Genomic DNA, 57,518 nt, shown 5'->3' with positions numbered 1-57,518 from the left:
TTCAAATGAATCCTCTTTCCAAAATGCTTTTCTCAAATCCGCCATAGCTCTTGATATTAGCGTCCCTAGCTCTCTGGCTTGGCTCCCGTCGTTTTAAGGAATCAGGCTCTTTCTGCTCATAGGCCACACCACTGAATTCTTGCCGAAACATCGATGGCAATAAATGGCTGTAGTTGCGGTCGATCATTTCAATGCTGGTGCCGCATTGCTTGGCTAACGCGGCGATGTCGCATTTGTTTTTGAGACTCCACGTGATGTAAGAATGGCGCAGCGAGTATAGAGTGCGTTCACCATAAGGGCTTTCTTTCAGGCCCAGCTTTGCGAGGATGTCGGAAAATTTACGGCTCAGGCTTTTTGGCTCAGAGCCATCTGCCAGTCTGAAGACTAAATCATCGGCTTTTCTGTCTGGAAACCGGTTTGCTAAGTCTACTAAGTTCGCGACGAAGTCGCTACGGACGACAACCTGCCTGGTGCCGGTATACAGTGTTGTTTTGCCTTTTCGAACAGCAACGGTGATTTCAGGCACGCCATCGACTAACTTAAAGCTGATGTCCTGCCACTGAACATGCTCAATCTCAGTGCCAGGACGCATACCGGTCGCTACGACAAAGTCGATATAGTCGTACAGTAACTCAAGAAGCATGCGGCTGGTTTTGTTCTTGGTACGCTTCATGTCGTTATCGATATAGTCAGAAATTTTGCGGAATTCTCCCCAAGTAAAGGATGCTCGGCGCTGCTGGCGTTTGCCTTCAGTGTCAAATGCGGGGATGTGGTATTTGGTAATTTGGGCTGACCTTAGAGCCTTGTCATACACCTTACCAAGAACAGCATTATGATTCTGCAACGAAGAGCTGGATAGCTCACCACCAAACTCCTTTTTACGCCAGACAGAAAACGCATCCATGTCTTTTTGCTCAATGGTGTCGATTCGTTTACCAGTGAAATACGGAATATGGTAGTTTTTGAGAATGCCAATATAGACGGTGTTGGTTTTAACCGACTTTCCGTTGGCAATGTCCAGTCCTAAATCTTTAATCACTGAGTTGGCGAGCACTTCAAAATTCTGGGCGCCGGCTTTGATGCCGAGCTGAAATTCAGCCCGGCGTTTATAATAAGCCTCGGTGGCTTTAACTTTTGCAGCGTCAACATCTATTTCGCCGGTAGCATACGTAACGTGTTTCTTACCGACTTTGAAGCGGGCATACCAACGTTGAGAACCCTGCTGGATAAAAATAATCAGTCCCGTGAAGATGGTTATTTTCTGCAGGTACGCCATTCAAAACTCCTGTTAGATAAATCCTCGTAATTTGTAGTTTTGTGCCCAGCGATCTATCTGATGTCTAAGCAGTTCGTCGTAGTGGACTTCCGAAAACTGCTTATCAACCATCTTTTGGTTTTCCAACGCTACACCTGACAACTCGCGGCCAAACATCCGAGGGATAACATGACTGTAGTGCTGTTCAATCATCTGGATACCCGTACCACACTGACGGGCTATAACATCGATACTGACATTCTGGGCAGTGAGCTCCCAGGTAATGTAGCTGTGACGTAACGAATATAAACTCCTTTCCCCGTGTTGGGAATGCTTTAGGCCGGTTAATTGTAAGGCTCTATCAAAGTGCCGTGGCATCTCTTTGACTGCAGAACCGGATTTCAGTAGAAACAGTTTGTCGTCCTTTTTCCTATTCGGAAAACGCTGACTTAGACGCTGTAGTACTTTTACGATGGCTTCCTTACAAACAATTTCGCGTGTGCCGGTATATTTCGTTGTTTTCCCTTTACGAACGGTTGCATAAAATCTGCAGCGCTCAGCGTCCCTCTCAATGTGCAAATCTGCCCAAGTCAAGTTATCCATTTCAGAGCCAGGTCTCATACCCGTCAGGATAGCGAAGTCCATGTAATCCAATAAAAGCTCTCTGATCTGCCGGGTTTTCTCCTTGCGGCTTTCATTCTGGATTTCCTCTACCTTCTCCCTGACTTTTAGATATTCGTCAATATTAAAAGCTGCACGGCGCTGGCCGCCTACACCTTTGTTTTCCAGCGATGGTACTTGGCTAACCAGCATCCACTTCTTTTTCACGGCATAATCAAAGACCATTTGCAGGGCAGCGTTGTGGTTCTGTACTGTTGACTTAGCTGGGATGCGGCCAAGCTGAGCAACGCGCCATTGGTCGAACTCGGTAAGTTGATCATCGTCAATTCTGGTCACATGCGTACTACCAAAAAAAGGTATATGGTATTTGCGCAGTGCACCTATATAATCGTCATAAATGACTTTACCCATACTTGCAGCTAATGCTTGCTGCATCTGTTGTATGACTTTATCAGCCACAAAGGCGAAACGTTTAGTCTCTACAACAAAGTTGTTGGTTTCGTAACGGATTTCGTATTCGATAAAAATTCGATGAGCCTTAGCTATAGCTTCGCTCAGATCACGAGTTTTGGTTGTGCGGGAAAAGTGGGTTTTGTTGATTTTTAGGCGGGCAATCCAGTTATAGCAGTTACTTTGCTTGTAGATTTGCAGGTCTGGTGTAAGGCGATGTTTCTCGATGACTTTTGACATTTTTTAGCTCCATGTATAGCTCTCAATTTGCAAATATTTTGTAAAGTTTGCTTTCTGAGAGAATTATCTGATTAATTTTCAGCTAGATAACCATATATGAAGTTCATTCAAAATCCGCCGGGGGAAACTCCGTGTCGGTTCGAGTCCGACCCTAGGCACCACAAAAATTGTTAATCTCTACCACCACTTCCACTATGATGCGCTGGCACTATGGCACTATGGCACTATGGCACTATGGCACTATGGCACTATGGCACTATGGCACTTTCGCTATCAGCAGAATGCTGTTGAGCGCCTGACAAAGCTCAGGCCGGTGCAATAAAAACGTTCCCCGGCCCCCGAAAGTCGTCTCATTGCTCACGCAATGCCGCTTCCAGTTGTTTGGTCGCGGTGATATCGACCATGGTAATCACCACGCCATCAATCAGATTGTCCAACCGGCGGTAGGGCATGATCCTTACCGAAAACCAGCGCTTATCAGTGGTGGCGATCTGTTTTTCACAGAATTTTAGCGTGCGCAAGGTTTCGGCTGCATCGTCATGTAACTGCGGATACTGCAAGCAGCTGGTAAGATCGCTTAATGGCCGGCCTAAATCACTTTCCCGCAAATTGATAATCCGCGCGGCACGGTCAGTATAGCGGCGAACATTCAGCTGTTGGTCCAGAAACAAAATCGCAATTTCGACACTATTCAGCGTATTTTGTAAATCACTTTGCGCCAGTGCCAAATCGTCCAGTTTGGTTTGCAGTTCGGTGTTGATGGTTTGCAACTCCTCATTCATCGACTGCATTTCCTCTTTTGAGGTTGTTAGTTCTTCGTTAGTCGATTGCAGCTCTTCGTTGGCCGACTGCAATTCTTCATTCGTCGATTGAAGCGCCTCTTTCGAGCTGCGGGCTTCTTCCCGTAATGCCTGAATTTCATCGCTAAACTGTTGCTGTATTGCAGTCAGTGAGAAGGGTAGAGCCGTCTCTGATAGTTGTAGCTGTGCCGGCAGTTCCCGGAACACAATCATCGTCATACCCTGCAAAATTGCCGGTGCTTGTAACCGTTGCAGGGTGACATCAAGATAGCGCAGCTGCTCACCGCTACCCAGCGGCAATTGATGTAAGGTTAGAGGCTTGCTCTCAGTTTGTTGCGCGGCCAGTTGCTGTAACGCCAGTGCCAGTGGTGCTCTTAATTCTTCACGTACCATAGCATGAAAATTCCAGTTCGCCTTGCCGGCAGCCGGCTCCAGGTATTTACCGGTACGGCCGCTGATATAGACAATATCGGCAGCCGCATTAAGCAGTACCGCTGCCGGGGCATAAACTTGTAATAACACCTGATCGGCGGCATGTTGCAAATTATCAGGTTGCGGGGAAGGTGAGTTACTCGAGGTCACCGGATACTCCTTGGCTAGGGTCGATAAGGGTGGAAAGGCCTGCAGTGGCAGCTTACGGCGGTGCGCTAACGCCGGCTCCCGGCGCTGATAAAAGCGCAGTTTAGCCTGTAGTGGCTGAAATAATTCCCGATAGGGGCCTATGGTTTCTGAACTGCCAAGCAGTAACACGCCTTGTGGCTTCAAGCTGTAATGCAGCAGTGGCAGCAGTTTACGCTGTAGTGCGGCATCAAAATAAATCAGCACATTGCGGCAGATGATCAGATCTTGCCGGGTAAAGGGCGGATCCAGAATGGCATCATGTTCAGCAAACAGTACCATATCGCGGATGCTTTGGCTGATCTGATAATAGCTGTCGTGCCGGACAAAAAAAGCTTGTTGCTCCAGGCTTAGCGCAGAGATTTGCGATAGCGGATACTGACCACGCCGGGCAACAGCTATGGCATCCGGGCTAATGTCGCTGGCAAAAATTTGTAATCTGGTCTGCTGATATTGTGGTTGTTCGGCCTGCAGCTGACAAAACGCCAGTGCCAGCGAATAGGCTTCTTCGCCGGTAGAGCAGCCGAGGCACCAGGCTCTGAGCGGTTGCTCACTGGCTTGTTGCAGTAGTAGTGGCAGGATCTCAACACTCAGATACTGCCACACTGGTCCGTCCCGAAAGAAACTGGTCACACCAATGAGCAGCTCTTTAAACAATAACGCCACCTCTTGCGGTTGCTGTTCAAGCAATGCGGCATAATCCTGCAGCGCCGTGCAGCCGTGGATCGCCATCCGCCGTTCAATCCGCCGTTGCAGAGTGCTCAGTTTATATGATGAAAAATCGTGGCGGGTTTGCTGTTGCAGCCGGCTGATAATACGTTGCAGTGGCGTGGCGCTGGGTGCGACGTCTTGTAACGCTTTTTGTGGGGGCAGAGTAACCTGGCTGTGCTGCAGTTGCATTAGAATCTTATCCGGTAGTGCTGCCGCAGTAGCTACCAGATCTATCTGGCCACTGGCAATGGCAGTCGCCGGCATTGAATTAAACTGGGCATCATCCGGTAGTTGCGCTGCCGTTAAGCCGCCGGCGGCCTTTACCGCCGCTACACCTAAGGTACCATCCTGGCCCATTCCGGATAAAATCACCGCGACCGCTCGCTCGGCCTGATCTTCGGCCAAAGAGCGAAATAAAATATCAACCGGCAGGCGCCGGCCGCGCGGTTCGGCGGGTTTAGTCAGCTGCAATTTGCCCTTTAGCAGCCGTAGTTCGCTATTAGGTGGGATCACATAGATCTGATTGGCTCGCACCGCCATACCCTGAGTCGCCACCTTGACTGGCATCGAGGTCACTCTTTGCAGCAGTTCGGCCAGCAACGCCTTTTGACCAGGATCTAAATGTTGTACCACTATCCAGGCTAGCCCACTGTCCGGCGGGGTACGCAGCAAAAATTGTTCTAATGCCTGTAAGCCCCCGGCTGAAGCACCAATAGCAACAATGCGCAGGGGTTGCGGTTGGTCGGGGAGTGCAGGCTGCCCGGGTTCGTGGTTTGCAGCTTGCGCATCAGTTTGTTGTTGTAGCTGAGCCTGCTGCAGCTCCAGTTCTACCTGATAGGTTTGTAATTCATGTAGTAATTTCAGACCGCTACTGGCGGTCTGAGCATTACTGCTAAGTTGGTATAAGGCGCCTAAAGCATCGGCACTGGCGGTAAAGGCGAGATCAAAATTCGCGCTCCCCTCACGCAACTGTTGTTCTGCCAGTTGGCGCAAGGGGAACACGAGCTCTGTTTTCACCGGGATATCAGGCATCACAACCTACAGCACATTAATCGGAAAGCGTGCCCTAGTATAGGCCGAATCGGAAGCCGCAGATACAGCAAAGGTGAGGCAGCCACCGGCCGGGTTACAACAGCGTACCAGCGTGATGTGAGATCCGGCGCAATCGGTATTTTGCTATACCCTGCGACCGCGAATCACCCGCACAGCCAATACCACTAAGGCAATCACCAACAGTAAATGAATAACGCCACCAAAGGTGTAAGATGACATTAAGCCCAGTGCCCACAGAATAATCAGTAAGATAATGATGGTTTCTAACATGGTATGCTGCCTGTCTGTATGCGTGTTACAACAGCTTAGTCTGCGAACTGTTAGCTTTCCGTGCGCTGGCGCACAGTCAGCCACTAATTCTCGTAATATGCTTAGCGGGTAACTCAGCTCGGGTTGCAGATCGGCAGGAGCCAGCTTATGACTACGCGCAATATTTATGCAGTATTTTTTTTATGCCTGTTTGCCTTACAATTAACCGGTTGCGGAGCTTCCAGTAAGCGTGAAAGCACCGGCGAATATATTGACGATACCGTGATCACCACCAAAGTAAAGGCGGCGATCTTTAATGAGCCCAGTTTGAAGGTCAGTGAAATCAATGTCGAAACCTTCAAAGGCGAGGTGCAACTCAGTGGCTTTGTTAGTTCACGCAGGGATATGGATATTGCTGTTCGCTTAGCTTGGGCAGTTACCGGTGTTACCTCAGTCAAAAATACGATGCAATTAAAGTAATTTTTGGATATGTGGCCTAACGTACAAAGATCTTCACACTAGTGACTATAATCAGGACTTTACTAAAACCTAAAGGAACAGGTCAATGCCAGCTTCCCTTCTGCCGTGCAGTAACCCAGTAGGGTTTGCTGGTATCCATCAACCGCTTCAAAATCAATTGTTAAATACTTTGTCTCCCGAGGTGCAACAGCGGCTATTTCCACATCTGGAACTGGTCGAGTTACCGCTGGGTCGGGTGTTATATGAATCTGGTGAAACGCTGCGCTATGTCTATTTCCCGCTGGATTGCATCGTTTCGTTACTTTATGTGCTGGAAAGCGGCGCTTCGGCCGAAATTTCGGTGGTAGGTTTCGACGGTTTAGTCGGTGTGTCGTTGTTTATGGGGGGGGACAGTACCACCAACCGGGCTGTGATACAAAGTGCCGGTTTTGCCTATCGTTTGTTGCGCAACCGCTTAACTGAAGAGTTTAACCGGCATGGTGAGTTGATGCTGCTGTTACTGCGTTACACCCAGGCGCTGATTACCCAGATGGCACAAACTGCGGTGTGTAATCGGCATCATAATATTGAGCAACAGCTATGTCGCTGGTTGCTGTTATCGCTGGACCGCCTACCGGATAATCATGTAGTGATGACGCAGGAGCTGATCGCCAATATGCTGGGTGTAAGGCGCGAGGGTGTCACTGAGGCCGCAGGGCGCTTACATAAACAAGGCGTGATTGATTATAGCCGCGGTCATATTCTGGTAACCAACCGGGCTAAACTAGAGCAGTTATGCTGCGAATGTTATGCGGTGGTGAAGGCTGAAACAGACCGGCTAATGCGCTAAGGCTTCTGCTATAGTCAGTAGCTGGTGCCATGCTTGCCGCCACCTTCCGGTTTTTGAGGCGGCCTTTGCTGCGTCCGATGGTGGCCAGGTTAACAAAACCCCAAACAACGCGCTGCAGACTAATACCTGTGGTGAGGTTAATTTTGCCCGCAGCCGCTGTTGTAGCGTGTTGGTTTGCTGCGACCAGCGCTGGCGTTCGCTAACTTGCTGTTGAAGTAAGGTACTTAAACGTTGGTTTAACGCCTGTTCATACATGGTCATCATCTCTGGCAGGACAAAATAACTGCCGCAAACTTTGTCGTGTGGCCGGAAAGCTAAGTAATGCACTGTAATACCGGCAACGTCGGATTAACCACCAAAAGGCGCAAAGGTTAGCTAGCATCGACCAGGCTAAAGCCAATGGTACGCTTCGGGTTAGGCTAAACAGATACCAAACCACTAAACCCAGGGCACTAAACCACAAACTGAGTGCCAGTAAGCCGGTTAACAGGTTATATAGCAGCAAACTTACCAGGCTGCTGGCGACGCGCTCACCTTCCAAAGCAACGATTTCCAGTTCATCATTAACTAAAGTACCGGATTGCTGCCACCAACGTGCCAGCTCAGATAGAGGCTGCTCAGCGCTCCCAGGCACCGCCGCAGCGGCGGTGTCTTCTAGCGATGTCGCCATTAGTTTTTGTCGCTCTTATGGCTAAACCATAATCCCAGTAAGGCGCCGCCCGCTACTGCCAGACTAACCATCAGCAGTGGATGCTTGCGCACCTGGGTACGGACACCAGCAGACAGTTGTTGTTGTAAGTGATGTAATTGTTCGCCTTTATGGCTGATTGCATCTGCGGCATCGGTGGCGCCATTTGCCAACTGATCTACCGTATGGTGGGCGCTATCAGTCAGATTGTCTATTATCGGGCTGGCGGCATGATTCGCTTTGTCAATGGCTTTGTGCACACTGTCACTGGCGGTTTCAACGCCACGATTAAAAAAGTTAAAAGCTTTGGTCGTTTCAGTTGGCTTGTCCATCTTTAGTTCCTTCGGGAGGGGAGTACCACAGGATTGCCGCACTCCATGGCAAAGTATTACAGTTTGCTGCGGCGGAGTCGGTGCGCCAGCGCGCTTAGCCTGAAATAATTAAAGTGCCAGACAAATACGGCTGCCACCTTGTTGTTTGGCATGATACATGGCCGCATCGGCCTGATTGATTAAGGTTGTAGCGGTATTGCCATCGTCTGGGAAATAGGCAATACCAATACTGGCACTGATATTGAGCTGATAGCCATTTATCGCATAAGGTGCTTTAAGCAGTTGTAAGATTTTACCGGCAAACCGCTGTGCAGCGCGAGGGCTGGCGGTATCTGCCAGCAACAATAAAAACTCATCACCACCATGACGGCTTAATGCATCGCTGCTGCGGATCGCTGTGCTTAAGCGTTGGCTAAGTTGTTGTAACACCGCGTCGCCGGCGGCGTGACCATAGGTATCATTAATCGGTTTGAAGTGGTCTAAATCGATAAACAATAGCGCAAACTGGCCGTGCTGACGGTTGGCGACCTCGATGGCGTGACTAATGCGATCCTGCATAATGCTGCGGGTAAGGGTTTGCGTTAGGGCGTCATATTGACCACAGCGCGTGGCTTCGGCCAAACGTTGTTGGCTATATTGTAACAAACCGGCACTTTGCATTAAGGTTAAACAAAGCACCTGATAATTATATTGAAAATGCTGCTCACGACGGCAAAAGTGCTCTTTTTGCAGTAATAGCTCACATCTTAGTTGTGTTAGATCAATCTGAGTATTATTCAGCTGTAATTGCAACACGGCAGTATGCGTAAATTTCTGCTCGACACTAAATGGCTTAGTCATAGCGTTGGTTCCCCCGGCATAAATAGCGCAAATGATACAGGCGGCATCTTCCCGCCGCCTTGGTTATAAATTGCTCCAGGCTGGTAAACCAGCCTGAAATAAAGGATTAAAAAATAACTTTACTGGCGTCGACGCTTTTAACGCCGCGGATATTGTGTGCCAGCTCGGTTGCTAAAGCTTTTTCCGCGCCACTGCTAACAGTGCCATCCAGCGTAACGATGCCCTTGTCGGTATTCACGCCAATGTCAAAACCGGAGACATTGCGCGAATAGAGCAGACTGGATTTCACTTTAGTGGTGATCCAACTGTCTGCCATCATGGTGCCGGAGGCGGCATCGGCGTTACGGTAATTACTGCCATTGACGGCTTTGTCACTGATTTTCAGTTGGTTCTTCACTGAGCGGACGCCATGGGTGTCACGGGCCAGTTTTTCTGCCAATTGCTTGGTTTCGGCAGTAGCCACATTACCCGCCAATACCACATGGCCATCTTCGGTGGTTACTGTCAGATCCATACCATCGGCGTACTTGCTCCAGATAAGTTTGGATTTAATGGCGGCATTAATTGAGGCATCGGACACCACCTCACCATAGCCACGCTGCTTGCCACGATTTGGCTGTTGATAGTTGGCATCAACGACAATTTGGTTGTCCAGGCTTTTCACTCCCTCGACTCCTGATGCGATGGCGCCGGCCAACTCCTTATTAACTTCTTCTGCAACATATCCGCTAAGAACGGCTTTGCCATCCCGCACCTGTACCTTGAGGTCATGGGCGCGCAAATAAGGACTTAATGCGAAGGTGGTATGGATTTGGGCTTCCTGGCGGGCATTATTTAATGCCTCCTGTGCACTGACTTTGTCGTCTGCGTAAACCGCAGTGCAGCTTAGTGCCAGTGCCATGGCGGATACTAACAGCAGTTTTGCAGGTAAAATCTTCATGATAGTAGCTTCCTGTCGTTAACGAATAAGCTGGCACAGTAGTTTTACTGCACCAGCGGTGCTTTATTTCAGGCGGTTTGCTTTTGCATAAAGCTTTTAGCCTGTTCTTTAGCCACATCAGGGCTTAGACCATAATGTTTCTGAATTAAGGCGGCCAGCTGCTGTGGATCGCCATCCACTTTTAACAGTTCAGCCTCGCTCAGTTTGTTCCACTGGCTTTTCGCCGACTTAATTTGCTGAGGCCACTTGGGTTTGTTAGTCGGGTTGGCTTGCATTGGTTTAGTGGTAATGCCATCGGCTGCATTAATAGCTGTTTTGTTGTCTTGCTTGGTTTTTTCTGTCGTTGCAGCAGTATTGGTTGCGTTGCGGGCCATATCTTGCCCGGTGTTGGGTGTTGTTGGGGTACGTGTTGTCATAAGAACCTCTGGCTTCGTTAAATCAGCACACTATTGTGCCGATTAAGTACAGAGTTTGGACGATGCTATGGATAAGTTCGGTACGCCAGCGCGCATAAGGTGGTTAAAAGTTATACAGCTGCCATACTGCTAGTAGCGCAGTGCAGCTGTTGTCTTAGCTGAGCACGATTATCAAAGCATCTTAGGAGCCTAAGCTATGTTAGTAACCTTTAGTAGCCCAGCCAGCGGCGATGTTAGCCTGTTTGAGGATCATGCCCGTTTTTTTATTAAACTTCTGGGTTTTAGCCAGGCAATACCAGGGGCGATTTATGCCGAAGATGTCGTTGCCGCTTTGACCAATTTCAAAACCGGTTTGGTTGAAGCGCAACGTCAGGAGTTAGAGGCTCAGGCACAACTGCTGCAACAGCAAGATAGTGCCGGGCAGGGAACTGAAGTAGTAGATCAAGACAAAGCAGTAGATGAAATTGAAGAAGCTGTGCCGTTATCAACCAGGGCACAGCCTTTTTTGTTATTGCTTAATGCAGCAGCAAAAGAAAAAACCTATGTCATGTGGCAGGTTAAAGACTAAAGAGCTGATGTTTAATTTTATTTTAGTCAATCGCACTTATTTAATAGCCACAGGCTTAGATTCGGCTTGCCGGTAGCGTTTTATGATTTTATCAACGCTGCCGTCAGCGACCATTTGCTGCAACGTCAGCAGCAAGCGTGCCGTTAGCTCTGGTTGATGCTGATTTAACGCACAATATACATTGGCTGGCTCTGCCCATAATGGGTCCGCTTGTAAACCTTCGCTGGGATATTGTTGCTGATGATAAAGATAAGCCAGATCTACCGTTAAAACGGCATCCAGCCGTTGTTTCTGCAATCGGCTCAGATTGATTTGCAGTGAAGAGGCGTCATCGCGTACCGCTAAGCGTTGTGCGAAGATCGCATCGAGCTCCGGATAACTAAAGCCCCGATCGGTGCCCAGGCGCTTACCAAACAGGTCGGTAATAGTTTGAATAGCCGGGCTGGTGCTACGTCTAACGATAACCTGCTGCGTGGTGAAAAGTGCCGGGCTCCATAGCAGTTGCTCAGGCTGCTCAACCCAGGCCGGGTTTAAAAAGCAGGCGATATCAGCATCGTCGCGCAGCAGCCATTGTTCAACACGGCCGCGCGGTAAAGGAAGATATTGCCAGTTCAACTCGCTGCGTTTGCTAAGCTCATCCAGAATATCTTTGCTAATCCCTGCGCTGAGACTACCGCTTTCGTCAAAAAGGGCATAAGGAGGGGCATTGGAGGCGCTGACAATAGCTCTCACCGTTGTACGCTCGGCGACTGCCAAGCTACTACTTGTTAGCAGAAATAAAATAACCGGTAGGAAGCTGCGCACCAACACCTCAGATGAATACCGCTGCGTTTTATAACATAGCACGATCTGTTTAAAAAACAAGCGGGTTGCGGCTCGGCATGGCATACTGCTTTTGCAGCAGGACAAACATCTTCCGTAGTTTTCTGTAACGCCAGCTGAGATTAAACCTGTTGTCATTTGCTACCGTACTTTGATTTAGGTGTCAGCAATAGTCAGTGAAGCCGGTTGTCGCCTATGCTAAGCTCAAATTAGCAAAGTATAATAGGCCGTCACAGCCATTCGGGAGTTTTGGTTGAAGCGCAAACTTGGTTTACCTCTCGCATTTGAATTACATCTGGCTGTTGCCTTGCTGGTATTGGTATTGTTTGTCATCAGTTTCCGGCTTTATGTTGATGCCGAGCGTGATATCGAGCTGGCGCATCAGCAACGGCTACAGTCCTTCCTGCTGGCCGATGAGTTACGGCAATCTTCTGATGATTTAACCCGTATGGTACGGACTTATGCGGTAACCGGGGATGAGCGTTACCGGCGCTACTTTAACGAAATTTTTGCCATCCGCAATGGCGACTTACCGCGTCCGGTCGACTATCACCATATCTACTGGGATCTGGTAGACGAAACTGATCGCCGTCCCCGATCGACGGCCAAGGCGGTGGCACTACTGGACTTAATGCGAGAAGCTGGCTTTACCGAGTCCGAGCTGTCGCAACTGGTGTCGGCGAAACAGGCTTCGGACGCCCTGACCCAGATTGAGCAGGAAGCGATGCGCTTGGTCGCCAGCGGTGAGCCAATGCTGAGGGAGCAAGCGCTGCGGATGCTGCATGATACCGCCTATCACCAGGCCAAAGCCGGCATTATGCAACCGATCGACCAGCTATATAGCCTGATGCGGCAACGTACTGATGCTGCAGTCATCGCTGCTGAGCGGCAGGCCAGGTTACTGCGGGCATTATTTGTGTTGCTGGGCGTAATGTTACTGTGGTTACTCTGGCGCTTTAAGCAGCGGGAGCGTGCCGTTCTGGGCGCACCGGTAACAGAGATCTACCGTCGTATCGAACAATTGGGGCAGGGAGTTTTTACGCAGCCGGCGCCTTTGGCCGAGCAAGATACTAACACTGTACTCGGTTGGTTAAGTCATACGCAGCAGCGACTCGCCCAGCTTGAACAAAATCGTCAGTCTGCACAGCAGCGGCTACAGCAACTGGCACATTATGATCCTCTTACCGGCCTGCCCAACCGTTTTTTACTGGCTGAACGACTGCAACAGGCGATGCAACAAGCCACCCAGCAGCAACAAAGTCTGGCATTGGCTTTTATCGACTTGGATGGTTTTAAAGCGGTAAATGATCAACTTGGCCATCCGCATGGCGACAGGGTATTACTAGAGCTAAGCCGGCGTCTCAGCGAACAGGCTACTGCGGGCAGCCTGGTATCGCGGATCAGCGGTGATGAGTTTGTGTTATTACTGACCGGGCTTGAGCATAATTCCGATTGTTCGGCGGTATTGCAGCAAGCGTTGGATGCGATGGCAACGCCAGTTCTGATTGATGGCGTTAGCTCGCAGCTATCGGCCAGTATCGGGGTAAGTTTTTATCCACAGCAGCTGGCTGTTGAGCCGGAACAACTGCTACGACAGGCTGATCAGGCAATGTATCTGGCCAAGCAGGCGGGTAAAAACCGTATTCACTATTTTGATCTGGCGGCCGATCTGCAGGCCAGAGATCTGCATCAACGCCTGCAGGCGATTCAGCTCGGCTTAGAGCAAAATCAGTTTGAGTTGTATTATCAGCCAAAAGTGGATTTACAAAGCGGTCACTGTATCGGTGTCGAAGCCTTGATCCGCTGGCAGCACCCGGAATTGGGCTTGTTGGCGCCAGGGACTTTTTTACCGCTGATTGAGCAACATCCGCTTGGTATTACGCTTGGAAACTGGGTACTGCGCCAGGCCTTAACCCAGCTTGCGCTCTGGCAGCAGCAGGGACGAAGTTTGCCGATTTCGGTCAATATTGCCGCCAATCATTTACAACAGCCGGATTTTTCGCAGCAACTCACGCAACTGGCGACGGAGTTTCCGCAGGTTTCACTGAAATGTCTGGAATTAGAAATTGTTGAAACCAGTGCCTTGCAGGACTTTCAGCATGTCTCTCAGACCATGCTGGCTTGCGCCGCATTGGGCGTCAGTTTTTCGCTGGATGATTTTGGTACCGGCTACTCTTCATTGTCATATCTGAAGCGATTACCTATCAGTACCTTAAAACTGGATCAAAGTTTTGTTCGCGATGTCCTGACCGATGCGGATGATCTGGCGATCCTGCAAGGTGTGCGTCTGTTAGCTGAAAGTTTTCAGTTAAATACCATTGCCGAAGGCGTCGAAACGAGCGCTCATACTCAGAAATTACTGGAGATTGGCTACCGTTATGGTCAGGGGTATGGTATTGCCCGGCCAATGCCAGTTGCTCAGTTGGAATCCTGGCTGGCAGCACGGCGTTGACCCCGACATTGCGTGACTTCTGGTTCGATAATCTCACCGTGTTGCCTCTGGCAGGCTATACTTTTTTTAACAGTAAGTCGGCGTTCCCAACTTCGCTTGCTATTTCAACCTTAGCTTATATACTGAGGTTTCGCCTGTAGTTCCTGGCGAAAAATAAAGATAAAACAAAAGAATAGGAATTATTACATGTCTGCCTTTACCAAATTTATGCAAGACCTTAGTGTCCGGAGCAAGCTATTTAGCGGTTTTGGCGCCATCCTGTTTATTCTGGTGCTGATTTCCTGGCTAAGTTATAACGCGCTGGAGAATTTAAGCAGCCGTTTTCAGTTAGTTGCCAATGTCAGTGAAACCAACTTACTGATCAGTGAAGCCCGGCAGCAGGAGAAAAACTTTCTGCTGCGCCAGGACCGTCAGTATTACCAGCGTGCGGTTACACTGGCCGCCGATGCCAAAAAGCTGGGCGAGCAAAGCCTGGCGCAATTTAGTACCGAGCGCAGCCGGCAACTAATGCAACAGATGTTGCAGCATATTGATACATACCAACAAGCCTTATCCCGCCTGGCTGCGGCTGAGCCGGGCTCGGCTGAGTCTAACCAGCTGCAAGAGCAAATGGAGCAAGCCGCCCGGGCAGCCGATCAGGCAGGAACAGATTCGGTCGCCAATCAATTGAATAATTTGGAACAACAGGTCACGCAGGTAGAGCGTACCATTTTACTGGCTGCGCTATTAGCCATTTTAATTGGTATTGCAGCGGCGTTAGTAATTACATCAATGGTAGTGGTACCTCTCAAACGCGCAGTGGGAGTGGCAGAACAAATTGCTGCCGGCGATCTTACGGCAAATCTGCCGACCGACCGGCTGGATGAGCCGGGCCAGTTAATGAAAGCGATGCAACAAATGACGTTAAGCTTACGTGACTTACTACATAACCTGACCTCAGGTATCGCCCAGCTTGCTGCGGCAACAGAAGAAATGGCCGCCATTTCTGAGCAAAATGCGGCTGGCGTCAGCCAACAGAAAGCCGAAACGGAGCAGGTTGCCACCGCGATGAACGAAATGGCGACGACGGTTCAGGATGTGGCAAAAAATGCTGAAGAAGCTTCCAGTGCTGCAACAGAATCAGCAACCCAGGCGCAGCTTGGCGAGCAGGTAGTGAGTCAAACCATTCACCAAATAAAGACCCTGGCGCATGAGGTAGCGAATTCTGCGCAGGCGATCAGTGAGTTAAAACAGCAAAGCAGCAATATTGGTGCCGTATTGGACGTAATTAAAAGCATTGCCGATCAAACTAATTTGCTGGCACTCAATGCGGCCATTGAAGCCGCGCGGGCCGGCGATGCCGGACGTGGCTTCTCCGTTGTTGCCGACGAAGTACGGGCGCTGGCATTTAGAACGCAGGAGTCAACCGGTCAAATTGAGAAGTTAATCAGCGATTTACAGCAAAAAGCCGAAAGCGCGGTTGCTAATATGGATAAAAGTGCTGGCTTGGCCGAACATACCCTGGGGAGTGCCGATAATGTCAGCGATGCCATCGAAACGATCAGCAAGGCCGTGCAGAGCATTCAGGCGATGAATCAGCAAATTGCGGCCGCAGCATTACAACAAAGTACGGTGGCAGAGCAGATTAACCGCAGTATTTTTAGTATCCGTGATGTGGCTGAGCAGTCTGCTGTTGCCAGTGAACAGACAGCGATGGCCAGCTCTAACCTGAGTCAGCTTGGCAATGATCTCCAGCAGGTTGCGGCCCGCTTTAAGGTGGCCTAGGCCGATAGGAGCTAGTCTGGGGTTGGAACAGGTTAGATGAAAGAACTACAGGATAATTTGCTGCTGTCACTATCGATGGATCCGCTATTGGATAGTGGTAACAAGGAGCAGGCTGAAAGTGCTATTTTGCAGCGATGTCTGGATGGTTTAGACATCGCTCGCGCCAGTATCTGGCTATACGATGTTAAGCGGGATGCAATGCATTGCCAGCAAATTTGCCCGAAAGAGCTGAGTGTGGATGAGTTACCTGCGTTAACGCGGCAGCAGTTTCCGCAATACTTCGCGGCGTTGGATAAAAAGCGGGTGATTAATGCCAAAGACGCTCGTAACGATAACGCAACCCGCGAATTTGCTGAATCCTATCTTATTCCGCTTGATATCTGGTCGATGCTTGATGTGCCGTTACGCTATCAGGGTGAGGTGATCGGTATCATTTGCTGTGAGCAGACCGGGCACTACCGGGATTGGAGTGAAGAGGATGCCGGCTTTGTTGGCGTGTTGTCAGATCTGTATGGTCGGGTCATGGCCGCCGCAGAACGACAACGCTATCAACAGCAACTGGAACATGCCAATGAGCGGTTGGAAAGTCTGGTCAATGAACGGACCGCGCATTTACAGAAAACCTTAGATCAGCTGAAGCAAACCCAGCAACATTTGATTGAATCGGAGAAAATGGCGTCGCTGGGCAATTTGGTTGCTGGTATTGCACATGAAGTGAATACGCCGGTCGGCATCGGCCTGACTGGCATCTCACACTGTAGTTATCTGTTGTCGGCTTTGGCGGACAGTGTGCGCGCTGGTATTCTCGGTAAGACGCAGCTAGAGCAAACATTAGCTGAGCTACAGCATTCTTCTGCCTTAGTTGAGCGTAACCTGCACCGTGCTGCTGAGCTTATTCGCCAGTTTAAACAAAGTGCGGTTGATCAATCGCACTATGAGTTACATCAGTTTGCGATTGATGATTATATCCAGGCGGTATTACAAACTTTACAGCCGTTCTGTAAGCAACATAATGTGCAGCTCGAGCTGGCTCTAAACAGCGGCCTAATATTGTATTCATATCCGGGGGCGATTGCGCAGGTGTTAACCAACCTGGTGACTAATGCCTGTATCCATGCTTTTGAAACGCCTCCAGCGAATGCTTCAGCGCAGATCCGGGTGGAGACGCAGGCTCTGGATGACGGCCGTCTACAGCTGCAGCTAACAGATAATGGCTGTGGCATACCACATGATCATCAGCCCCGGATTTTCGAGCCTTTTTTTACCACCCGGCGTGGTCGGGGAGGCACCGGACTTGGACTGTCGATCGTGTACAACATTGTACAAAAGAATTTGCGGGGTGACTTAAGCCTGGTGTCTAAACCGGGTCATGGTACCCGGTTTAGTTTAACCTTAGGCAATTTGTAGCCTGCTTGTGCTTAGCTACCCGGTAAAGGAATAAACTCTTCCTCGTCGCCGGTCACCTTGGCGAAGCGGCCGGCCTGCCAGTCGGCTTTCGCTTGCTCAATCCGCTCTTTGCGACTGGAAACGAAATTCCACTCGATATAGCGTTTACTAATGCTCTCGCCGCCAATTAATGCCAGCTGACACTCGCTAAGCGCCTTAACTTCAAGTTCAGCGCCAGGATGTAATACCACCAATTGCCGTGCTTTAAGCACGGTGCCGTTGAGCTCCAACTCACCACGGGTCAGGTACAGCGCCCGTTCGGTAACATTAGGTAGTTTAAGGCTCTGTCCCTGTTGTAGCCGTGCTTCCAAATACAGGGTTTCAAAAAAGGTTTTTACCGGAGAAGTGACACCATAAGCGGAACCAATCATTACCCGCACCGGCACGCCCGCCAATTCCAGCGTCGGGATCTGAGCGGCAGGATAATGATAAAACGCAGGTTCACATTCTTCGTCGGCTTCCGGTAGCGCCAGCCAGAGTTGTAAGCCATGCAAAGTGTGGGGCTGCCGCTGGATCTCTGGTCGCTCGCGCTCGGAATGCACGATACCACGCCCGGCCACCATCAGGTTAATATCCCCGGGCTGAATTGGCTGATAACTGCCAACCGAATCGCGGTGTAGAATTTCACCGGCAAACAGATAGGTTACCGTTGCCAGATTGATATGCGGATGTGGCCTGACATTGACGCCGCTACCGGCGGAAAATTGCGCAGGCCCCATTTCATCAAAAAAGATCCAGGGCCCGACATTACGTTGTTCGCGCACCGGTAAACAGCGGCGTACAGTAAAGCCACCGAGATCTTTAGGTTTAGGATCAATAATCAGGGCGATGCCCGGACAGCTTTGTCCCAGTTCACATTCGGCGTCGACTTGTAACTGTTCATTACTCATCAAAAGTCTCCCTTGGTATCGTAGTTTTACCCAGCCTAGGCGACATTGGTCATAACTACAAGCTTGTCAGATAGCGTAGATGCCCGATAAAGCTGCGTGCCACCGGCCCCAGCGTATCGGCATCGTTAAAGTTCAGATAAAACGTAAAGGTACGGCTACTGCCCCGGGGTAACTGCAATGGCAGCAGCTCACCATTGTCGAGAAAGGGTTGCACCGCATGGCGTGGCAACCAGGCAAAGCCCAGGTTTTTACGTAATAATTCGATTGACGTTGCAACATGACTGACCGTCCAGCGTTGTTCTGAACCAAGCCAACCAACATCCTTCTTTTGCTGCTGTGCTGAATCGCGCAGCACAATTTGCCGGCAGTTTTTTAGCTCCTCCAGCGTAAGTTCCCGCCGCGGCTGCGTCAGCGGATGCTGAGGCCCGGCGACAGCAACAAATTCAATCTGGCACAGATCTTCGCTCAGATTATCCGGCAGTGTAAAAGGCGAGACCGCTATTTCTGCTTTACCCTGACTGAGTAACTCGTTGGCACCAGATAGGATAGTTTCCAGCAGCTCAATGCGGATCAGCGGATACTCTGCCGACACGGCCGCCAGTGTTTGATACAGCACGTCGCGCGGAAAGGCTTCATCCACCGCAATACTGAGCCTGGATTCAACGCCGGCTTTTAAATTCAGTGCGACATTTTCCATCCGCTCGGCTTCGGTCAGCAGAAAGTTAATTCGTCTGAGTAGCTGTTCACCCGCAGCAGTCAGTACTGTCTTACGGCCTTCAACCTGAAATAATTGCACATCCAGCGTTTGCTCCAGCTTGTGCACTGCATGATGAATAGTAGACTGACTTTTATAAACCACTTCAGCTGCCTGATGAAAACCACCATGTTCAGCGACAGCCTTAAACATCCGCCATTGCTCCAGTGTTGAACGTGCCATCTTATACTCCTGTGAGAACGGAAAAAGCGAGAGCCAGTCTGTCGTTACCGACAGACTGGCTGAGTTTTATTACTTGCGACTTAACCAGCGGTCCAGGGAGATTTTACCGGCACCGCTAAACAACAGTGACACACTGGCAGCCAGTAGTGCTAAGCCAAACTCATAGCCATTGTTACTCATAAAGAGGCCGTTTTCAAAATGCACGCTAAAGATTGCAATCAGCATGGCAAAGGCCAGGGCGGCAGCCGCTGGCCGCGTTAGTAAGCCCAGAATTAACGCCAGCCCACCGAAAAATTCTGCCGCGCCAGCTAAAAAGGCCATTAGCACGCCTGGGCTTAAGCCGATGCTGTCCATCCAGGCGCCGGTCCCTTCCAGGCCGTAGCCGCCAAACCAGCCAAAAAGCTTTTGTGCGCCATGGGCGGCGAAGATAATGCCCACTGGTACCCGTAATGCCAGGGCGTCCCAGCCAGCGTTGGTTTGGGTAATCTGTTGGAATAACTGTTTTGCTTTGCTCATCTTAGTGTCCTCGAATATTTAAAGTACGATATCTTAGGTTGCCGACGATAACTGCTGTCGTTGAGATAACTATAGTCGCAATGTTTGTTTCTTAAAATAGGATATATTTATACATAATGTTCGAATTTAAAGAATTGTGGTAATTCTGCTTGCGACGACTGTAGTGGTATAGGGCTTGCTTAGTATTGCTGGTAAACTAATAGCGAGTGATGATGGGCTAGCGGAGAGCTATGGATGAAACTGGATAATAAAGGCTCGGTAAATCTGGATGAGATAGAACAGAACTCAGCCTTTTGGCAGACCTTTACTCTGGGGCTCCGGATAGAGCTACAGCTGCTGGTCAATTCCGGTGTGCGTTTACGTGCCGAGTTAGTGGGGTATGAGAAAAAGCAGTATCTGATCCTGCGACTTCCCAGTTCGGAACCGGTGCTGCCGAAGCAGATGCTGTCACATAACACCGGGATGATTTGCCGCTTTGTGGTGGAGGCCGAGCAAGGCCGGATCTATGCGTTCAAATCTGAGTTATTAAATGTGGTAAGCCAGCCGCAGCGGATGTTGATTATCCGTTATCCAATGGTTGCACAGTATTTGTCGCTTCGCGCCGATAACCGCAATCCGGTGCATATTCCGGTGCAGTTGGAGAATGCTGAGCATGGTGTGCTGAGCTCAACCTTGTTAGATCTGTCAGCCAAAGGGGGACTCGTATCTATTATGGATGCTAATCCTATGCTGGGACGCGGCGAAACCCTGATATTGAAACTGCCGGCAGGTTTGCCGGCAGTTGCTGCAGTGATTAAGCGCAGTGCCAGGCCAAAAGGCGAATTGCGTTTAGGATTAGAGTTTAATACACCTTTGTCTGAGGGATCACTGCAAAAGCTGATGCAGCTATCCAAAGACCACTAACTGCTTAGCCTGGTAGATCAAACCATAAAGCCAGTACGGGCCCTTTCGCAGCCAAGCCCTGTAACTGGTCCATGGCCGCAATTTTTAAACCGTCGCCCGGTTGTAGTGTTAACCCGGCGAGAGTCAGCTCCCCCTGGATCAGATGCAAATAATAAGCCCGACCTGCTTGCAGCGGAAAGTCCACGCTGTCGTTTTCCGCCAGTAGCAGCTGTGCCAGCGCCGCATCCTGCTTGATGGTTAAAGTGCCATCTCTGCCATCCGGGGTGATGACCCAGGTTAAGCCAGGCTGCCGGCCAAAATCCTTTTGCTGATAGCCCGGGGCGCCATCAAACTGGTTTGGCTCGATCCAGATCTGTAGAAACTTCAGTGGCGCCGTTTTGCTGGCGTTATATTCACTATGGTAAATACCTTTACCGGCACTCATTAGCTGAAATTCGCCAGCCGGTAAAATCTCCTCATTACCCGCTGAGTCCTTATGGGCAATTTGTCCTTGCAGCACATAGCTGATAATTTCCATATTGCGATGCCCATGGGTGCTAAAACCCGCCCCGGGCGCGACTTCATCATCGTTAATCACGCGCAGCGCCGAGAATCCCATTTGCTGCGGATTATAGTAATCGCCAAAGGAAAACGTATGCTGGCTTTTTAGCCAGCCAAAGTGGGCGCGTCCACGTTCGTTGGCGCGAATAATTTCAAACATAGATACCTCCGCTGGTTTAAGGTGTCAGCTGACCTTAGGCACCGCCGACTCGACTTGGTCAGTGTAACCTGCACCATTAAACGAATATATCGGATAAAATTTGATTAAATGTTCTTATTAGTAGAATTGTTTTTGCAGAGGCTGAGGGTAGGTGTTTCAGGGCTTACAGGGAGCTGACGGCCAGAAGCTGGCCGTCATAGGTAAGGTTAGCCGCCAATCGGTGCTTTCATACCGCTGCGTTGCATCCGGGCTGCTTCAGCACGGGCTGCATCGCGATCACGCTCTGTCTGCTCAACTGAGCGGCACACTCTGTTGCCGACGCGCGAGCCTGTTGATTTTTCATTGTGACAGACATGCGTCACTTCACCTTTTTCATTAACGATGGTTTGAGATGTGGATTGGCGCGCAGAACGATTCTCGTCCGTTGAGGCACAACCACTCATCATCAGCGCCATCAGACCAGCGAATGCCAGAGCAGCTAATTTCATGTGGAATTTCCTTTTTTGGTTAAAATCCGTGCTACCTTAGCCTATCAAGCTGGCTTTTGCAGCATTAGATGCGGTTTTTTTACAAATTATTACAATTTTGGCTTGCTGCCTTTGGTAAGCGGCACAAAGTAGTTTGCAAAGCGGTTTTCCGTTATCCTTAGCGCTGACGTGGATGGGGAAAGCGAGGGCGGGATGCAGATTTCCGAGTGGCGTAACTATTGGCAACAAACCAAGGAATTTACGCAGGCTTACTGGCAACGGTGTCAACAAGATCAGATCTCAATGATTGGTGGATATCTGGCTTATGTCACCTTACTGTCTTTGGTGCCGCTGGTCACCGTGATGTTTTCAATGTTAAGTGCTTTTCCGATGTTTGCCGAGTTTCAGGCGAACCTGGAGTCTGTTATTTACGCCAATGTAATCCCTTCCCGCGGTGAAGAGATCCAGGCTTATATTACGCGTTTTATCGGTAATACCGGCGGTATGACGGCGATCGGCATTCTGGCGCTGGTGTTTTTTGCCTTATTGCTTATTCACAATATTGATAAAACGCTAAATAAAATCTGGCGCGTCACCAGCCGGCCACGTTTAATAATCTCGTTTTCAATTTACTGGATGATTCTGACGTTGGGCCCCATCCTGTTTGGGTTGTCGATTGGCGTAACCTCTTATCTGGTCAGGCTAAGTACCTTCGCGGACGACTATACGCCGGGTTTCTCAACCCTGGTGCTGGGTGTGGTGCCTTATCTGATGTCACTGGCAGCCTTTTTTATTTTATATCTGGTTGTGCCCAACCTTAAAGTCCGGGTTAAACATGCACTTTGGGGCGCCTTACTGGCGATGGTGTTGTTTGAGTTGTCCAAGCGGGGCTTTGCCTTTTATGTCACAAACTTTCCGACCTATCAGACGATTTATGGTGCCCTGGCGCTGTTACCTATCCTGTTTGTCTGGATCCATTTATCCTGGATGGTGGTATTGCTGGGAGCAGAACTCACCGCCTTGCTGCAACAGCGGGAGGCGGGGGAGTGTCGGGAAGATGAAGTTTGTCCGGTGCCACAGCGTGCGGACAAATCAGTTGCAGCTGAAACAGAGTAGTCAATGAAAGCATTAATTCAAAGAGTCAGCCAGGCTAAAGTTGAGGTCGCCGGCACCACTGTTGGCGCAATCGACCGGGGTTTGTTGGTGTTATTGGCGGTTGAAGCCGGGGATAGCGACGCCGATCTGCGAAAATCGGCAGAGAAAGTTTGCCGTTACCGGGTATTTAGTGATGACAACGGTAAGATGAACCTGAATGTACAGCAGGCAGGTGGTGCCTTACTGGTGGTGTCACAATTTACCCTGGCGGCGGATACTCAATCCGGGTTACGCCCAAGCTTTACGCCCGCAGCCGCACCGGCGCTGGCCGAGCAATATTATCAGGCGTTTTGTACTTACTGCCGTGAGCTGGGGCTTAAGGTTGCGACCGGCCAGTTTGCGGCCGATATGCAGGTTAGTCTGACTAATGACGGCCCCGTTACTTTTATGCTGGAGAGCCGCTAATGGCAAAAACCTTAACCCTGGTTAGTCCGCAAACTCCGGCACAGTGGCAGGCCTATTATCAGCTGCGTTGGCAGGTGCTGCGAGCACCCTGGCAGCAACCGCAGGGTTCAGAGCGGGATGATTTGGAGCAAAGCAGCTTTCATCAGATGCTACTGGGTCCACAAGGGCAGGTCGCGGCTGTCGGGCGTTTACATCAAGTTGATAATGACACTGCTCAGGTCCGCTATATGGCGGTCGCTGAGTCATGGCAGGGCAAAGGCGCCGGTAGCCGCATTTTACAGGCGCTGGAGCAACAGGCCGTGCAGCTGGGGATGAAATATATCGTACTAAACGCTCGTGACAGCGCGCTGGCGTTTTATCAGCGTCAGGGGTATCGGGTCGTTGCAGCAGCGCCGACCCAGTTTGGTATTACGCATCAACGGATGCAAAAACAACTCTGTTTGGCCGGAAGTTCTGCAGACTGGCAACAATGGTGCCAAAGTCTGCAACAAACCTGGCACAGCACTATTCCGCTTAGTGCCTATATGCAACTGCAGATCGAACAATGTGATGGTTATCAGCTGCAATGCACGGCGCCGCTGCCACCCAATATTAATCTGCACCAGACCATGTTCGCCGGCAGTATCTATACGCTGGCGACGTTAACTGGCTGGGGCATGCTGTATTTACAGTTACAGAGTCTGGGCCTGCATGGCGCACAGGTGCTGGCCGATGCCAATATCCGCTACCTGAAACCCATTCGCAGCCAACCCACCGCAGTGTGTAAAGTTGCGGCCGTATCTGGTGATCTAACGCCATTAGCCGCAGGCAAGCGGGTAAAACAGCAAATCAGTGTCCAGCTGTTTGCTGAGGGTGAGCTTTGCGCCGAGTTTAGCGGCTTATATGCGGTATTGCCGGAGTAACTTTATGGCAGAAAAAGTACTGATTATTGGCTGTGGTTGGTTGGGGCAACAACTTGCGCCGGTGCTGGCGGCCGCGGGTTATCAGGTTTTTGGCAGCCGGCGCACCCAAGCCTCAGCAGAGGCTTTGCCGGCGCCGATCCAAGGTATCGCGCTGGATTTTCAGCCGCCCTGGTCTGATGCGCAATTGGCGCTGCTTCAGGATGCCTGGCTAATTTGCACTATTCCGCCCGGTGGCCGGCAAGGTGGGACTTCGGATTATCCGCAGGTGCTGCAACAGCTGGCGCAGTTAGCTCAGGCAGCAGGGCTAAAGGGCGGGATCCATATTAGTTCAACCGGTATTTATCAGGGGCTCAGTGGCGTCGTTAACGAACAGGCCGAGCTGCAACTGACTCAGCCTCGGGTAGCCTTGTTAGCAGCCGGTGAGCAGGCACTGCAACAGCAGAGTCGCTGGCTGACCTTGCGCTTATCCGGCTTAATGGGGCCGGGCCGGCATCCCGGTCGCTTTGTTCAGGGCAGAGCCGTTAGCGGTGCGATGCAGCCGGTCAATATGGTGCATAGTGCCGATGTGGCAGCGGCTGTGCTGCAGATCTTAAGCCGTTGGCCCTTACCCGCAGCCTGTTATAACCTGAGCGCGCCGCAGCACGTGACAAAAGCCGAATTCTATCAGGCGGCGGCAGAGAGCCTGGGGTTGACCGCGGCCAGTATTGAGTTAAGTGCCGCGGCGATCGAGTCTGCCCGCCAGGTGTGCAGCCAGCGCTTTATCGAGGATGCGGATTTTAGCTTTCAGTTTGCCGATCCCCGCACCGCTTTACCGTTCTGCAATTAGATTTTAAACCGGGCCGCGCCCTCAGTAAGTTGTTGTGCCAGGCGGGCCACTTCCTGACTTTCGCTCATCGTTTGTTCGGCCTGAGTGGCACTTTGCTGCGCCAGGCCGACAATTTCGTGCATCCGGTCGTTGATAGCTTGTCCGAGTTGTTGCTGGCTTTGACTGGCCTGATTGACGGCACTGCTGATCCGCAGCGTGGCGGAAATCGCCTCTGTGACTGCGGTCAGGGAGGCAACCAGTTCCGTCATGGTCGTCACACACTGTTCGGCTTCCTGTTTACCGGTTAATACTGCGGCGACCGCTTGCTGACTTTGTTGCTGCAAGTGTTCAATCATCTGCCGGATTTCGCTGGTGGCCTGCTGAGTGCGTCCGGCCAGTGAGCGTACTTCATCGGCAACCACGGCAAAGCCACGGCCTTGCTCACCGGCACGTGCCGCTTCAATGGCCGCATTGAGTGCCAGCAGGTTAGTTTGCTCCGCAATGGCGCTGATAGTGGTCAGGATACTACCGATATTGGTCGACTGATCATCGACCTTATTCATGATCTGGCTGGTGCTAACCAGCTGCTGTGCCAGCTTATTGATCCGTTGGTTGTTGGCCCCTGCCAGTTGACTGATTTGCTGGCTTTGCTGCAAGGCCTGCTGCATGGCTTCACCGGCATCAGCGGCGTGGACTGCAACCGCCTGGGTATTTTCTGCCAGTTGCTCAGTAATTTGATTTACGCTACTGATTTGCTGCTGCTGGGCATGCAGCGACTGGTTGATCTCACCGACTGCAGTGGTCGAGCGCTGCGCCGTACTGCTCAGGGCAGTGGCATTTTGCTGGATATTGGTCAGTAAGCCGCTTAAGGCACTGATCAGGCTGTTGACCTTTTCCGACAAGGCGCCAAATTCATCCTGCTGTTCGATATGGAGCTTGCGTGTCAGATCACCCTGCGCAATATAGCCCAGCACATGGTTAATCCCGGCCAGCGGCTTTAACATCGCGCTAATAGTAAAATAGGCCGTGGTCGCCGCCAGCACGACCAGCACCAGCATCATAAACCAGGTTCGGGTACTACCGGAGCTGAGGGCGCCGGACGTTTGTTGTTGCAGGGTGCTAAAGCGCAGCCCGGCTGCGTTAACCACCTGATCCAGCAGTTCCAGCGCCAGCCCGACTTGTTGTTCCGCGGTATTCAGGGCATTACGGGCTTGCTGCAAGGCACTGAGTTGTTGCTGCTTTAAGGTCAGTAAATTAGGCTCTGCACCGAGCGCATCATTTAACTCCTGCCAGTGCATAGCAAAATTCTGCCACAGGCCATCGGTATTAATTGACTCGGCTAATTGCGCCAGATAATCGACATTAACCTGCATATCGCTGAGCGAAAAGCTAACATTATCCTGATTGCGCTCCAACTGGCTGTACTCGCTATAGGCTGCAGTTTCCCGCAGCGTATTCACCAGACCAACCAACTGACCGTCTAAGCGGCCGGCGGTGCCGGCAATAATTTCTGCAGTTTGGCGGTTACGCGGTAACTCCAGCTCTGACAGTTCAATCAGGGCGGCGCCAGCTTCATCGAGCAGGGTTTCCAGCCGCGCCAGCTCAGTACTCAGCTGTTGTTGCAGCCGTAAACTGCTCAGGCGGGCGCCAAACATCGTGCTGGACGCCTCAGTGTAACGGTTGGCATGTTCGGTGGCACTATTCAAACTTTGCTGCAGCTCACCGCCCAGATTTAACTGTTGAAACTGGCTCAACAATTGATTAAATGCCTGTTGTTGCTGATTGAAGTTCTGCTGATATCGCTCAATATCGGCTTGTTGCTCGGCCGTAAAGCCGGACGCGGTCAGACGGGCCAGCTGCAATAACAGGATCTGTGCCTGATTGCTTTGTTGTTGCGCCGGCACGGCCAATTCGTTCATTTGGGTATTGGCGGTAGTGACACTGCGAAAACTGCTTAGAGCCGATACACTGGCGATCAGTAATAGGAGGGTGATAAAGCCAAAGCCGATAATGACTTTATGCGCAACGGTTAACTTCATAGCGTAAGCCCCTGTCTGGCCAGATTTTAGTATAGTGATTTTTGAGCGTCTGGTACGCCGTTTTGCGTTAGAAGGACGTTAGCAGGTTTTTAGATACTGGTCTAGCCAGTAGTGACAGAGAAAATGCCCGGCAAAGCCGGGCAAAGGTAGGTCTGACTGTTAGAAGCTGCAGAGCAGTTGCGGCGGTATAAATTGGTTCAGTTTTCCGTCGCGGAGTAAGTTGGCGCTTTGTTCGATATCCGGGCCAAAATAGCGGTCCTGATCATAAAAAGCGACCTGCTCACGCAAAATGGCTTTGGCCTGCTCCAGCAGCGGGGTAGTTTTTAGCGGCGCACGGAAATCCAGCCCTTGCGCTGCCGCCAGATACTCTACTGCCAGCACACCGGTGGTATTCTCGGCCATATCGGCTAGCCTGCGCGCGGCAAAGGTGGCCATCGACACATGGTCTTCCTGGTTAGCTGAGGTCGGCAGGCTATCTACTGAGGCCGGATGCGCCAGCGATTTATTTTCCGACGCCAAGGCCGCTGCCGTGACCTGCGCAATCATAAAGCCGCTGTTGACGCCGCCATTCGGCACTAAAAACGCCGGTAACTTACTTAAGCTGGCATCAATTAACAGCGCCATCCGCCGCTCCGACAGGGCACCAATTTCGGCAATCGCCAGTGCCAGATTATCGGCGGCCATCGCCACCGGCTCGGCATGGAAGTTACCGCCCGATAAGATATCGCCATCGTCGGCAAACACCAGCGGGTTGTCGGTAACACCATTGGCTTCTACCGCTAACACTGCGGCTGCCTGACGGATTTGTGTTAAGCAGGCGCCCATTACCTGTGGCTGGCAGCGCAGCGAGTAGGGATCCTGCACCTTTTCGCAATCTTTATGCGATTGGCCGACTTCTGAGCGATCTTGCAGCAGGTGGCGGTAAATGGCGGCTGCGTCAATTTGCCCTTGCTGGCCACGAGCCAGATGAATACGCGGGTCAAAGGGCGCGCGGCTACCCAGGGCGGCTTCCACGCTTAACGCGCCAACCACACTACCGGCGGCAAACAGATCTTCGGCCCGGAATAAACCTTCCAATGCCAAAGCCGTAGAAGCCTGGGTGCCATTTAACAGCGCCAGACCTTCTTTGGCCGCCAGCGTCAGCGGCTGTAAACCGACCAGGGCTAAGGCTTCTTTTGCATCATAGATTTGGCCCTGATAACAGATCTCACCTTCGCCAATCAGTGGCAGCACCATATGCGCCAGCGGTGCCAAATCACCAGAGGCGCCGACCGAGCCTTTTTCCGGAATACACGGATAAAGCCCGGCGTTGACCATGTCAATTAGCAGCTGGATCACGCTTAAACGGATGCCAGAGAAGCCACGTGCCAGGGAGTTAATTTTCAGTACCATCATAAGCCGCACTGTGCTGTCGGCCATAAACTGACCAAAACCGGCGGCGTGCGATAATACGATGGATCGCTGTAACAGCTCCAGCTCTTCATGCTTGATGCGGGTATTGGCCAGCAGGCCAAAGCCGGTATTAATACCGTACACCACTTTGTTTTGCTTAATAATATCGGCGACACAAGCAGCCGATTTTTCGATAGCCGGGATCGCAGCTGGATCCAGTGTCACCGTGACCGGGCCTTGCTGCACGGCACGCAGTTGCGCCAGTGTCAGCTGGCCGGGAGTAAGTTGTAGGGCGTAGTGCATAAATTAGTCTCTGTTTAACATAGGGAGGTCAAGACCCTGCTCGTGAGCACAGTCCACCGCAATCTGATAGCCGGCGTCGGCATGGCGCATTACACCGGTGCCAGGATCATTCCACAGTACCCGGCTTAAACGGGCGGCGGCCTGCTCGGTACCGTCAGCCAGGATCACCACACCACTGTGTTGGCTGTAACCCATGCCAACGCCCCCCCCATGATGTAGCGACACCCAGGTGGCGCCACCGGCGGTATTAAGCAGAGCGTTTAGTAATGGCCAATCCGATACTGCATCTGAGCCATCCAGCATGGCTTCGGTTTCGCGGTTCGGGCTGGCAACGGAGCCGGAGTCCAGATGGTCGCGGCCAATAATAATGGGGGCTGAGAGTTCGCCGTTTTTCACCATCTCATTAAAGGCCAGCGCAATGCGGGCGCGATCTTTTAAACCGATCCAGCAAATCCGTGCTGGCAAGCCCTGAAACTGAATGCGTTCACGCGCCATATCCAGCCAGTTATGCAGGTGCGGATCGTCCGGGATCAGCTCTTTTACCTTGGCATCGGTTTTATAGATATCTTGTGGATCGCCAGACAGCGCCACCCAGCGGAAGGGGCCAATGCCCTGACAAAACAGTGGCCGGATATAGGCGGGTACAAAGCCAGGGAAATCAAAAGCATTGGCTACGCCGACATCCTTTGCCATCTGGCGGATGTTATTACCATAGTCAGTTGCCACCGCACCGCGCTGCTGCATAGCTAAGATGGCTTTTACCTGTACGGCCATTGCCGCTTTAGCGGCCGTGACCACGGCATCTTCATCCTCCGTGCGTTTGGCTTGCGCTTGCTCCAGCGTCCAGCCCTGCGGCAGATAGCCATTCAATGGATCGTGCGCCGAGGTTTGATCGGTGACCACATCCGGCGTGATACCGCGGGCCACCAGCTCGCTAAACACATCGGCCGCATTGGCCAGCAAGCCGATTGAGGTTGGTTTACCGCTGGCTTTGGCTTGTTCTAACATAGCCAAAGCTTCATCCAGCGAGTAGGCTTTTTGATCCAGATAGCGGGTCTTGAGCCGGAAATCGATGCGGCTTTCATCCACTTCACAGGCCAGCATATGAAAGCCGGCCATCGTCGCGGCCAGTGGCTGGGCGCCGCCCATGCCACCTAGGCCGCCGGTCAGGATCCACTTGCCTGCTGCCTTGCCGGCAAAATGTTGTTTGGCAATGGCGACAAAGGTCTCATAAGTACCCTGCACAATGCCCTGAGTACCGATATAGATCCAGGAGCCGGCCGTCATCTGGCCGTACATCATCAGGCCTTTGCGGTCCAGCTCGTTAAAGTGTTGCCAATTGGCCCAGGCTGGCACCAGATTCGAGTTGGCGATCAGTACCCGTGGTGCATCCGGATGCGTCGGAAACACGCCAACCGGTTTCCCACTTTGTACCAGCAGGGTTTGGTTATCTTCCAGCCGGTCCAGTACTTCGACGATTTTATCAAAGCAGGCCCAGTTGCGGGCGGCACGGCCAATACCGCCGTACACCACCAGCGCTTGGGGATGTTCGGCCACTTCCGGATCCAGATTATTCATCAGCATGCGTTTGGCGGCTTCGGTTTGCCAGCTCTTAGCGGTGATTTGGCTGCCACGGGGGGCGCGGATCACCCGGCTTTTATCAATGCGGTTATCGTTCATAGCAACCTCGGTTAGCGGGGTAGGGCAAAGTTAAGGTGGCCTCCCAGCCGGTAACGACTGCCGGGAGAGGTTAAATAGGCCAGGCTGACCGCGCCGTCACGGCTAAAGGTGCGGCGGGTCAGACGCAGGCAGGGTTCGGGCTTTCTCAGCAGCAACTGCTGACAGGTAAAATCATCCGGCCAGATAGCTTCAACAATATGCTCAGCTTCGGTCAGCGGTGCGATCTGGCTTAAATACAAATGCGGGGTGATTTCCTGAAAATCCTGTTGGGTATACAGCGGCACCTGTTTCGGGTTGACATAACGCGCTTCCAGTTGCAGCGGCAGAGCATCGGAATAATGCACGATCAGCGAGAAGAAGACCGGCTCATTGCGTTTTAATCCCAAAGCCGTCGCCACAATAGTCGGGCAAGGCAGCTCGGTGAGCTGTAACAGCTTAGCGCGGTAGGCATGGCCACTGCTTTGCACCTCATCGGCAATATTGCGAATTTCCAGCAACGAGGATTGCGATTTTAACGCGGCAACAAAGCTGCCCACGCCCTGGGTGCGATACAGGATGCCCTGTTCGGTCAGTTCCTGTAACGCGCGCCGGGCCGTCATCCGGCTGACGGAGAACTGCTCTGCCAATTCATTTTCCGACGGCACCCGGCTATGTTCCGGCCAGGCGCCGCTTTCGATCTGGCGCAGCATAAATTCTTTAATTTCGGCAAATTTCGCCATAGCGAGGCTGACCTGTTAGCAAGGGTTACGCAGTGATGTGCTAAAAATAGCGGATCTTGGTTGTATATACAAGTTTTTCGGTTAGACTATTTGCAAAGTGGTTGAACAGCATGACACCGCGGCTACGGAGCACCGCCGCGGTAAACAGGAGCACAGAATGGCAGACTTTGATGCGGTATGGCTAAATGCGAAGCTGGCGACGATGACGGATAACGGCAGCCCCTATGGTGCTATTGAGCAGGGGGCATTGGCGGTTAAGGATGGGCTGATTGTCTATGCCGGGCCTCAGGCCGAGCTACCGCCTTTTGATAGCCTGGTGACACCCCTTTATGATGTGCAGGGGCAGTGGCTGCTGCCTGGTTTGATCGATTGCCATACCCATTTGTTGTATGCCGGTAACCGCGCCAATGAGTTTGAACTGCGTCTGCAAGGAGCCAGTTATCAGCAAATTGCCGCGGCCGGCGGCGGCATTGCCAGTACCGTTCGAGCAACCCGCGACGCCAGTGAAGAAGCATTGTTTAAGCTGGGTAAGGATCGCTTAAATGCGCTGCTGCGGGAAGGGGTGACTACGGTTGAAATCAAATCCGGCTATGGTCTGGATTTAGCCAATGAACAAAAGCTGTTAGAAGTGGCGGCTTTGCTGGAGCAGCATCATCCGACCAGTATTATCAAAACCTTTTTGGGCGCGCATGCGTTACCGCCGGAATTTAAAGATAATGCTGATGGCTATATCGAGGCGGTGTGTCAGATGTTGCCGGCTTTGCAGCAGCTTGGCTTAGTGGATGCCGTAGATATCTTCTGTGAGAGCATTGGTTTTAGTGTCGCGCAAAGCCGTAAGGTGTTCGCGGCGGCAACGGCGTTAGGTCTGCCGGTAAAAGCCCATGCCGAACAGTTATCGAATCTGGGCGGCAGTGCGCTGGTGGCTGAGTTTGGCGGTTTATCGGCCGATCATGTTGAATATCTGGATGAAGCCGGTGTGGCGGCGATGGCGAAAGCTGGTACTGTCGCGGTATTGTTGCCGGGCGCCTATTATTTTCTGCGTGAAACCCAGCTGCCGCCACTGGCGCTGCTGCGGCAATATCAGGTACCGATAGCAGTTGCCAGCGACCTGAATCCCGGCACCTCGCCGTTTTGTTCTTTGCAGTTGATGCTGAATATGGCCTGCACGCTGTTTCGTTTAACCCCGGAAGAGGCCCTGCTCGGCGTCACCCGCCATGCTGCAACCGCGCTGGGGCTGAAAGATCGGGGGCAACTGCAAGCAGGTATGCGGGCAGACTTTGGCTGTTATGCGATAACTCAGCCGGCTGAGCTATGCTATCAGTTTGGGGTATCGCCGTTAAAACAACTGGTGGTAGCCGGCAGTCTGTGCCGGCTACCATAACAGCACTTTACTCCACCACAGCAGCCTGGCGTTGTTTGCCGAGAATAAAGGCCTGCACCAGCTGGCTCAGTACCTGACCACAATGGTTAAGTCCGGCGCTAACACCTGAGGGATGCTGCGCCGGCGCAGCTTCTGCCAGATGCAGGTAGGCGGTAGCGGGTAAACGGGCGATTTGATACACCGCCTGCTCTGCCTGCGCCACACTGATACCACTGTAATTCAGCGCACTGGCCGGCATGGCGGTAATGGCATCAGTATCCAGCTCCAGTGCCAGCGGCGTATGGGCGCTAAGCACTTTATCGCAGGCCAGATCCAGCGCTTGCTGCCAGCTTAGCTGTTGGCGGACAAAAATCTGCTGGTAGCTGATAAAATCGGCACCGGCAGCCGACAGTGCTGCCAGGCTGGCGGCATTATTTTTTTGCTGGTGTAGGCCCAGCACCAGATAATGCTGCAGTAGCTGCTTCTCCATCGCATAGCTAAAACCATTACCGCTATGGCGGCCTTCCAGCGCACGAAAATCAGCATGGGGATCAATATTGATACAGTTGGCAGCCTGGCCAGTATGGCTGTGTAGTGCCTGCAACAGCGGCAGCGCATTATTATGACCGCCACCAATTACTATGGGGGTAAGACCGGCAGCAAAAATCGGCGCGACCGCCGCACCAACCCGTTCGTCCAGCTCAGCACAGAGTTGCCGGAGCTGCATCAGCTCCGCGGCATGAGCGGCGTTCAGGTTGCTGCTCTGCTGCTGTAAATCGGCACAGCTGACTTCACCCAGCACTAACAGCTGCTGCGCATCCAGTAAGCTGTTTGCCTGGAGATTGAGAAATTTGCTTAAAAATGCCTGCCAGCCCAAGGTGGCACCGGGCAAGCCACAGTTGGCCCGTGGGCCGATATCCTCGGGAATGCCCAGCAACACAAACTGGCCGCCCGTTGCGGCATGGCGGGCTAAATTCGCACCTAAGTCCAATGCCGGATCCGGCAGTTGGCATTGTTCGGCCAGACGGCTTTCACCCGGACGGGGTTGAAAAAAGGCGCTTAGATGCGCCTTAGTTAAATACTGCACTGCTGCCATAACTTATTCGAGATCCAACGCATCCGGTGACAGAATGATGCCCGTGCTGTCGGCATACAAATGGTCGCCCGGCAGGAAGGTAACACCGGCAAAATTCACCGGTACCTCGGTTTCACCAAAACCATTGTCGTCAGCGCCAATCGGAATAGCATTCACTGCCTGAATACCGATATCAAAGTCTTCCAGGGCATCCAGATCGCGCACACTGCCATAGCACACAATGCCTTCCCAGCCATTGGTGGCCGCCAACGAGGCCAGTTCTGCATCAATCAGTGCACGTCGGGCCGAGCCGCCGCCGTCAATCAGCAATACCTTGCCAATGCCATTATCAGCCAGTACCTGACGGATCAGACCGTTGTCCTCAAAACACTTAACAGTATGGATTTGTCCGCCAAAGGAGCGGCGGCCGCCGTAGTTTGCAAAAATCGGTTCAACGACATCAACCTGATCCGCATACAGATCGCACAGCTCAGACGTATTATATTCCACGGTTAACTCCATACCAGAAGAAGGGTAATGCTCAGTATAACCCGCTGACATATAAGCTCAAGCGGAACTTATCGCCTTTTGGCGCCAGCGCCACAGCGGGCGGCAGCACTTTTAATCGTCGCTGTCATTTTTTCGTCATTAAGCTTGCTTAGTATCCGGTTAGTTATTGCACAACAGGATCACTGTCATGTTGCTAAAACGACTGGAATACTGGGACCATGCTTTTTTCTGCCGGCTGTTCGCCAGGAGCTCCTCGCTGCTGCTGTCGCGCGGCAGTTACTGGATATCGAAAACGGCCGATGGTCCACTGTATTTATTACTGGTGCTACTGCTGCTGGTGCTTGAGGTAGCAGATAGCTGGCAGTTTACCCGGCTATTATTGCTGGCGTTTGCGATAGAGCTGCCGTTGTATCTGTTGTTAAAAAACACTATCCGGCGGATGCGACCGCAGCAGGCGGTCAGGCTGCACCCGGTGGTAGCGCATATCGTACCCTCTGATACCTTTAGCCTGCCATCCGGGCATACCGCGGCGGCCTTTGTGGTGGTAACAGCGGTTGCGCTCTGTTTTCCGGCCTGTTTCTGGTTAGTGTTACTGTGGGGGCTATTAGTGGGTTTGTCGCGCATTATGCTGGGTGTGCACTTTCCGCTGGATATCCTGGCTGGGATCAGCCTTGGCGTTGCCTCCTGCTACAGCGCAGCAAAGCTGCTCTGAGCAGGCGGTGTCACAGGCTTTTAATATTGATCAGGGGGTCGCGACTGGCATTGGCAGCTTTTAGCCGGGCCAGATATTGCTGCCATAGGGTTTCCTGCTGGCTGGCCAGTTGTTGCAGGTAGGCAAAACTATAGAGGCCGGTGTGATGGCCATCGTCAAACTGCAATTTCACCGCATAATGACCAACAGGGGTGATGGCGCTGATCCCAACCTGCCGCTTATTGGCGACCAGCCGTGGTGTGCCATGGCCACGCACTTCGGCGGATGGCGAATGCACCCGCAGAAATTCCGCACTTAAACTCTGGCACTGCCCCGCGGCATCCAGCAGATCCAGGATCCGCCGTTGCCGGTGGTAATGCAGTTTTACCAGTGCTGCCGCCATTACAGAATAAACCGGCTCAGATCTTCATCCTGCACCAGACTACCCAGATGCTGCTCAACATAGGCTGCATCAATGGCAATCTGTTGCCCGGTATGGTCAGCGGCATCGTAGGAAATTTCTTCCAGCAACCGTTCCATTACCGTATACAGCCGCCGCGCGCCGATATTTTCAGTGGTTTCATTGACCTGAAACGCCGCGGCAGCGATACGTTTAATGCCATCTTCGGTAAACTGAATTTGCACACCCTCAGTCGCCAGCATGGCACGCGCCTGCTCGGTTAAGGACGCTTTTGGCTCAGTCAGAATACGCTCAAAATCGGCGGCGGTTAAGGCTTCCAGCTCAACGCGGATCGGTAACCGGCCCTGTAGTTCAGGCACCAGATCCGACGGCTTGCTCATCTGGAAGGCACCTGAGGCGATAAACAGGATATGGTCGGTCTTGACCATACCATGCTTGGTATTTACTGTGCAGCCTTCGATTAATGGCAGCAGATCACGCTGTACGCCTTCGCGCGATACGTCAGGGCCGCTGGTTTCGCCGCGCTTACAGATTTTGTCAATTTCATCCAGAAACACGATGCCATTTTGCTCTACCGCATCCAGCGCTTCGGCTTTCAGTTCTTCCGGATTGACCAGTTTGGCGGCTTCCTCTTCAATCAGCTGCTTGAAAGCATCTTTAATTTTCAGCTTACGTTTTTTCTTTTTCTCACTGCCCAGGCTCTGGAACATGCTCTGCAATTGCGAGGTCATCTCTTCCATCCCCGGCGGCGCCATAATTTCTACGCCAATGGGCCCTTGCGACAGTTCCAGTTCGATTTCTTTGTCATCTAACTGGCCTTCACGCAGTTTTTTACGGAAGATCTGCCGGGTATTGGAGTCGGTGCTGGCTTTTTCCGGCTCGCCCCAGGCGTCTTTGGGTTTGGGTAACAGCGCATCGAGGATCCGCTCTTCCGCGGCTTCTTCGGCCCGAAAGCGGTTTTTGGCAATAGCCTGTTCGCGAAACATCTTCACCGCGCTGTCTGTCAAATCACGGATAATGCTTTCCACTTCCTTACCGACATAGCCGACTTCGGTAAACTTGGTCGCTTCAACTTTAATAAAGGGTGCATTCGCCAGCTTGGCCAGGCGGCGGGCAATTTCGGTTTTACCGACACCGGTTGGGCCTATCATCAGAATATTTTTTGGCGTCACTTCCTGGCGCAGCGCCGGATCTAATTGCATGCGGCGCCAACGATTACGCAGCGCGATGGCGACAGCCCGTTTGGCTTTGTTCTGGCCAATAATATGGCGATCTAGCTCGTGGACTATTTCTCTTGGGGTCATATCAGACATGGGCTACCTGCTTACAATTCTTCAATAGTCTGGTGGTGATTGGTGTAGACACAGATATCACCGGCAATTTTCAGGCTTTTTTCCACGATATCGCGGGCGCTGAGCTCAGTATTTTGTAACAAAGCGGTGGCCGCTGCCTGGGCAAAGGGGCCGCCACTGCCAATGGCAATCAAATCATGTTCTGGCTGCACCACATCACCATTCCCGGTGATAATCAGTGAGGTATTGGCATCGGCTACGGCTAACAGGGCTTCCAGCTTACGCAGCATACGATCGGTACGCCAGTCTTTCGCCAGTTCAACGGCGGCGCGCATTAAGTGGCCCTGATGCATTTCCAGCTTGGCTTCGAAGCGTTCGAACAGAGTAAAGGCATCAGCGGTGCCGCCGGCAAAACCGGCCAGTACCTTATTGTGATAGAGGCGGCGAACCTTGCGGGCATTGCCCTTCATTACGGTATTACCCAGCGAGACCTGGCCATCACCACCGATGGCAACATGGCCATTGCGGCGAACAGAGACGATAGTAGTCATAAAAAAAGCCCTATGGCGAAAACATAGGGCTTAAGTAAGGGGGACAGCCGGGTTTTTCAAGTCCAGTTACGGACCTGACAGGTATTAATCCCCATTTGCCGTAAGCGGTTCATATCGGCAGTGGCGGCCCGGCGCGATTCATAAGGGCCTACTACCACCCGGAACCAGACGCCGTTGCTGCCTTCGGTGCGTCTGACATCGGCAGTAATGCCGGCAAAGGCAATTTGTGCTTTCATCTGTTCAGCCTGGCCTTGCTGGCGGAAAGAGCCGCACTGTAACACCGCCGGCACGCTACGTTGCTGCTCGGGGACTTCGACCGTAATTTCACGGTTTTCCAATTCTTTAATATATTGGTAAGGCTCAGATTGCGGTTTGGGCGGTAACTCATCTTTCGCCGGCGCCTTAACCGGTGCTGCCACAGGTTCGCTGCTGCTGACCGGTTGTTGCTTTAAAAACCACAGGCCATAGACAAAGACGCTAAGTGTCAGCAAGGTAAGCGCAATTAGCAGCCAGGGCTTATTACTGGCCGCCGGCGCCTTGGCGCGACTGCCTCTGGCCTGACCTTTAGCGGGTGCTTTCGGACGGGTGGCGCGCACATAATCTTTTTGTGGCATACGACTTATCAATTACCTGTTTTTCTAATCACACTGTATTCTACCCGGATCGGCAGAAAAGGAAATAACGCAGCTCCGATCTGTTACCAAAACAAGCCGTGGCGCTGCAGTCACTGGTTTTCGCGGCTTAACTTAAATCCAGCGCATCGACATCGAGCTGCCATTTGATTTTGCGGCTCAACGGCCATTGCGATACCTCTGCTAAAACCTGACTAAGCAGTTGATGCAGCAGTGGCCGTTGTGCCGCGTAAAGGTGTAATTGCCAACGGTATTTACCTGCCCGGCGTTCCAGCGGCGATAACAGAGGGCCGAGCTGTTGGACCTGAGGTTGCTGCTGACAGTAGCTGGCAACCTGCTGTAGCCACTGCTGGCAAAGCTCACTCTGGTGCGCTTCTGCTCTGAATAGCGCCATATACTGACAGGGAGGTAACAGGGTTTGCTGGCGCTCCAGCAGGGCGCTGCGGGCAAAGGCGGCATAACCGTTTAGCATGATGTCCTGCAGCAAGGCGTGTTCTGGATGTTGGGTTTGCAGTAACACCTTGCCTTTATCATGGCCACGACCAGCCCGACCGGCAACCTGGGTCAGCAACTGCCCCAGTTGCTCAGGAGCACGAAAGTCGGCGCTATACAGGGCACCATCGACATCGACAATCACCACCAGAGTAACAAAGGGGAAATGATGGCCTTTAGCCAGCATCTGGGTTCCCAAAATCAATCTGGGGCCAGGTTGCTGAATTTCTGCTAACAGGCTGGCGAAAGCACCTTTACGCCGGGTGCTGTCACGGTCAAGCCGGGTCACCGGGACCTCGGGAAACAATACACTCAGATGCTCTTCCAGTTGCTCGGTACCCTGACCGACCGGCGCCAGCCGGGTACTACCACAGCCGCCGCATTGTCGTGGTACGGCCCGGGTGGCACCGCAATGATGGCAAACCAACTGCCGGCTATGTTTATGGTAAGTGGTAAAAGCACTACAACGCTGACATTCGGTCAACCAGCCGCAATCCTGACAGCTGAGGGCCGGTGCAAAACCGCGACGATTTAAAAACAGCATCACCTGTTTGCCCAGTTTCAGCTGTTGCTGCATTTGTTGAATGCTTTGTGCGGCCAGTCCGTGTTGTAAAGCCTGTTGCTTCAGATCGACCAGCTCCAGCTGCGGCATTGCCTGACCACTGGCGCGGGCTGTTAGTGTCAGCTTGGTAAAACGACCTTGCTGGCAGTTGTACAGTGATTCGAGACTCGGCGTGGCCGAGCCAAGCAGGATCGGACAGTGCTCCAGTGCTGCGCGCTTTATTGCCAGATCCCGGGCGTGGTAACGAAAGCCGTCTTGCTGTTTTAGTGACAGGTCATGTTCCTCGTCAATAATAATCAGTCCGAGCTTGCGAAAAGGTAAAAACAGCGCCGAGCGGGTACCTATTACCACAGCTGCGCTGCCACTGGCCGCTTGCAGCCAGCAGTTAAGCCGCTCGCCATCACTTAAATTTGAATGCCAGACCAGTACCGGGGCGCGGAAACGTTTGCTAAAGCGTTCCAGCGTTTGTGGGGTCAGGCCAATTTCCGGTAGCAATACCAGTATTTGCTGACCGAGCTCCAGCAGGGAGGGGATGAGCTGCAGGTAGACTTCGGTTTTGCCGGAGCCGGTGACACCTTCCAGCAAAAAGGGCCGGAAGCTGCCCTGGGCCTGATTAACGGCGGTCACTGCCAGAGCCTGATCAGCGGTTAGTTGCAACGCCGGCTCGGCTAAGCCCTGATAGTGATAGGGTGCGATCGCCGTTTGGAACGACTCGACCAGCGCCTTGGCCATTAATTGCTTTAGCGCACTGCCGCTGTAATGGCTTTTGACGGTCGCTTCATCCAGCGCTTGTGTTGTCAGGGCCTGCCACAATTCTGCCTGTTTAGCCGAGCGCGAAAAGCTTTGCAGGTTAGCGGCTTTACCGCTGTCGGTCAGTCGGTACGCACGGGGCAGGTAGTCAGCGAGTGGGCGGCCTTCACGCAACAGTGCGGGTAAGGCGGCCGTGAGGACCTCCCCCAGTGGATGGTGATAGTAATCTGCAGCGAAGCTAAGAAGTTGGCGCAGTAAAGCCGGCAAGACCGGCGTCTGGTCGATCACGGCAAGCACCGGTTTAAGTTGTTGCTCACTGACGTCGGGTTTAACCGCTAATTGCCAGACAATCCCCACCAATTCGCGTTTACCAAAGGGCACCCGCACCCGGCAGCCTATGCTCACCTCAAGTTCAGGCGGTAACAGGTAATCAAAATGCTGGCGCAAGGGTACGGGCAGGGCAACACGGATCGCAGTCACAGCAGCTTCCATAGCAACAAAATCAGGCTTTAAGTTTAAGGAAGCGCGTGCGCCTTGCCAAGCAAAACAAAATTCTGTGCTTTTCCGGTTTTCTGGTTGCAACTTCAGCGGCTATCTATTAAGCTACGCGCCCTAAATTAACTGTAATTACGTATGGTGTCTGGCGATAAAAAATGCGACCAGATGGCGATACGGCCTAACGAGGTAACCCATGAAACCAGGTATCCACCCGGAATACAAAGAAATTACTGCAACCTGTACTTGCGGTAATACCTTCAAAACCCGTTCAGCTCTGTGCAAAGACATCCACTTGGACGTTTGCTCAGCTTGCCACCCGTTTTATACCGGTAAGCAGAAAGTGTTGGATGTTGGTGGTCGTGTTGACCGCTTCAAGAAGCGTTTCTCTGTACTGGGCAACCGTTAATCGGTACCAAGTACGAAAAAACCGGAGCCTGGCTCCGGTTTTTTTATGCCCTATGCTCAGCGAGAGCATAGGTTTCAGCATTTGTTACTTGTTTTACTTGCCACCCGCCAGGGCTTCAGAAATTGAGCCAGAGCTGCTATCCGGGCGGATAACACCGCAGTTACTGCCACTTTGGTCGCAGCTGACGCCCCGGATCCGGCTTCCTACCGAGCGGCTGTCGTACTGTCCGGTGGCAGTTAACCTTCTGACAATGCCTTCCAGCATATTATTAGCCTGTAATGCCTGGCCTGTTACCCGGATCACTTCAATATTCTCGACTTGCCGTAATTCATCAACCAACGTCTGGTGTTGCTGATCAGCAGCGAGTAGAGCTGTCACTTCCTGCAAGTAAGGACGGGCGGATACCTGTCCGGCCAACACTAACTTCCGGTATAGCTCGGCGGCGCCCGGCAGATCCTGCTCGACACCGGCGCCATGTTGTTTTAACTGTGCCAACAGCAACATGGCACTGGCCAGTCGCTGCTCTGTGGCTAACTCCAGCAGATTAATCGCTTCCGGCAACTGGTCATCCTGCTCAGCCTGCAGCAGTTGTACCGCTTTAGCATATTGCGCCGGGGCATATTTTAGATCGACGGCCAGATCAAGCAAACGTTGCGACTCAGCAAGATCTTGTTCCAGCATAAAACCATTTCTAAGCCAGTCGGACATCAGAAAGACCGCCATAGCGTTGCGCTGGCGCACGCCCATCCGCAAATAACGAATGGCTTGCTCGTTACTTTGCTCCAGACCATCGCCGGTCGCGTGAGCCATTGCTACCAATGCTGCTGCATCACCGCTGCCGCTTCGCGCCAATCTGATCAGTCGGCGCAGTTCTTTACTGCAATCGGTATCGGCACATACCCGGTCATTATCCGCCGCGCTGGCATAACTGGTATTTGAATATAAAGTCAGGGATGCAGTGCTGCACAACAGGGCTGCTAAAAGTAGCGCTTTCATAAAACCTCTGGTTAAAAAACAGTTAATGGTGTCGATTTTAGCTACATACGGCTGAGGGTCAAGTTTTGGTCAGAAGCAGATTGTAAACAAGTGTGTCGGTTAACATAATGTGAGCAACTGGCGCAGCCAAATTTGCGTTCCATTCCAGGTTTGAGTAACTGCGCTCACCCGTTAAATCCTTCGTCAGCGCCTGGTCAGCGGAACACAGCGCAGATAATTGGATGTCCAGAACTCTTGGCGGCTGAGCATTTTCTTGTTATAACTGGTTACGAATTATACCAAAGTCGTAATGACGTTACTGCCTTAGTCTGGTACGTCCAGCACGATTTCAGTGTTTTTCCAGATCAGAGCTCATTAGAATGAGCCGACCACCGGCCCGCTGTATAACAAAAAACCTATAAATTAGTGCCGTAGTCTGTACCTACACTTACTCAGGAAAAAATTGGAATGTCAGATTTCAGAGAACAAGCGCTGCGTTATCATGCAGAACCTCGCCCAGGGAAAATCAGTATCGAAATCAGTAAAGCTGCCGAAACCGTTACCGATCTGGCACTGGCTTACAGCCCCGGTGTGGCTGAACCGGTGCGTGAAATTGCCGCTGATCCGGACAACATTTACAAATACACCGCCAAAGGCAATATGGTCGCCGTAATCTCTAACGGCACGGCGATCCTGGGGTTAGGTAACCTGGGCCATCTGGCGTCAAAACCGGTAATGGAAGGTAAGGCGCTGCTATTCAAACGTTTTGCCGGCCTGGATTCAATTGATATTGAAGTATCGCACCGCACTACTGAAGAATTTATTACCACGGTCGCCAATATTGCTGACACCTTTGGTGGTATTAACCTGGAGGATATCAAGGCGCCGGAGTGCTTTGAGATTGAGCAGGAACTGATTAAGCGCTGTAATATCCCGGTATTCCATGATGACCAGCACGGTACCGCTATTGTCACTGCTGCCGGCCTGTTAAACGCGCTGGAGATCCAGGGCAAAGATATCCGCAAAGCCATTATTGTTTGTATGGGTGCCGGCGCGGCTGCCATTGCCTGTATGGAGCTGCTGATCAAGTGCGGCGCCATGCGTGAGCATATCTATATGCTTGATACCAAGGGGGTGATCCATACCCGGCGTGAAGATCTGAACCAGTACAAGCAACTGTTCGCGAACAATACCGATAAAAGGACCCTGGAAGATGCGCTGCAGGGGGCTGACGTCTTCGTTGGTGTTTCTGGCCCCGATGTCCTGCCGCCGGCAGCATTAAGCCTGATGGCGGATAAGCCGGTGATCTTTGCCTGTTCCAACCCGGATCCAGAGATTAAACCTGAACTGGCGCACGCCGAACGTGGTGATTTGATTATGGCTACCGGACGCTCGGATTATCCGAATCAGGTGAATAACGTGCTGTGCTTCCCCTTTATTTTCCGTGGTGCATTGGATGTGCGCGCCAGTGTGATTAATGATGAGATGAAGCTGGCAGCCGTGCAGGCGATCCGGGCTATTGCCAAGGAGCCGGTACCGCAGGAAGTGCTATTGGCGGCTAAAGTTAGTAGTCTGGAGTTTGGTAAAGGCTACATTATTCCGAAGCCGATGGATCCCCGGTTATTACCACGGGTCGCCCGTGCGGTAGCTGAAGCGGCAGTCAGCTCAGGGGTAGCCAGGATCCCGATGCCGGCAGCCTACTTTGATGCCTGAGAGTATGATTGCCAGTAAATAAAAAACCGCCGAAAGGCGGTTTTTTATTGCGAACCGGTTAGCGTTATTTATTCTTCATCGCTGTCGGCTTCGATAATCACCGGAATTTCTTTACCCATGCTGGTCAGGATTTGTCTGACTTCAGCCGGGATTTGATGTGGATTATCTTTACGCAAGTCGTCGTCTGCCGGTAGCGGCTGACCGGTAAAAGCATGCAGGAAAGCTTCGCACAGTAACTCACTGTTAGTGGCATGCCGCAGATTATTGACCTGGCGGCGGGTACGTTCATCGGTTAAAACTTTTAAAACATTCAGCGGTATCGAGACGGTAATTTTTTTAACTTGTTCTGATTTTTTACCGTGTTCTGCATAGGGGTGAACATATTCACCATTCCACTTAGCCATAAGGGATCCCTTGTCGTTAATTTTTGTTTTGCAGCGTAGCGCAAAACGGGAATTCTACTGCTTTCTGTCGGTGAGTCAAATAGTGTGCAACAAATAAAGATTATAGACGGCTAAATGGTTTGACTTCCAGTTAATAATGAATATACTTTTAGACGTCTAAACATCTAAAAGAGTTGAAGCATGAGTCATCGCCATCCCGCTACGATTAGCGCCCGGGCAGGTATCGCTGAAGATACCGCCTTCGGTGCCATCACGCCGCCCCTTTACCTGACCTCGACTTATCAGTTGCCGGCCTTTGGTCAGCCCGGTCCCTATGATTATTCGCGCTCGAATAATCCTACCCGCGATATTCTCGGTGAAGCCCTGGCGGAGCTGGAAGGTGGTGCCAAAGCCATTGTTACCAATACCGGGATGTCGGCGTGTCTGTTAGCGCTGCAGTTATTGACGCCGGCTGATACCTTGGTGATCCCGCATGATTGCTATGGTGGCAGCTACCGTCTTTTTACTAATCTGGCGCAGAAGAAGCAGGCGTTCAAACTGGTGATTGTCAATTTCCAACAGCGGGATTGGCCTGAACAGATTAAGCGGGCGGCACCGGCGATGATCTGGCTGGAAACACCAAGCAACCCCTTGCTGCAGATCACTGATATTGCTGCGGTGTGTCAGCTGGCGAAAAGTCTGACCGCAAAGGTCGTGGTAGATAACACCTTCCTGTCGCCGGCATTACAGCGGCCGTTGGCACTGGGTGCCGATCTGGTGGTGCATTCGACCACCAAGTTTATTAATGGCCACAGCGATGTGATTGGTGGTGCGGTGATCTGTAAAACGCAAGCCTGCGGTGACGAGTTGAAATGGTGGGCGAACTGCCTTGGCCTCACAGCAGGCGCTTTTGATAGTTATTTAACCTTACGTGGTTTGCGGACTCTGACCCCTCGCTTGCAGTTGCAGCAGCAGAATACCGCCGAGGTGGTGGCCTTTCTGCAACGCCACCCGCTTATTGGCAAGGTTTACTATCCTGGCCTGGTGGATCATCCCGGCCATCAGATTGCTAAGCGCCAGCAATCTGGCTTCGGCGCTATGTGTAGCTTCGAGTTAAGCGCCCCGCCAGCCTTACTGACCACCTTTTTCAGTAACTTACGCTACTTCACGCTGGCGCAGTCTTTAGGCGGGACGGAAAGTTTGATTTGTCATCCTGCGACCATGACCCATGCCTCTATGGACGCAGCGGCCCAGGCCACTGCTGGGATAGGGGCAACACTGATTCGGGTGTCGGTTGGTATTGAATTAGCCCAGGATCTTATTGCCGATTTAGCTCTGGCACTGGATGCCGTGGCTGCGGTACAACAGCAGTAAGTGGAAGTAGCATGAGTGATTTTAAGCAAGTAAAACCAGGTGTCGCAGCGCCTTTGACAACGCTCAATATCGTGGTCGCCGGTACCGGTAAGGTCGGCGCCGAATTTTTACGATTACTGGCATCGCAGCAACAACGCTTTGCCGGCCAGATCAGACTTAATCTTTGCGCTATCCTGAATTCGCGCCAAGCCTTACTCAGCGATACCATCGAGAGTCAGGCTTGGTCCAGTGCTTTTAGCGATGCCAAGCCTTATCAGCAGGCAAGTTTAGTTGCCTATCTGGCAGCACTGCCCAGCCCCAAGGTATTGATTGATATCACACCCAGTCAGGACTTTGCCAGGCTCTATCCGGCTTTTATCGCCGCAGGTTGTCATCTGATCAGTGCCAATAAACAAGGTGTTACTTTGCCGGGTTCTGAATATCAGCAGATCCTGCAGGCATTGCAGCTTAGTAGTTTACGCTGGTTGAGTAACACCACCGTCGGTGCCGGGATCCCGGTACAGCGGGTGATGCAGGAGTTATTACAAAGTGGCGATCAGATCCGCGAGGTGAGCGGGGTATTCTCGGGCACGCTATCCTGGTTATTGTGTCAGTACGATGGTACTACAGCCTTCTCTGAACTGGTGTTACAAGCACAGCAGCTGGGCTATACCGAACCAGATCCACGCGATGATCTTTCTGGTAAAGATGTCCAGCGTAAGCTGCTGGTATTGGCTCGTGAGCTGGGTGCAGAGTTAGAATTAGCGGATATTGAGCTGGAACCACTATTACCTGCCGGGTTAGCAGACGGTGATCTGGCCGGATTTTGGCGTCAGCGTCAGCAATTGGATCTGATGCTGGCTGAGGCTTATGCTAAGGCAACTGCCGAAAATAAGGTGCTGCGTTACGCCGCCAGTCTGCGCTTAGCTGACGGGCAGGTACAGGCCAGTGTCCGTTTAGTTGCTGTGGACAACAAGGCGCCGCTGGCTGCATTGGCACCCTGTGACAATATCTTTGTTATCACATCTGACTGGTATCAGCAGAACCCGCTGGTGCTGAAAGGTCCGGGCGCCGGCCTGTTGGTAACGGCCGGTGGTTTGCATGCAGACTTAGCGGAGTTAGTGAAGTCTGTTCGTTAGTCTAAGGCGTGTTAATGTTTGCGGAAAAAACAAGCAGCGAACGTCAACACGCCCTAAATGCTGGTATGACTTGGCAATTAAGCTAAAACTCAGGTAATCTGAGCATAACGGCAGTATTGCCTGCTGCAACGGATGAATGGATTATCTGCATGCCATTATTGCACCTGTGTTGCTGGTTGTTGTGCATCTTTCTGGCCATCGCGCCCGGCGCTGGCGCTACCCCTGCCAAATTTCATTCCGAGCCCGGCCCGGTGCCGGCGCTGGATAATTATTTTAAAGAAAGCCTGAATACCCGAGATGGCTTACCCCACAACACCATTAATGCGCTGGCTCAGACCGCAGATGGCTATTTATGGTTTGGCACCTGGGAAGGTGTCGCGCGTTACAATGGCCGCGAATTCAAAATTTTTGACCGTAGTCCGGAAACTGGCTTACCGGATGTCGGGGTCAGAACTTTCCATGTCGATTGGCAGCAAGATCTTTGGATTGCCGGTTCCCGCGGCGGATTAGTCAAAGTTAGCAATGGTGTCTGGCACGCCTATCCGCCGCTGGGGGTACTGATTAACCGGGTGCTGCTGGATAGTCAGCGTCGATTGTGGATCGCCACTGAAGGTAAAGGCTTGTATTTGCAGGATGAAGCTGGCCAGCGCCGGGTCTGGCACCGGGCTGATGGCTTGCCCTCAGAGCAGGTACATAGTTTACTGGAAGACGCGACTGGCCGGATTTGGGTAGGTACCTCGGATGGGCTGGTATTCCTGGATCCGGATCTGCAGATCCAACAGGTTGCTTCCGCCGAGTTACAACGTACCCCGGTATTTGCGCTACTTGAGCGGCAGCATGAATTATTGGTCGGTACTGAGCGCGGACTTTTTGCACTGAGCGACCCGCAGGCTCAGCCGCTATCCTTATTGGCCAATGTGCCGGTTTCGTCATTATTGCCACAAGGCCCGGATATTTTATGGATCGGTACCGTTGATCGGGGATTATTCCGGCAAGCCCGTGGCGTGACCGAGCAGCTGGATATCCGCCAGGGCTTACCGAATAACAGGGTACTGGCGCTGTTACTGGATAAAGAGAATAGTATCTGGGTTGGCACTAACGGCGGTGTATTCCGCTTGCGTGATGCTCCTTTCAGTACCTTTACTACCGAGCAGGGCCTGGTCAGTAACTTTGTCCGGACTGTGTTATCGCATTCCGATGGCTGTCTGTACATTGGCAGCAGCGGCGGATTAAATCGTTACTGCGATGGCAAATTAAGCCGCTTAGATTTAAGTACTGTCAGTGTCGGTCAGTCAGTATTGAGCCTGGCCGAGGGGCCTGATGGCAGTTTGTGGGCCGGTACCTATGCCGATGGTCTGGTCCAGCTTCGCGACGACAAGGTCGTACAACATTTTCATGCTGACAACCGCTTGCCGGCGAACGAGGTGCGGGCGGTATTGCCGCTGGCAGATGGCAGTGTCTGGGTTGGTACGGCGCTTGGAGCTGTCTGGCTGAGCGCTGCCGGTGATAAGCTGTATGGCCGGGAACAGGGCCTGCCCAGCCCCTTTATAATGGGGCTGTATCAGAGTTCCGATCAGCGGATCTTTATTGGTAGCGGGGCCGGTGTTGCAGTGCTGTCTGCAACAGGTGAGTTGCAGCGTTTAGATCTGAGTCGTTTCGATGACGCTGATTACGCCTTTGGTTTTGCCGAAGATAAAGAAGCTGGCTTATTGTGGATGAGTACCGATCGTGGGTTACTGGCATATCACTTACAGACCGATAAAATCAGCATGATAGGCCGGGCGCAGGGCATGCCGTTTGATAAGTTATTCCAGTTGGTATTAGACCAACAAGGGCATTTCTGGGTTAGCAGTAATCGCGGTGTATTAAGGCTAAACCGGCAGCAAGCGCTGGAAATCGTTAACGGACAGCGGGGCTGGATTGATATTGAGTTATATGGCGAGAGTGATGGCATGGCCAGTGCTCAGGCCAATGGTGGCTCCGCCAAAGCTGCAACGGTGCACCATGATGGTTCGGTTTGGATCGCGACCTCCATGGGCGTTAGCCGGGTGCAGCCAGAGCGCTTGCAACAATTCGCGCGGCTAACCCCTCCCGTCGTTGTTGAAGAGCTAATTGTCGATGGAGAGTCGCTGGCACTGCGGCAAACGCACCGGCTGGCTCCGGGTACAAACCGTATTGAGTTTCAATATGCCGGTTTGGGTTATGTGATGTCGCAACGGATCCAATACCGCACTCTGCTGGAAGGCTTTGATAGTCAGTGGGTAAACCGTGGCGCCGCCATCAGTGCTGAGTACACCAACTTACCACCGGGATCCTACCGTTTCCGGGTTGCTGCTGCTTATCCCGGTGGTGACTGGAGTAAAAATGAGGCGATTGTTGAGTTCACCTTACTGCCCCAACTGTGGCAGCGCGGCGGTTTTCAACTCTTGTTATTAGTATTGTTGGCTGGCAGTCTGTTTTTGGCGATCCGCTGGCGCCTGAGCAGCCTGCGTCACAGCGAGCTGCGCTTGCGTAAGCTGGTCGCTGAGCAGACCTCAGAGTTACAGTTATTAGCCAGACAGGATGCGCTAACGGGCCTGGCAAACCGTCGTGCTTTTGATGAAGCCCTACAACACGAATATCTGCGTTCACAGCGCTACCAGACAACCTTATGTTTGGCGTTGCTGGATGTGGACCATTTTAAGCGGGTTAATGATCAATTATCGCACGCGGTCGGTGATGAGGTGTTAAAGCGGGTTGCGGCAGTATTGCAACAACAAAGCCGTAGCATCGACTTACTGGCCAGGTGGGGCGGTGAAGAATTTGCCATGCTATTACCTGATACCAGTTTGCAGGATGCGGCAGAAGTCTGTGAACGCCTGAGGCAAAAAATCGAGAAAATGGATTTATCCGATATTGCCAGCGACCTTAGGATCACCATTAGTATTGGCTTAACCAGTAACCACAAGTTAGATCTATCGCAATTATTGTTGAATGCTGACCATGCACTTTATCAGGCAAAACGCGAGGGGCGGAACAAATTGGTACTGGCCGATCTGCCACAACAGACTGCTTCCTGAGCAGGTCCCAGCTTGCAGTTTTCGTATAAAAATTCAAAAAAACAGCATAATAATTCTTGATTATGCATATCCATCCCACTACACTAGGCGCCAGTTTGTGCTATAACTGGTAGCCTGTGTTTTAGTTAGTAAGAGTATTTCATGTCTGATATTTCAAAATCCCCGAAAATCCGCAGTGCGGTATTAGGCGCCGCTGGTTACAGTGGTGCAGAGCTCTGTGCCTTACTTAGCGCAAACCCTTATTTTGAACTCAGTTATGCTTTCGCTTCTGGCGGCCGCGATCCTGAACCGCTGGCCAGCTTATATCCGCGTTTTGCCCGTCAAGTCGATATTCTGGTGGAACCCTGGCAGGATAGCCTGATCCCTGAGCTGGATATCGAGGTAGCATTTCTGGCATTACCGCATGAGGCCAGTGAAGAGGTGGCTCCTAAACTGCTGGCCAAAGGGATTAAGGTGTTTGACCTGTCCGGCGCCTTTCGCTTAAAGCAGCCAGAGCTGTATCCGCAGTACTATGGCTATGTCCATCAGCATCCGGAATTACTCGAGCAAGCCGTCTATTCGTTAATGGAATGGCAAACTGAGCCGCTGGGCGATCTGGTCTCGGTACCCGGCTGTTATCCTACCGCTTGTTCACTGGCGTTATTACCGGTATTAAAGGCCGGTCTGGTTGCGGCGGATTGTATCCCGGTGATCAGCGCGACCAGCGGTGTATCGGGCGCAGGCCGTAAAGCCAGCCTGACCACCTCTTTCTGCGAAGTCGGCCTGAATGCCTATGGTTTCTTCAAGCATCGTCACCGGCCGGAGATTGAGCAGAACCTTGGCCGTAAAGTGGTATTCACCCCCCATCTGGGTAATTTTAAACGTGGCATTCTGGCCACCTGTGTGGTGAACCTGAACCCTGGTGTCAGTGCGGAGCAGGTCAAGTCGGCCTTTACCCAGGCCTATACCAGTAAACCGCTGATCCGCTTTACCGATAAATCCCCTAATGTGGCTGATGTTGCCGGCACTCCGTTCTGTGACCTTTACTGGCAACAGGATGGTGAACAACTGGTGATTATGTCGGCGATCGACAACCTGTTAAAAGGCGCGGCAGCACAGGCCATGCAAGCAGCGAACGTACGTTTTGGCAAACCGGAAACGGCCGGTTTATTTGCAGGAGCTGTCGCATGAAGCCCGTGGTATTAAAAATGGGCGGCCGCCTGTTACAAGACAGAGCGGCGCTGGATGCCTTGTTAGCGGTATGTGCCAACATTAAACAGCAGCGACCGGTGGTGCTGGTGCATGGTGGCGGTGACCAGGTTGATCAGTGGCTGGCGAAATTTGGTTTTAGTACCGAAAAAATTGATGGTCAGCGGGTGTCACCGGCTGAGCAAATGCCAGTGATAACCGGTGCCTTGGATGGTGCTGTCAATGCCGAAATGGTCAGCCGCGCGATATTAGCGGGTTTAAACCCCGTTGGTTTGAATTTGTCAGCCGGTAACAGCTGTCAGTTTAGTGTTAACACTAAACTGGGGGCGGTAGGTATCGCAAAGCCAGCTGAGCCGACCTTACTTAACCTGTTATTACAGCAAGGCTTTACCCCGGTATTTAGCTCTATTGGTATAGGTGCCGAGGGGCAGTTATTAAATGTAAATGCGGATCTGGCTGCAGCGGCGATTTGTCAGCTGGTTAAGGGCCAACTGGTATTACTGACCGATGTGCCGGGCATTTTAGATGCCCAGATGCAACTGATCCCAACCTTAAGCACGACGCAAGCGGCAGAGTTGGTGACACAGGGAGTGATCAAGGGCGGCATGAAAGTCAAACTGGATGCGGCGCTGGAAACAGCTGCGGCACTTAAAAGCAATATCGTTGTCGCCGGCTGGCAGCATCCGGAAGATTTACAAAACCTGATGCAGGATAAGCCAGTCGGCACCTGCATTATGTATTAACCTCAGGGCGCAGCTTAGCGCCACAGTATAAGGAAACCGCTTAGCGGATACGTGTGTTTTATGAGTAAATTAACCCAGCTGCTGTGTTTAGCTGAACTGGATCAGACACAACTTAAGGCGCTGCTCGAGTTAGCGCTGAATATCAAACAAAACCCGCAGGATTACCAGCAGGCATTAAAGGGCCGCAGCATTGCGCTGTTGTTTGAAAAGCCCTCGCTGCGTACCCGTGTCAGTTTCGATGTTGGTATTTACAAACTCGGTGGCCACAGTGTCTATCTGGATCAGCAAAACGGTGCCATGGGCGTGCGTGAGTCGGTAGAGGATTTTGGCAGCAATCTGGCTTGCTGGATCGATGCGATAGTGGCACGGGTTTACTCGCAAAAAACGCTGGTACAGCTGGCGCTAAGCAGTAAAAAACCGGTGATTAATGCGCTGAGTGATCTCTATCATCCGTGTCAGGCACTGGCCGATTTACTGACCTTAAAAGAGCAATATGGTGACCTGAGTAAAGTGCATCTGGCCTTTGTTGGCGATGGCAATAATGTCTGTCATTCGTTGATGTTGGGCGCCGCCATTATGGGCATGGATCTGACAGTCGTGACGCCACAGGGCTTTGGTCCTGATGCCCATGTACTGTTAAAGGCACAGGAGCTGGCACAGCACAGCGGCGCCAAGCTGACACTCAGTCAGCATTTGTCGTCAGCCGCCGGTGCGGATGCGATCTATACCGATACCTGGGTGTCGATGGGGAATAAAGCCGATCCGGCGCAGGTACAACGTATTTTTGCACCTTATCAAATTAATACTGCCGCCATGCAACGGTTGGCAGTAAAACATTTTATGCACTGTTTGCCGGCACATCGCGGTCAGGAAGTGACCAGCGAGGTGCTGGACAGTGAATTTTCTCTGGCATTGCAGCAGGCGGAAAACCGGATGCATGCGCAAAATGCTGTGTTAGTCAGTTTATTTAGTTGAGGTTGGTAATGAGCGTAAAGAACGTTAAAAAAGTGGTACTGGCTTATTCTGGCGGTTTAGATACCTCGGCCATTGTACCCTGGTTAAAAGATAACTACGACTGTGAAGTCATCGCTTTCGTCGCTAATGTCGGGCAGGGCGATGAAGAGCTGGCCGGCGTAGAGCAGAAGGCCATTAACTCTGGCGCCAGCAGCTGCTATGTTGTTGACTTGCGCGAAGAGCTGGTAAACGAAGTGATTTTCCCAACTTTAAAAACCGGCGCTGTCTATGAAGGCCAGTATTTGCTTGGCACCTCAATGGCGCGGCCAGTGATTGCCCGTGCTCAGGTCAAACTGGCACTGGAGCTGGGCGCCGATGCGCTCTGTCATGGTTGTACCGGTAAAGGTAATGATCAGGTGCGGTTTGAAGGTGCTTTTGCTGCTCTGGCACCGCAGTTAAAAGTTATCGCGCCCTGGCGGGAGTGGGAGTTTAACTCCCGGCAATCGCTGTTAAATTATCTGGCCGAGAAGAAGATCCCAACCACGGCTTCTGCCACCAAAATCTACAGCCGCGATGCTAATCTGTGGCATATTTCGCATGAAGGCGGCGAAATTGAAAATCCATGGAATGAGCCATCTGACCAAATCTGGATGTGGACCAAATCTCCGGAGCAGGCGCCGGATAAAGCCGAATATGTAGAGTTGAGCTTCGAAGCTGGTGAGCTGAAAAAGGTTAATGGCCAGGCCATGAATGGGGTGGCAGCTATTGAGCTGTTAAATGCCGTTGGCTCCGAGCATGGTGTTGGCCGGATTGATATCGTCGAAAACCGGTTAGTTGGTATGAAGTCCCGTGGCTGTTATGAAACACCAGGCGGTACCATTATTCTGGCGGCACTAAAAGGCCTGGAAGCGCTGGTTTATGACCGCACCTCACTAAAATATCGCGAAGAGGTTGGGTTGGAATTTGCCCAGCTGGTCTATGATGGCCGTTGGTTTACACCGTTAAAAGACGCCTTGCTGGCAGCCGCCACCTCCTTAGCCGCGCAGCTGACCGGTGATGTAGTGGTCAAGCTTTACAAAGGTAATGTCACTGTAGCGAAGCGTCGCTCGCCGAATAGTTTGTACTCTGAAGCCTTTGCTACCTTTGAAGGCGATGAAGTCTATAACCAGAAAGACGCTGAAGGCTTTATCCGGTTGTACAGTCTGGCCAGCCGGATCCGGGCACTGCACGCGAAGAAGGATTAAGTTATGGCGATGTGGGGTGGTCGCTTTACCGAAGCGACGCTGGCTGAGTTCCGCGATTTTAACGATTCGCTGAGTTTTGATTATCAACTGGCGCTGCAGGACATCGCGGCTTCGCGTGCCTGGGCCGCCGGTTTGTTGCAAGCCGGTATTATCAATCAGCAGGAAGCGCAGCAACTGGATACCGGCTTGGCTGACTTAGCGGTGGCGATTGAGGCGGATCCGAAGTTACCGTTGCAAACTCAGGAAGAAGATATTCACAGCTGGGTAGAAGCCCAGCTTACCGCTAAACTGGGCGCGGTGGCGAAGAAGTTACATACCGGACGCAGCCGTAATGATCTGGTTGCTACCGATCTGCGGTTATGGACCCGGCTAAATGCTGGCTATGTGCGACAGGCGTTATTATCAGTACTCAGAGCCTTGCTGGTATTTGCCGAGCGAGCCGGTAGCGACGTGATGCCGGGTTTTACTCATCTGCAGCGCGCCCAGCCGGTTTTAGTAGCGCATTGGGCATTGGCTTATGTCGAGATGTTTAAACGTGACCTGAGTCGCTTAGATGACGCTGTTGCACGCTTAGATGTGTGTCCGCTGGGTTGTGGTGCACTGGCCGGTACTGGTGTGGCGATGGATCGACATACACTGGCACAGCGTCTGGGATTTTCCCAGGCAGCAGCCAATAGTCTGGATGCGGTATCAGATCGCGATTATGTGGTGGAGCTTTCCGCTGCCGCCAGCTTGTGTATGACGCATTTATCACGTTTGTCGGAAGATGTGATCTTCTTCTGCTCGGGTGAAGCGGCGTTCTTTAAACTGGGAGACGCCATCAGTAGCGGTTCTTCGCTGATGCCGCAAAAGAAAAACCCGGATGTATTTGAGTTACTGCGCGGTAAAACCGGCCGCGTACTCGGACATTTGGTCGCCATTTTGCATGTGCTGAAAGGCTTACCTTTGGCCTATAACAAAGATATGCAGGAAGACAAACAGGGCTTTTTTGACCTGATGGCAACCTGGCAGCAATCTCTGCTGGTGTTAGCAACGGTATTACCCCATTTAGCGGTGAATACAGAGCAATGTCGTCGGGCCGCCGAGCTGGGTTATAGCAACGCGACGGATCTGGCTGATTATCTGGTAGCCAAGGGCGTGCCGTTCCGTGACGCGCATGAGCTGTCGGGAGCGCTGGTGTTAAAAGCTTCAGCGGCTAAGGTCGCGCTCGAAGCATTACCACTGACTGAGATGCAGCAGGTCAGCCCGCTTATTACCGATGACGTCTATGCTGCACTGACCATTGAAGCTGGTTTGGCCAAACGTGCCGCCTATGGTGGTACAGCGCCGGTGCAGGTATTACAGCAGTTAAAACTGGCACAGCAATGGTTTGATACTGTTAGTCATTAGTGTGCGCAGCAAGCATAAAAAAACCGGCGTTGCCGGTTTTTTTATGCTCTGAAAGTATGCTTAGAACAGCTCTTCCAGTTCCTGCTTTTGTTGATTGTTGTCACCAAATTGCACCTGAGGTACGCTACCGGATACGTATTGCGTCGGTTCAGTGCCAAGTTTGAAGAACTCAAAACTGCTGGTATGGTCAGTGCTGCGGCTTAACAGCCCGGTTGTCAGATCAATTCGCACTGACGAAATACCGACCGGTGGCGTAACGGTTTTTTCCGGATAGGCAGGCAGGATCTGCCGCATAAAACTCTGCCAGGCTGGCATGGCGGTGCGGGCACCGGACTCAGCTCCGGCGCTTTGCTCCCGACCAAGATTGGCATTCCACAATGCCCGGCCGAGGCTGCGGTTAGCATCATCAAAACCGACCCAACTGGTTACCGCCAGATCACTGTTAAAACCAGAGAACCAGGTATCTTTCGAATCATTGGTGGTACCGGTTTTACCCGCCAGATCACGACGGCGCAGGTTTTGTAGCTGCCAGGCGGTACCATTCCAACCGGTGCCCTGGCGCCAGTCGCCACCACCCCAGATACTGCTCTTTAAGGCATCGGCAATTAAAAAGGCGTTTTGCGCTGAGATCACCCGTGGCGCGGCCTGAGCCGACGTTTCCCCGTCCGTTTCCGGACAAGCTTCACAAGCTAACAGCGGCTGATGTTGAAAGATGACTTTATCCTCGGCATTCAGTACCTTGTCGACAACATAAGGCTGTACCAGAAAGCCGCCATTGGCGAAGACGGCATAACCGGTAACGACTTCCAACGGCGTCGACGAGGCAGAGCCCAGGGCCAGTGTCTCGTTGCGGGGCAGATCGGCGGCGCTAAAGCCAAATTTTAGTAACTGTTCGATAGTGGCGTCGATACCGATACCGCGCAATAAGCGGATGGAAACAACGTTTTTCGATTTCGCCAGAGCTTCGCGGATCCGGATTGGCCCGTCATAGACTGCTGGCGAGTTGCGTGGCCGCCAGGCAATACCGGCACCGGCATCCCAGTGGTGGATAGGGGCATCGTTCATTAAGCTGGCTAAGGTATAGTTATGCTCGAGCGCAGCGGAATAGATAAAGGGTTTGATATTAGAGCCTACCTGACGTTTAGCCTGGGTTACGCGGTTAAACTGGCTTTGCGCAAAACTATAGCCACCGACTAGAGAGCGGATAGCACCGTCTTTTGGATCGATGGCTACCAGGGCACTGCTGGCGGCTGGGATCTGGCTCAGACGCCAGAGCTCATCCTGCTGCCGTACCAGGATGTGCTGGCCGGGTTTCAGGATCGCCGCCGCTGTTTTCGGTGCCGTGCCCTGACGCTCATCGGTGATAAAGCTACGGGCCCATTTCAGGCCATCCCAGGACAGCTCCTGCAGTTGGCCGCCTTTTAGCAGCACCATGGCACTCTGCTGTTTCACGTCTAATACGATAGCCGGAATAAGGTCCTCAATACCTTGCTGGCGGTCCAGGTAAGCATTAATTTCCGCAGGCTCAGGTCGGTTCTTCTCGGTAAATACCGGCTCTGCAGCATCGCTTTGCTGCAACTGACTTTGCCACAATTCGGCGACCGGACCACGATAGCCATGACGCTCATCATAGTCGTACAAATTCTGTTGCAGGGCCCGGCGGGCAATGGCCTGATCTTTACTATTGATAGTGGTATAAACGCGGAAGCCTTCGGTGTATGCCACTTCTTCACCAAAACGGTCAACCATTTGTTGGCGCACCATTTCGGCGATATACGGAGCGGAGGCGGTGATCTGGGCACCATGTAAACGGCTGGTCACCGGCGCGGCGATGGCCGCGTCGAAGGTGGCGCGATCAATGGCTCCGGTGTCCAGCATCCGGCCAAGCACGACGTTACGACGGGCACGGGCGTTGCTGGCTGAGCGTACCGGGTTTAATACCGATGGCGCCTTAGGCAGACCGGCAATAATCGCCATTTCGTCAACACTGAGTTCCTGTACCGTTTTACCAAAGTACACCTGAGCCGCGGCTCCCACCCCAAAGGCGCGATGACCTAACTCAATTTTATTCAGGTAGAGCTCCAGGATCTCGTCCTTGGTCAGCAATTGCTCGATATGAATGGCCAAAAAGATTTCTTTGATCTTGCGAATTAGCTTTTTTTCACGACTTAAGAAAAAGTTTCGGGCTAGCTGCTGGGTAATAGTACTGGCGCCCTGGCTTAGCTCGCCAGAAGTGGCAACCACGGTCGCGGCCCGCATTATACCGATAATATCGATACCCGGATGCTCGTAAAAACGGGTGTCCTCGGTGGCCAGGAAGGCTTGAATTAAAAGCGGGGGCATTTCGTCCAGACGTAATGGGATCCGACGTTGCTCACCAAATTGCGAAATCAATTCGCCATCAGCAGTAAACACCTGCATCGGGGTTTGTAAGCGGACATCTTTTAACGTAGCGACATCAGGTAAATCATCTTTCAACCAAAAATAGGTCGCAGTGATGCTGGTGACACCGAGCAAAAAGGCAACAAAAACAAAAATAAGCAGTTTTTTAAACCAAGACACGATGCGACCCCAACTTTAACTCCCAATTTGGTAATTTCACTGCTAGTATATATTTATTAGACTGAGATTAAACGCTTTTTCTTGCCAAAAAATCGTGTCTAGGCTAAGAATACCTAGTATAAGAATAACTAACTAAAATAACGGCTGCAGGACGCTATGATCAAAAGCCTGTTTAGTAAACAAACGCCC

General features: G+C 52.0%; 53 protein-coding genes (1 of these 53 running past the window's edge). 24 read left to right on the top strand and 29 right to left on the bottom strand.

The features are described from left to right. Position 1 precedes the first annotated feature (1 nt). From H1D31_RS01340 to H1D31_RS01325, 4 genes are all read right to left on the bottom strand, one after another. Entirely contained in the window at positions 2-1,276 is a 1,275-nt protein-coding gene (locus H1D31_RS01340; RefSeq protein ID WP_261255288.1) for a tyrosine-type recombinase/integrase, read from the bottom strand. 12 nt (positions 1,277-1,288) lie between these two features. Then, complete coding sequence (locus H1D31_RS01335; protein ID WP_261255287.1) at positions 1,289-2,566, bottom strand: tyrosine-type recombinase/integrase; 1,278 nt, start codon at positions 2,564-2,566, stop codon at positions 1,289-1,291. Positions 2,567-2,916: 350 nt separating this feature from the next. Continuing rightward, positions 2,917-5,712 carry a chemotaxis protein CheB gene (locus H1D31_RS01330; protein WP_261255286.1) on the bottom strand — a complete coding sequence of 932 codons (2,796 nt, stop codon included), beginning with the start codon at positions 5,710-5,712 and terminating at the stop codon, positions 2,917-2,919. Positions 5,713-5,871: 159 nt separating this feature from the next. Then, complete coding sequence (locus H1D31_RS01325; RefSeq protein ID WP_261255285.1) at positions 5,872-6,018, bottom strand: lmo0937 family membrane protein; 147 nt, start codon at positions 6,016-6,018, stop codon at positions 5,872-5,874. Positions 6,019-6,165: 147 nt separating this feature from the next. On the opposite strand from H1D31_RS01325, the gene H1D31_RS01320 reads away from it, so the two are divergent. Further along, a complete protein-coding gene (locus tag H1D31_RS01320; protein WP_261255284.1) occupies positions 6,166-6,477 on the top strand; it encodes a BON domain-containing protein in 312 nt (103 codons plus the stop codon). Between the two features lie 85 nt (positions 6,478-6,562). Next, on the top strand, positions 6,563-7,306 hold the full coding sequence (locus tag H1D31_RS01315) for a Crp/Fnr family transcriptional regulator (protein ID WP_261255283.1): 744 nt from the start codon (positions 6,563-6,565) through the stop codon (positions 7,304-7,306). Positions 7,307-7,553: 247 nt separating this feature from the next. On the opposite strand, the gene H1D31_RS01310 is transcribed toward H1D31_RS01315, so the two are convergent. The 5 genes from H1D31_RS01310 to H1D31_RS01290 form a co-directional block, all read right to left on the bottom strand. Then, the gene (locus tag H1D31_RS01310) at positions 7,554-7,976 is read right to left on the bottom strand and encodes a hypothetical protein (RefSeq protein ID WP_261255282.1); all 423 of its coding nucleotides are present in this window, start codon (positions 7,974-7,976) and stop codon (positions 7,554-7,556) included. After that, entirely contained in the window at positions 7,976-8,326 is a 351-nt protein-coding gene (locus H1D31_RS01305; protein ID WP_261255281.1) for a hypothetical protein, read from the bottom strand. The genes H1D31_RS01310 and H1D31_RS01305 overlap by 1 nt, the downstream gene beginning before the upstream one ends. A gap of 108 nt (positions 8,327-8,434) precedes the next feature. After that, a complete protein-coding gene (locus H1D31_RS01300; protein ID WP_261255280.1) occupies positions 8,435-9,166 on the bottom strand; it encodes a GGDEF domain-containing protein in 732 nt (243 codons plus the stop codon). Between the two features lie 106 nt (positions 9,167-9,272). After that, complete coding sequence (locus H1D31_RS01295) at positions 9,273-10,106, bottom strand: BON domain-containing protein (protein WP_261255279.1); 834 nt, start codon at positions 10,104-10,106, stop codon at positions 9,273-9,275. A 68-nt stretch (positions 10,107-10,174) separates the two neighbouring features. Next, a complete protein-coding gene (locus H1D31_RS01290) occupies positions 10,175-10,522 on the bottom strand; it encodes a hypothetical protein (protein ID WP_261255278.1) in 348 nt (115 codons plus the stop codon). Between the two features lie 196 nt (positions 10,523-10,718). On the opposite strand from H1D31_RS01290, the gene H1D31_RS01285 reads away from it, so the two are divergent. After that, positions 10,719-11,090, top strand: a complete 372-nt coding sequence (locus H1D31_RS01285) for a DUF1840 domain-containing protein (protein WP_261255277.1) — start codon at positions 10,719-10,721, stop codon at positions 11,088-11,090. A gap of 36 nt (positions 11,091-11,126) precedes the next feature. On the opposite strand, the gene H1D31_RS01280 is transcribed toward H1D31_RS01285, so the two are convergent. Then, a complete protein-coding gene (locus H1D31_RS01280; protein ID WP_261255276.1) occupies positions 11,127-11,846 on the bottom strand; it encodes a substrate-binding periplasmic protein in 720 nt (239 codons plus the stop codon). 319 nt (positions 11,847-12,165) lie between these two features. Between H1D31_RS01280 and H1D31_RS01275 the strand changes: the two genes are divergently transcribed. The 3 genes from H1D31_RS01275 to H1D31_RS01265 all read left to right on the top strand — a co-directional run bounded on the left by H1D31_RS01275 (position 12,166) and on the right by H1D31_RS01265 (position 17,535). Beyond that, positions 12,166-14,364, top strand: a complete 2,199-nt coding sequence (locus tag H1D31_RS01275) for a putative bifunctional diguanylate cyclase/phosphodiesterase (protein WP_261255275.1) — start codon at positions 12,166-12,168, stop codon at positions 14,362-14,364. Between the two features lie 186 nt (positions 14,365-14,550). Further along, positions 14,551-16,128 (top strand): methyl-accepting chemotaxis protein, encoded by a 1,578-nt coding sequence (locus tag H1D31_RS01270; protein ID WP_261255274.1) that lies wholly within the window; start codon positions 14,551-14,553, stop codon positions 16,126-16,128. A 36-nt stretch (positions 16,129-16,164) separates the two neighbouring features. Then, positions 16,165-17,535: an ATP-binding protein gene (locus H1D31_RS01265; RefSeq protein WP_261255272.1), complete on the top strand. Its 1,371-nt coding sequence runs from the start codon at positions 16,165-16,167 to the stop codon at positions 17,533-17,535. A gap of 11 nt (positions 17,536-17,546) precedes the next feature. On the opposite strand, the gene H1D31_RS01260 is transcribed toward H1D31_RS01265, so the two are convergent. From H1D31_RS01260 to H1D31_RS01250, 3 genes are all read right to left on the bottom strand, one after another. Continuing rightward, the gene (locus tag H1D31_RS01260) at positions 17,547-18,464 is read right to left on the bottom strand and encodes a pirin family protein (RefSeq protein ID WP_261255271.1); all 918 of its coding nucleotides are present in this window, start codon (positions 18,462-18,464) and stop codon (positions 17,547-17,549) included. Between the two features lie 55 nt (positions 18,465-18,519). Further along, positions 18,520-19,401, bottom strand: coding sequence for a LysR family transcriptional regulator (locus tag H1D31_RS01255; RefSeq protein ID WP_261255270.1), 882 nt, complete (start codon positions 19,399-19,401; stop codon positions 18,520-18,522). A gap of 69 nt (positions 19,402-19,470) precedes the next feature. Next, positions 19,471-19,917, bottom strand: a complete 447-nt coding sequence (locus H1D31_RS01250; RefSeq protein ID WP_008951154.1) for a DoxX family protein — start codon at positions 19,915-19,917, stop codon at positions 19,471-19,473. Positions 19,918-20,151: 234 nt separating this feature from the next. Here H1D31_RS01250 and H1D31_RS01245 point away from each other — a divergent pair, with 234 nt between their 5' ends. Then, positions 20,152-20,820 carry a flagellar brake protein gene (locus H1D31_RS01245; RefSeq protein WP_261255269.1) on the top strand — a complete coding sequence of 223 codons (669 nt, stop codon included), beginning with the start codon at positions 20,152-20,154 and terminating at the stop codon, positions 20,818-20,820. Positions 20,821-20,824: 4 nt separating this feature from the next. Here H1D31_RS01245 and H1D31_RS01240 read toward each other — a convergent pair whose 3' ends face one another. Together H1D31_RS01240 and H1D31_RS01235 are read right to left on the bottom strand one after the other, a co-directional pair. Further along, on the bottom strand, positions 20,825-21,520 hold the full coding sequence (locus tag H1D31_RS01240; RefSeq protein WP_261255268.1) for a pirin family protein: 696 nt from the start codon (positions 21,518-21,520) through the stop codon (positions 20,825-20,827). A gap of 206 nt (positions 21,521-21,726) precedes the next feature. Next, the gene (locus H1D31_RS01235) at positions 21,727-22,008 is read right to left on the bottom strand and encodes a hypothetical protein (RefSeq protein WP_065955798.1); all 282 of its coding nucleotides are present in this window, start codon (positions 22,006-22,008) and stop codon (positions 21,727-21,729) included. A gap of 192 nt (positions 22,009-22,200) precedes the next feature. Here H1D31_RS01235 and H1D31_RS01230 point away from each other — a divergent pair, with 192 nt between their 5' ends. Genes H1D31_RS01230 through H1D31_RS01215 form a run of 4 tightly spaced genes read left to right on the top strand, consistent with a single transcriptional unit; the run spans position 22,201 to position 25,275 of the window. Further along, positions 22,201-23,103, top strand: coding sequence for a virulence factor BrkB family protein (locus H1D31_RS01230; RefSeq protein ID WP_008951157.1), 903 nt, complete (start codon positions 22,201-22,203; stop codon positions 23,101-23,103). A gap of 3 nt (positions 23,104-23,106) precedes the next feature. Then, positions 23,107-23,547: a D-aminoacyl-tRNA deacylase gene (gene dtd, locus H1D31_RS01225; RefSeq protein ID WP_261255267.1), complete on the top strand. Its 441-nt coding sequence runs from the start codon at positions 23,107-23,109 to the stop codon at positions 23,545-23,547. After that, positions 23,547-24,449, top strand: coding sequence for a bifunctional GNAT family N-acetyltransferase/hotdog fold thioesterase (locus H1D31_RS01220; RefSeq protein WP_261255265.1), 903 nt, complete (start codon positions 23,547-23,549; stop codon positions 24,447-24,449). Before dtd ends, H1D31_RS01220 begins: the two co-directional genes overlap by 1 nt. A gap of 4 nt (positions 24,450-24,453) precedes the next feature. After that, positions 24,454-25,275 carry an NAD(P)H-binding protein gene (locus tag H1D31_RS01215; RefSeq protein WP_261255264.1) on the top strand — a complete coding sequence of 274 codons (822 nt, stop codon included), beginning with the start codon at positions 24,454-24,456 and terminating at the stop codon, positions 25,273-25,275. Here the strand turns inward: H1D31_RS01215 and H1D31_RS01210 are convergent. From H1D31_RS01210 to hutC, 4 genes are all read right to left on the bottom strand, one after another. Beyond that, positions 25,272-27,293 (bottom strand): methyl-accepting chemotaxis protein, encoded by a 2,022-nt coding sequence (locus H1D31_RS01210; RefSeq protein ID WP_261255263.1) that lies wholly within the window; start codon positions 27,291-27,293, stop codon positions 25,272-25,274. The two genes, H1D31_RS01215 and H1D31_RS01210, sit on opposite strands and share 4 nt — an antisense overlap. Positions 27,294-27,452: 159 nt before the next feature. Next, entirely contained in the window at positions 27,453-28,988 is a 1,536-nt protein-coding gene (gene hutH, locus H1D31_RS01205; protein ID WP_261255262.1) for a histidine ammonia-lyase, read from the bottom strand. 3 nt (positions 28,989-28,991) lie between these two features. Continuing rightward, entirely contained in the window at positions 28,992-30,668 is a 1,677-nt protein-coding gene (gene hutU, locus H1D31_RS01200) for a urocanate hydratase (protein WP_261255261.1), read from the bottom strand. Positions 30,669-30,679: 11 nt separating this feature from the next. Continuing rightward, positions 30,680-31,387 (bottom strand): histidine utilization repressor, encoded by a 708-nt coding sequence (gene hutC, locus H1D31_RS01195; protein ID WP_261255260.1) that lies wholly within the window; start codon positions 31,385-31,387, stop codon positions 30,680-30,682. Positions 31,388-31,544: 157 nt separating this feature from the next. On the opposite strand from hutC, the gene hutI reads away from it, so the two are divergent. After that, complete coding sequence (gene hutI, locus H1D31_RS01190; protein ID WP_261255259.1) at positions 31,545-32,768, top strand: imidazolonepropionase; 1,224 nt, start codon at positions 31,545-31,547, stop codon at positions 32,766-32,768. Positions 32,769-32,775: 7 nt separating this feature from the next. On the opposite strand, the gene H1D31_RS01185 is transcribed toward hutI, so the two are convergent. Next, positions 32,776-33,843: a formimidoylglutamase gene (locus H1D31_RS01185; RefSeq protein WP_065955804.1), complete on the bottom strand. Its 1,068-nt coding sequence runs from the start codon at positions 33,841-33,843 to the stop codon at positions 32,776-32,778. A 3-nt stretch (positions 33,844-33,846) separates the two neighbouring features. Next, the gene (gene rraA / locus H1D31_RS01180) at positions 33,847-34,332 is read right to left on the bottom strand and encodes a ribonuclease E activity regulator RraA (protein WP_008951166.1); all 486 of its coding nucleotides are present in this window, start codon (positions 34,330-34,332) and stop codon (positions 33,847-33,849) included. A 187-nt stretch (positions 34,333-34,519) separates the two neighbouring features. Between rraA and H1D31_RS01175 the strand changes: the two genes are divergently transcribed. Next, positions 34,520-35,044 carry a phosphatase PAP2 family protein gene (locus H1D31_RS01175; RefSeq protein WP_008609037.1) on the top strand — a complete coding sequence of 175 codons (525 nt, stop codon included), beginning with the start codon at positions 34,520-34,522 and terminating at the stop codon, positions 35,042-35,044. Positions 35,045-35,054: 10 nt separating this feature from the next. Here H1D31_RS01175 and H1D31_RS01170 read toward each other — a convergent pair whose 3' ends face one another. The 5 genes from H1D31_RS01170 to priA all read right to left on the bottom strand — a co-directional run bounded on the left by H1D31_RS01170 (position 35,055) and on the right by priA (position 40,215). Next, positions 35,055-35,426, bottom strand: a complete 372-nt coding sequence (locus H1D31_RS01170) for a gamma-butyrobetaine hydroxylase-like domain-containing protein (protein ID WP_065955805.1) — start codon at positions 35,424-35,426, stop codon at positions 35,055-35,057. Further along, on the bottom strand, positions 35,426-36,757 hold the full coding sequence (gene hslU / locus H1D31_RS01165) for an HslU--HslV peptidase ATPase subunit (RefSeq protein WP_065955806.1): 1,332 nt from the start codon (positions 36,755-36,757) through the stop codon (positions 35,426-35,428). The genes H1D31_RS01170 and hslU overlap by 1 nt, the downstream gene beginning before the upstream one ends. A gap of 11 nt (positions 36,758-36,768) precedes the next feature. After that, positions 36,769-37,287, bottom strand: a complete 519-nt coding sequence (hslV, locus tag H1D31_RS01160; RefSeq protein ID WP_008609034.1) for an ATP-dependent protease subunit HslV — start codon at positions 37,285-37,287, stop codon at positions 36,769-36,771. Between the two features lie 56 nt (positions 37,288-37,343). After that, complete coding sequence (locus H1D31_RS01155; RefSeq protein WP_261255258.1) at positions 37,344-37,901, bottom strand: SPOR domain-containing protein; 558 nt, start codon at positions 37,899-37,901, stop codon at positions 37,344-37,346. Positions 37,902-38,028: 127 nt separating this feature from the next. Further along, on the bottom strand, positions 38,029-40,215 hold the full coding sequence (gene priA / locus H1D31_RS01150) for a primosomal protein N' (RefSeq protein ID WP_409976770.1): 2,187 nt from the start codon (positions 40,213-40,215) through the stop codon (positions 38,029-38,031). Positions 40,216-40,414: 199 nt separating this feature from the next. Between priA and rpmE the strand changes: the two genes are divergently transcribed. Next, the gene (rpmE, locus tag H1D31_RS01145; protein ID WP_008609030.1) at positions 40,415-40,627 is read left to right on the top strand and encodes a 50S ribosomal protein L31; all 213 of its coding nucleotides are present in this window, start codon (positions 40,415-40,417) and stop codon (positions 40,625-40,627) included. Positions 40,628-40,720: 93 nt separating this feature from the next. Here rpmE and H1D31_RS01140 read toward each other — a convergent pair whose 3' ends face one another. Next, a complete protein-coding gene (locus H1D31_RS01140; RefSeq protein ID WP_008609029.1) occupies positions 40,721-41,623 on the bottom strand; it encodes a tetratricopeptide repeat protein in 903 nt (300 codons plus the stop codon). Positions 41,624-42,070: 447 nt separating this feature from the next. On the opposite strand from H1D31_RS01140, the gene H1D31_RS01135 reads away from it, so the two are divergent. After that, positions 42,071-43,315 (top strand): malic enzyme-like NAD(P)-binding protein, encoded by a 1,245-nt coding sequence (locus H1D31_RS01135; protein ID WP_065955808.1) that lies wholly within the window; start codon positions 42,071-42,073, stop codon positions 43,313-43,315. Between the two features lie 68 nt (positions 43,316-43,383). On the opposite strand, the gene metJ is transcribed toward H1D31_RS01135, so the two are convergent. Continuing rightward, the gene (gene metJ, locus H1D31_RS01130; RefSeq protein ID WP_261255254.1) at positions 43,384-43,719 is read right to left on the bottom strand and encodes a met regulon transcriptional regulator MetJ; all 336 of its coding nucleotides are present in this window, start codon (positions 43,717-43,719) and stop codon (positions 43,384-43,386) included. A gap of 180 nt (positions 43,720-43,899) precedes the next feature. Between metJ and metB the strand changes: the two genes are divergently transcribed. The 8 genes from metB to argH all read left to right on the top strand — a co-directional run bounded on the left by metB (position 43,900) and on the right by argH (position 54,767). Then, entirely contained in the window at positions 43,900-45,072 is a 1,173-nt protein-coding gene (gene metB, locus H1D31_RS01125; RefSeq protein ID WP_261255251.1) for a cystathionine gamma-synthase, read from the top strand. A gap of 11 nt (positions 45,073-45,083) precedes the next feature. Further along, positions 45,084-46,190, top strand: a complete 1,107-nt coding sequence (locus H1D31_RS01120; protein ID WP_261255250.1) for an aspartate kinase — start codon at positions 45,084-45,086, stop codon at positions 46,188-46,190. Positions 46,191-46,339: 149 nt separating this feature from the next. After that, positions 46,340-49,249, top strand: a complete 2,910-nt coding sequence (locus tag H1D31_RS01115) for a ligand-binding sensor domain-containing diguanylate cyclase (protein WP_261255249.1) — start codon at positions 46,340-46,342, stop codon at positions 49,247-49,249. Between the two features lie 141 nt (positions 49,250-49,390). After that, positions 49,391-50,419: an N-acetyl-gamma-glutamyl-phosphate reductase gene (gene argC / locus H1D31_RS01110; RefSeq protein ID WP_008609023.1), complete on the top strand. Its 1,029-nt coding sequence runs from the start codon at positions 49,391-49,393 to the stop codon at positions 50,417-50,419. Continuing rightward, the gene (gene argB / locus H1D31_RS01105) at positions 50,416-51,180 is read left to right on the top strand and encodes an acetylglutamate kinase (protein ID WP_008609022.1); all 765 of its coding nucleotides are present in this window, start codon (positions 50,416-50,418) and stop codon (positions 51,178-51,180) included. Before argC ends, argB begins: the two co-directional genes overlap by 4 nt. A 60-nt stretch (positions 51,181-51,240) precedes the next feature. Continuing rightward, entirely contained in the window at positions 51,241-52,155 is a 915-nt protein-coding gene (locus H1D31_RS01100) for an ornithine carbamoyltransferase (protein ID WP_261255247.1), read from the top strand. Positions 52,156-52,163: 8 nt separating this feature from the next. Then, complete coding sequence (locus tag H1D31_RS01095; RefSeq protein ID WP_008609020.1) at positions 52,164-53,378, top strand: argininosuccinate synthase; 1,215 nt, start codon at positions 52,164-52,166, stop codon at positions 53,376-53,378. Between the two features lie 3 nt (positions 53,379-53,381). Next, on the top strand, positions 53,382-54,767 hold the full coding sequence (gene argH / locus H1D31_RS01090; protein WP_008609019.1) for an argininosuccinate lyase: 1,386 nt from the start codon (positions 53,382-53,384) through the stop codon (positions 54,765-54,767). A gap of 60 nt (positions 54,768-54,827) precedes the next feature. Here the strand turns inward: argH and H1D31_RS01085 are convergent, their stop codons facing one another. Continuing rightward, positions 54,828-57,329: a penicillin-binding protein 1A gene (locus H1D31_RS01085; protein ID WP_261255245.1), complete on the bottom strand. Its 2,502-nt coding sequence runs from the start codon at positions 57,327-57,329 to the stop codon at positions 54,828-54,830. A gap of 156 nt (positions 57,330-57,485) precedes the next feature. Here H1D31_RS01085 and H1D31_RS01080 point away from each other — a divergent pair, with 156 nt between their 5' ends. Then, positions 57,486-57,518, top strand: partial view of a pilus assembly protein PilM gene (locus H1D31_RS01080; RefSeq protein ID WP_261255243.1) — the 5' end (the start) only. It continues 1,047 nt past the right edge of the window; 33 of the gene's 1,080 nt are visible here — the first part of the coding sequence; its start codon is at positions 57,486-57,488; its stop codon lies beyond the right edge, outside the window.

Source organism: Alishewanella sp. BS5-314 (assembly GCF_025377695.1).
GTDB classification, from domain to species: Bacteria; Pseudomonadota; Gammaproteobacteria; order Enterobacterales; family Alteromonadaceae; genus Alishewanella; species Alishewanella aestuarii.
The sequence above is the reverse complement of the archived record's forward strand: the minus strand, read 5'-3'. Positions and strand labels throughout refer to the sequence as shown.

Bases quoted from the DNA above. Each gene is read 5' to 3' on its own strand.
- H1D31_RS01170 (WP_065955805.1), bottom strand. From the start codon at position 35,426: ATGGCGGCAGCACTGGTAAAACTGCATTACCACCGGCAACGGCGGATC.
- argH (WP_008609019.1), top strand. From the start codon at position 53,382: ATGGCGATGTGGGGTGGTCGCTTTACCGAAGCGACGCTGGCTGAGTTC.
- H1D31_RS01315 (WP_261255283.1), top strand. From the start codon at position 6,563: ATGCCAGCTTCCCTTCTGCCGTGCAGTAACCCAGTAGGGTTTGCTGGT.
- argC (WP_008609023.1), top strand. From the start codon at position 49,391: ATGTCTGATATTTCAAAATCCCCGAAAATCCGCAGTGCGGTATTAGGC.
- H1D31_RS01210 (WP_261255263.1), bottom strand. From the start codon at position 27,293: ATGAAGTTAACCGTTGCGCATAAAGTCATTATCGGCTTTGGCTTTATC.
- hutC (WP_261255260.1), bottom strand. From the start codon at position 31,387: ATGGCGAAATTTGCCGAAATTAAAGAATTTATGCTGCGCCAGATCGAA.
- H1D31_RS01230 (WP_008951157.1), top strand. From the start codon at position 22,201: ATGCAGATTTCCGAGTGGCGTAACTATTGGCAACAAACCAAGGAATTT.
- H1D31_RS01120 (WP_261255250.1), top strand. From the start codon at position 45,084: ATGAGTGATTTTAAGCAAGTAAAACCAGGTGTCGCAGCGCCTTTGACA.
- H1D31_RS01235 (WP_065955798.1), bottom strand. From the start codon at position 22,008: ATGAAATTAGCTGCTCTGGCATTCGCTGGTCTGATGGCGCTGATGATG.
- metJ (WP_261255254.1), bottom strand. From the start codon at position 43,719: ATGGCTAAGTGGAATGGTGAATATGTTCACCCCTATGCAGAACACGGT.
- H1D31_RS01270 (WP_261255274.1), top strand. From the start codon at position 14,551: ATGTCTGCCTTTACCAAATTTATGCAAGACCTTAGTGTCCGGAGCAAG.
- H1D31_RS01255 (WP_261255270.1), bottom strand. From the start codon at position 19,401: ATGGCACGTTCAACACTGGAGCAATGGCGGATGTTTAAGGCTGTCGCT.
- H1D31_RS01100 (WP_261255247.1), top strand. From the start codon at position 51,241: ATGAGTAAATTAACCCAGCTGCTGTGTTTAGCTGAACTGGATCAGACA.
- H1D31_RS01155 (WP_261255258.1), bottom strand. From the start codon at position 37,901: ATGCCACAAAAAGATTATGTGCGCGCCACCCGTCCGAAAGCACCCGCT.
- H1D31_RS01245 (WP_261255269.1), top strand. From the start codon at position 20,152: ATGAAACTGGATAATAAAGGCTCGGTAAATCTGGATGAGATAGAACAG.
- H1D31_RS01135 (WP_065955808.1), top strand. From the start codon at position 42,071: ATGTCAGATTTCAGAGAACAAGCGCTGCGTTATCATGCAGAACCTCGC.
- H1D31_RS01185 (WP_065955804.1), bottom strand. From the start codon at position 33,843: ATGGCAGCAGTGCAGTATTTAACTAAGGCGCATCTAAGCGCCTTTTTT.
- H1D31_RS01220 (WP_261255265.1), top strand. From the start codon at position 23,547: ATGGCAAAAACCTTAACCCTGGTTAGTCCGCAAACTCCGGCACAGTGG.
- H1D31_RS01175 (WP_008609037.1), top strand. From the start codon at position 34,520: ATGTTGCTAAAACGACTGGAATACTGGGACCATGCTTTTTTCTGCCGG.
- dtd (WP_261255267.1), top strand. From the start codon at position 23,107: ATGAAAGCATTAATTCAAAGAGTCAGCCAGGCTAAAGTTGAGGTCGCC.
- rpmE (WP_008609030.1), top strand. From the start codon at position 40,415: ATGAAACCAGGTATCCACCCGGAATACAAAGAAATTACTGCAACCTGT.
- hutI (WP_261255259.1), top strand. From the start codon at position 31,545: ATGGCAGACTTTGATGCGGTATGGCTAAATGCGAAGCTGGCGACGATG.
- hslU (WP_065955806.1), bottom strand. From the start codon at position 36,757: ATGTCTGATATGACCCCAAGAGAAATAGTCCACGAGCTAGATCGCCAT.
- H1D31_RS01260 (WP_261255271.1), bottom strand. From the start codon at position 18,464: ATGAGTAATGAACAGTTACAAGTCGACGCCGAATGTGAACTGGGACAA.
- hutU (WP_261255261.1), bottom strand. From the start codon at position 30,668: ATGAACGATAACCGCATTGATAAAAGCCGGGTGATCCGCGCCCCCCGT.
- priA (WP_409976770.1), bottom strand. From the start codon at position 40,215: ATGGAAGCTGCTGTGACTGCGATCCGTGTTGCCCTGCCCGTACCCTTG.
- H1D31_RS01140 (WP_008609029.1), bottom strand. From the start codon at position 41,623: ATGAAAGCGCTACTTTTAGCAGCCCTGTTGTGCAGCACTGCATCCCTG.
- H1D31_RS01095 (WP_008609020.1), top strand. From the start codon at position 52,164: ATGAGCGTAAAGAACGTTAAAAAAGTGGTACTGGCTTATTCTGGCGGT.
- H1D31_RS01305 (WP_261255281.1), bottom strand. From the start codon at position 8,326: ATGGACAAGCCAACTGAAACGACCAAAGCTTTTAACTTTTTTAATCGT.
- H1D31_RS01215 (WP_261255264.1), top strand. From the start codon at position 24,454: ATGGCAGAAAAAGTACTGATTATTGGCTGTGGTTGGTTGGGGCAACAA.
- H1D31_RS01290 (WP_261255278.1), bottom strand. From the start codon at position 10,522: ATGACAACACGTACCCCAACAACACCCAACACCGGGCAAGATATGGCC.
- H1D31_RS01295 (WP_261255279.1), bottom strand. From the start codon at position 10,106: ATGAAGATTTTACCTGCAAAACTGCTGTTAGTATCCGCCATGGCACTG.
- H1D31_RS01285 (WP_261255277.1), top strand. From the start codon at position 10,719: ATGTTAGTAACCTTTAGTAGCCCAGCCAGCGGCGATGTTAGCCTGTTT.
- H1D31_RS01320 (WP_261255284.1), top strand. From the start codon at position 6,166: ATGACTACGCGCAATATTTATGCAGTATTTTTTTTATGCCTGTTTGCC.
- hslV (WP_008609034.1), bottom strand. From the start codon at position 37,287: ATGACTACTATCGTCTCTGTTCGCCGCAATGGCCATGTTGCCATCGGT.
- H1D31_RS01300 (WP_261255280.1), bottom strand. From the start codon at position 9,166: ATGACTAAGCCATTTAGTGTCGAGCAGAAATTTACGCATACTGCCGTG.
- H1D31_RS01115 (WP_261255249.1), top strand. From the start codon at position 46,340: ATGCCATTATTGCACCTGTGTTGCTGGTTGTTGTGCATCTTTCTGGCC.
- H1D31_RS01310 (WP_261255282.1), bottom strand. From the start codon at position 7,976: ATGGCGACATCGCTAGAAGACACCGCCGCTGCGGCGGTGCCTGGGAGC.
- H1D31_RS01240 (WP_261255268.1), bottom strand. From the start codon at position 21,520: ATGTTTGAAATTATTCGCGCCAACGAACGTGGACGCGCCCACTTTGGC.
- metB (WP_261255251.1), top strand. From the start codon at position 43,900: ATGAGTCATCGCCATCCCGCTACGATTAGCGCCCGGGCAGGTATCGCT.
- H1D31_RS01335 (WP_261255287.1), bottom strand. From the start codon at position 2,566: ATGTCAAAAGTCATCGAGAAACATCGCCTTACACCAGACCTGCAAATC.
- H1D31_RS01325 (WP_261255285.1), bottom strand. From the start codon at position 6,018: ATGTTAGAAACCATCATTATCTTACTGATTATTCTGTGGGCACTGGGC.
- hutH (WP_261255262.1), bottom strand. From the start codon at position 28,988: ATGCACTACGCCCTACAACTTACTCCCGGCCAGCTGACACTGGCGCAA.
- argB (WP_008609022.1), top strand. From the start codon at position 50,416: ATGAAGCCCGTGGTATTAAAAATGGGCGGCCGCCTGTTACAAGACAGA.
- H1D31_RS01340 (WP_261255288.1), bottom strand. From the start codon at position 1,276: ATGGCGTACCTGCAGAAAATAACCATCTTCACGGGACTGATTATTTTT.
- H1D31_RS01265 (WP_261255272.1), top strand. From the start codon at position 16,165: ATGAAAGAACTACAGGATAATTTGCTGCTGTCACTATCGATGGATCCG.
- H1D31_RS01250 (WP_008951154.1), bottom strand. From the start codon at position 19,917: ATGAGCAAAGCAAAACAGTTATTCCAACAGATTACCCAAACCAACGCT.